The 45,870-nt window shown below is 40.3% G+C and carries 43 protein-coding genes and 3 pseudogenes; 17 read left to right on the top strand and 29 right to left on the bottom strand.

Annotated elements, in window-relative coordinates:
- Positions 1–24: 24 nt before the first annotated feature.
- From rlmB to P20480_RS19550, 6 genes are all read right to left on the bottom strand, one after another.
- Positions 25–768, bottom strand: coding sequence for a 23S rRNA (guanosine(2251)-2'-O)-methyltransferase RlmB (gene rlmB, locus P20480_RS15840; RefSeq protein ID WP_006794097.1), 744 nt, complete (start codon positions 766–768; stop codon positions 25–27).
- Positions 761–3,214, bottom strand: a complete 2,454-nt coding sequence (gene rnr, locus P20480_RS15845; protein ID WP_008126851.1) for a ribonuclease R — start codon at positions 3,212–3,214, stop codon at positions 761–763. The genes rlmB and rnr overlap by 8 nt, the downstream gene beginning before the upstream one ends.
- A 199-nt stretch (positions 3,215–3,413) precedes the next feature.
- A complete protein-coding gene (locus P20480_RS15850) occupies positions 3,414–4,151 on the bottom strand; it encodes an enoyl-CoA hydratase/isomerase family protein (RefSeq protein ID WP_008126849.1) in 738 nt (245 codons plus the stop codon).
- A 114-nt stretch (positions 4,152–4,265) separates the two neighbouring features.
- Positions 4,266–4,880: a response regulator transcription factor gene (locus P20480_RS15855; RefSeq protein WP_008126848.1), complete on the bottom strand. Its 615-nt coding sequence runs from the start codon at positions 4,878–4,880 to the stop codon at positions 4,266–4,268.
- Complete coding sequence (locus P20480_RS15860) at positions 4,877–5,980, bottom strand: sensor histidine kinase (RefSeq protein WP_008126846.1); 1,104 nt, start codon at positions 5,978–5,980, stop codon at positions 4,877–4,879. The genes P20480_RS15855 and P20480_RS15860 overlap by 4 nt, the downstream gene beginning before the upstream one ends.
- Positions 5,977–6,147: a hypothetical protein gene (locus tag P20480_RS19550; protein WP_006794092.1), complete on the bottom strand. Its 171-nt coding sequence runs from the start codon at positions 6,145–6,147 to the stop codon at positions 5,977–5,979. The genes P20480_RS15860 and P20480_RS19550 overlap by 4 nt, the downstream gene beginning before the upstream one ends.
- Positions 6,148–6,305: 158 nt before the next feature.
- Here P20480_RS19550 and P20480_RS15865 point away from each other — a divergent pair, with 158 nt between their 5' ends.
- From P20480_RS15865 to queG, 4 genes and pseudogenes are all read left to right on the top strand, one after another.
- Positions 6,306–7,172: a DMT family transporter gene (locus P20480_RS15865; protein WP_008126844.1), complete on the top strand. Its 867-nt coding sequence runs from the start codon at positions 6,306–6,308 to the stop codon at positions 7,170–7,172.
- A complete protein-coding gene (locus P20480_RS15870) occupies positions 7,169–7,873 on the top strand; it encodes a glycerophosphodiester phosphodiesterase (RefSeq protein ID WP_008126842.1) in 705 nt (234 codons plus the stop codon). The genes P20480_RS15865 and P20480_RS15870 overlap by 4 nt, the downstream gene beginning before the upstream one ends.
- 58 nt (positions 7,874–7,931) lie before the next feature.
- Positions 7,932–9,149 carry a methyl-accepting chemotaxis protein gene (locus tag P20480_RS15875; RefSeq protein ID WP_008126841.1) on the top strand — a complete coding sequence of 406 codons (1,218 nt, stop codon included), beginning with the start codon at positions 7,932–7,934 and terminating at the stop codon, positions 9,147–9,149.
- 111 nt (positions 9,150–9,260) lie between these two features.
- Positions 9,261–10,390 (top strand): annotated as a pseudogene (gene queG, locus P20480_RS20060) (tRNA epoxyqueuosine(34) reductase QueG).
- A 124-nt stretch (positions 10,391–10,514) separates the two neighbouring features.
- Here the strand turns inward: queG and P20480_RS15880 are convergent.
- The 3 genes from P20480_RS15880 to P20480_RS15890 form a co-directional block, all read right to left on the bottom strand.
- Positions 10,515–11,648: a response regulator gene (locus tag P20480_RS15880; protein WP_008126836.1), complete on the bottom strand. Its 1,134-nt coding sequence runs from the start codon at positions 11,646–11,648 to the stop codon at positions 10,515–10,517.
- A 70-nt stretch (positions 11,649–11,718) separates the two neighbouring features.
- A complete protein-coding gene (locus P20480_RS15885; protein WP_010555694.1) occupies positions 11,719–13,692 on the bottom strand; it encodes an ATP-binding protein in 1,974 nt (657 codons plus the stop codon).
- A gap of 118 nt (positions 13,693–13,810) precedes the next feature.
- Positions 13,811–14,299, bottom strand: coding sequence for a GNAT family N-acetyltransferase (locus P20480_RS15890; protein WP_033024928.1), 489 nt, complete (start codon positions 14,297–14,299; stop codon positions 13,811–13,813).
- Between the two features lie 81 nt (positions 14,300–14,380).
- On the opposite strand from P20480_RS15890, the gene P20480_RS15895 reads away from it, so the two are divergent.
- The 6 genes from P20480_RS15895 to P20480_RS15920 all read left to right on the top strand — a co-directional run bounded on the left by P20480_RS15895 (position 14,381) and on the right by P20480_RS15920 (position 19,809).
- Positions 14,381–14,956 (top strand): glutathione peroxidase, encoded by a 576-nt coding sequence (locus P20480_RS15895; protein ID WP_008126830.1) that lies wholly within the window; start codon positions 14,381–14,383, stop codon positions 14,954–14,956.
- An 84-nt stretch (positions 14,957–15,040) separates the two neighbouring features.
- Positions 15,041–15,322, top strand: a complete 282-nt coding sequence (locus P20480_RS15900; RefSeq protein WP_006794083.1) for a peptidylprolyl isomerase — start codon at positions 15,041–15,043, stop codon at positions 15,320–15,322.
- Positions 15,323–15,386: 64 nt separating this feature from the next.
- Positions 15,387–15,965 (top strand): glutathione S-transferase family protein, encoded by a 579-nt coding sequence (locus tag P20480_RS15905; protein WP_008126827.1) that lies wholly within the window; start codon positions 15,387–15,389, stop codon positions 15,963–15,965.
- Between the two features lie 17 nt (positions 15,966–15,982).
- Positions 15,983–16,333, top strand: coding sequence for a DUF2750 domain-containing protein (locus tag P20480_RS15910; RefSeq protein WP_006794081.1), 351 nt, complete (start codon positions 15,983–15,985; stop codon positions 16,331–16,333).
- 97 nt (positions 16,334–16,430) lie between these two features.
- The gene (locus P20480_RS15915; protein WP_008126825.1) at positions 16,431–17,111 is read left to right on the top strand and encodes a site-specific integrase; all 681 of its coding nucleotides are present in this window, start codon (positions 16,431–16,433) and stop codon (positions 17,109–17,111) included.
- A gap of 124 nt (positions 17,112–17,235) precedes the next feature.
- A complete protein-coding gene (locus P20480_RS15920; RefSeq protein ID WP_008126824.1) occupies positions 17,236–19,809 on the top strand; it encodes a M1 family metallopeptidase in 2,574 nt (857 codons plus the stop codon).
- A gap of 118 nt (positions 19,810–19,927) precedes the next feature.
- Here the strand turns inward: P20480_RS15920 and P20480_RS15925 are convergent, their stop codons facing one another.
- Together P20480_RS15925 and P20480_RS15930 are read right to left on the bottom strand one after the other, a co-directional pair.
- On the bottom strand, positions 19,928–20,293 hold the full coding sequence (locus P20480_RS15925) for a hypothetical protein (RefSeq protein WP_006794078.1): 366 nt from the start codon (positions 20,291–20,293) through the stop codon (positions 19,928–19,930).
- Positions 20,294–20,354: 61 nt separating this feature from the next.
- A complete protein-coding gene (locus P20480_RS15930; RefSeq protein WP_008126822.1) occupies positions 20,355–21,230 on the bottom strand; it encodes a TolB-like translocation protein in 876 nt (291 codons plus the stop codon).
- A 157-nt stretch (positions 21,231–21,387) separates the two neighbouring features.
- On the opposite strand from P20480_RS15930, the gene P20480_RS15935 reads away from it, so the two are divergent.
- From P20480_RS15935 to yjjG, 3 genes are all read left to right on the top strand, one after another.
- Positions 21,388–22,287: a phosphoribulokinase gene (locus tag P20480_RS15935; RefSeq protein ID WP_008126819.1), complete on the top strand. Its 900-nt coding sequence runs from the start codon at positions 21,388–21,390 to the stop codon at positions 22,285–22,287.
- A gap of 75 nt (positions 22,288–22,362) precedes the next feature.
- Positions 22,363–22,902, top strand: a complete 540-nt coding sequence (gene yjjX, locus P20480_RS15940) for an inosine/xanthosine triphosphatase (RefSeq protein ID WP_006794075.1) — start codon at positions 22,363–22,365, stop codon at positions 22,900–22,902.
- Between the two features lie 15 nt (positions 22,903–22,917).
- Complete coding sequence (yjjG, locus tag P20480_RS15945; RefSeq protein WP_008126814.1) at positions 22,918–23,592, top strand: pyrimidine 5'-nucleotidase; 675 nt, start codon at positions 22,918–22,920, stop codon at positions 23,590–23,592.
- A 108-nt stretch (positions 23,593–23,700) separates the two neighbouring features.
- Here yjjG and lpxC read toward each other — a convergent pair whose 3' ends face one another.
- The 16 genes and pseudogenes from lpxC to mraZ form a co-directional block, all read right to left on the bottom strand.
- On the bottom strand, positions 23,701–24,612 hold the full coding sequence (gene lpxC / locus P20480_RS15950; RefSeq protein WP_008126813.1) for a UDP-3-O-acyl-N-acetylglucosamine deacetylase: 912 nt from the start codon (positions 24,610–24,612) through the stop codon (positions 23,701–23,703).
- A 103-nt stretch (positions 24,613–24,715) separates the two neighbouring features.
- Positions 24,716–25,960, bottom strand: a complete 1,245-nt coding sequence (gene ftsZ, locus P20480_RS15955; protein WP_008126811.1) for a cell division protein FtsZ — start codon at positions 25,958–25,960, stop codon at positions 24,716–24,718.
- A 21-nt stretch (positions 25,961–25,981) separates the two neighbouring features.
- The gene (gene ftsA, locus P20480_RS15960) at positions 25,982–27,214 is read right to left on the bottom strand and encodes a cell division protein FtsA (protein ID WP_010555687.1); all 1,233 of its coding nucleotides are present in this window, start codon (positions 27,212–27,214) and stop codon (positions 25,982–25,984) included.
- The gene (locus tag P20480_RS15965; protein ID WP_006792148.1) at positions 27,211–27,990 is read right to left on the bottom strand and encodes a cell division protein FtsQ/DivIB; all 780 of its coding nucleotides are present in this window, start codon (positions 27,988–27,990) and stop codon (positions 27,211–27,213) included. Before P20480_RS15965 ends, ftsA begins: the two co-directional genes overlap by 4 nt.
- 1 nt (position 27,991) lies before the next feature.
- A complete protein-coding gene (locus P20480_RS15970; protein ID WP_008126806.1) occupies positions 27,992–28,912 on the bottom strand; it encodes a D-alanine--D-alanine ligase in 921 nt (306 codons plus the stop codon).
- A complete protein-coding gene (gene murC, locus P20480_RS15975) occupies positions 28,909–30,360 on the bottom strand; it encodes a UDP-N-acetylmuramate--L-alanine ligase (protein ID WP_008126805.1) in 1,452 nt (483 codons plus the stop codon). Before murC ends, P20480_RS15970 begins: the two co-directional genes overlap by 4 nt.
- The gene (gene murG / locus P20480_RS15980; RefSeq protein WP_008126803.1) at positions 30,361–31,437 is read right to left on the bottom strand and encodes an undecaprenyldiphospho-muramoylpentapeptide beta-N-acetylglucosaminyltransferase; all 1,077 of its coding nucleotides are present in this window, start codon (positions 31,435–31,437) and stop codon (positions 30,361–30,363) included.
- A complete protein-coding gene (gene ftsW / locus P20480_RS15985) occupies positions 31,434–32,609 on the bottom strand; it encodes a cell division protein FtsW (protein WP_006792144.1) in 1,176 nt (391 codons plus the stop codon). The genes murG and ftsW overlap by 4 nt, the downstream gene beginning before the upstream one ends.
- Positions 32,606–33,940 (bottom strand): UDP-N-acetylmuramoyl-L-alanine--D-glutamate ligase, encoded by a 1,335-nt coding sequence (gene murD, locus P20480_RS15990; RefSeq protein ID WP_008126801.1) that lies wholly within the window; start codon positions 33,938–33,940, stop codon positions 32,606–32,608. The genes ftsW and murD overlap by 4 nt, the downstream gene beginning before the upstream one ends.
- Positions 33,941–35,024 (bottom strand): annotated as a pseudogene (gene mraY, locus P20480_RS17530) (phospho-N-acetylmuramoyl-pentapeptide-transferase).
- Positions 35,024–36,405 (bottom strand): annotated as a pseudogene (locus P20480_RS17525) (UDP-N-acetylmuramoyl-tripeptide--D-alanyl-D-alanine ligase). Before P20480_RS17525 ends, mraY begins: the two co-directional pseudogenes overlap by 1 nt.
- Positions 36,402–37,880, bottom strand: coding sequence for a UDP-N-acetylmuramoyl-L-alanyl-D-glutamate--2,6-diaminopimelate ligase (gene murE, locus P20480_RS15995; RefSeq protein WP_008126792.1), 1,479 nt, complete (start codon positions 37,878–37,880; stop codon positions 36,402–36,404). Before murE ends, P20480_RS17525 begins: the two are co-directional and overlap by 4 nt.
- Complete coding sequence (locus tag P20480_RS16000) at positions 37,873–39,690, bottom strand: peptidoglycan glycosyltransferase FtsI (RefSeq protein ID WP_008126791.1); 1,818 nt, start codon at positions 39,688–39,690, stop codon at positions 37,873–37,875. The genes murE and P20480_RS16000 overlap by 8 nt, the downstream gene beginning before the upstream one ends.
- Positions 39,687–40,016: a cell division protein FtsL gene (ftsL, locus tag P20480_RS16005; protein WP_006792138.1), complete on the bottom strand. Its 330-nt coding sequence runs from the start codon at positions 40,014–40,016 to the stop codon at positions 39,687–39,689. Before ftsL ends, P20480_RS16000 begins: the two co-directional genes overlap by 4 nt.
- On the bottom strand, positions 40,013–40,951 hold the full coding sequence (gene rsmH, locus P20480_RS16010; protein ID WP_008126786.1) for a 16S rRNA (cytosine(1402)-N(4))-methyltransferase RsmH: 939 nt from the start codon (positions 40,949–40,951) through the stop codon (positions 40,013–40,015). The genes ftsL and rsmH overlap by 4 nt, the downstream gene beginning before the upstream one ends.
- Positions 40,952–40,979: 28 nt before the next feature.
- Complete coding sequence (gene mraZ / locus P20480_RS16015) at positions 40,980–41,438, bottom strand: division/cell wall cluster transcriptional repressor MraZ (RefSeq protein WP_006792136.1); 459 nt, start codon at positions 41,436–41,438, stop codon at positions 40,980–40,982.
- 498 nt (positions 41,439–41,936) lie between these two features.
- Here mraZ and P20480_RS16020 point away from each other — a divergent pair, with 498 nt between their 5' ends.
- The 3 genes from P20480_RS16020 to P20480_RS16030 are packed head-to-tail and all read left to right on the top strand — an operon-like array spanning position 41,937 to position 42,981.
- Positions 41,937–42,275: a hypothetical protein gene (locus tag P20480_RS16020; RefSeq protein ID WP_006792135.1), complete on the top strand. Its 339-nt coding sequence runs from the start codon at positions 41,937–41,939 to the stop codon at positions 42,273–42,275.
- Positions 42,276–42,281: 6 nt separating this feature from the next.
- The gene (locus P20480_RS16025; RefSeq protein WP_008126785.1) at positions 42,282–42,737 is read left to right on the top strand and encodes a hypothetical protein; all 456 of its coding nucleotides are present in this window, start codon (positions 42,282–42,284) and stop codon (positions 42,735–42,737) included.
- A 1-nt stretch (position 42,738) separates the two neighbouring features.
- Entirely contained in the window at positions 42,739–42,981 is a 243-nt protein-coding gene (locus P20480_RS16030) for a hypothetical protein (RefSeq protein WP_006792133.1), read from the top strand.
- Positions 42,982–42,989: 8 nt separating this feature from the next.
- Here the strand turns inward: P20480_RS16030 and P20480_RS16035 are convergent, their stop codons facing one another.
- Positions 42,990–43,961 carry a glutathione S-transferase family protein gene (locus P20480_RS16035; protein WP_008126784.1) on the bottom strand — a complete coding sequence of 324 codons (972 nt, stop codon included), beginning with the start codon at positions 43,959–43,961 and terminating at the stop codon, positions 42,990–42,992.
- 17 nt (positions 43,962–43,978) lie between these two features.
- Complete coding sequence (locus P20480_RS16040; RefSeq protein WP_008126783.1) at positions 43,979–44,824, bottom strand: pirin family protein; 846 nt, start codon at positions 44,822–44,824, stop codon at positions 43,979–43,981.
- Positions 44,825–45,099: 275 nt separating this feature from the next.
- On the opposite strand from P20480_RS16040, the gene P20480_RS17520 reads away from it, so the two are divergent.
- A partial coding sequence (locus tag P20480_RS17520; RefSeq protein WP_274377864.1) for a PDC sensor domain-containing protein occupies positions 45,100–45,870 on the top strand: 771 nt, incomplete at its 3' end.

The following is a 45,870-nucleotide window of genomic DNA, read 5'->3' as shown; positions in this document are numbered from 1 at the left end:
TGCTTAGCTTTAAACTAACGCAATTTAATTATTTGCGTTACGTTGGCGTAATACTTCAAATAAACAAATACCGGTTGCAACCGATACGTTTAAGCTAGACACCGACCCTGCCATTGGAATTTTAACCAATACATCGCAATGCTCACGCGTTAAACGGCGCATCCCCTCACCTTCTGCGCCCATAACTATGGCCATTGGGCCTGTTAAGCTTGCATCAAATACATGCGTGTCGGTTTCGCCTGCTGTGCCAACTACCCATACGCCAGCATCTTTAATTTCACGAAGCGTACGTGCGAGGTTAGTGACTTGAATAAGGGGCACTGTTTCTGCTGCGCCACACGCTACTTTTCGTGCTGTACCGTTAAGCTTTGCCGACTTATCTTTAGGAACAATGATCGCATGTACGCCAGCGGCATCTGCACTACGCAAGCATGCACCTAAGTTATGCGGGTCGGTTATGCCATCAAGTACGAGTAAAAATGGAGTTTCTTCACGCGCAATGATCACATCTAAATCTTTTTCGTTGTACGTTGGCGCCGCTTTTACGTTAGCAATAATTCCCTGATGCTGCTCGTCTTTCGACTTGTTATCAAGTGCTTTACGCTGCATAAATTGTACTGAAATACCAAATTTACGTGCTTCATCAATAATCGGTGTTAAGCGTTTATCATCACGGCCTTTAAGGGCGTAAATTTCTAAAAATCGCTCAGGCTCTTTTGCTAAAATTGCTTCAACAGAGTGAAAGCCAAAAATTAATTCATTACTCACGTATTTTATGCTCCTGGGCTTGTACGTTTACGGGCATTTTTGCCTGGTCTTTTAGGCTTTTTAGCCGATTTCTTTTTCGGTTTTTTCTTTGCGGTGCCTTCGCTGGCTTTAACCGCCGACTTACCAGCAGCTTTGCCTTTACCGGCTGGCTTTTTTTACCTTTTGGCTTGTCGTCTGACTTTTTACCCGGTACTTTGCCTGCTTTTAATTGTGAGCGCACACTCGCTGGGCCTTTACCTTTAGGTGCACGACGGCGTGAATACCTATCTTGTGCTACATCGCCTTTAAGTACTAAGTTTATACGGCGGTCGTCTAAACTGACTGAGGCAACTTGCACCGTTACTTTATCGCCAAGTCGGTAAACGGTGTGGCTGTGTTCACCAATCAGGCAATGTTTTGCAGCATCATGTGCAAAAAACTCGTCGCCTAAATTAGTAACATGAATTAAACCATCAATTTGTAAATCGTCTAATCGTATAAATAAACCAAAGTTTGTAACCGACGAAATAACCCCGTTAAACTCATCGCCAACGTGGTCTTGCATAAACTCACATTTAAGCCAGTCGGCTACTTCGCGAGTCGCGTCGTCTGCACGGCGCTCAGTGGTTGAACATTGCTCGCCTAATTGATCTACTTCATCGTCAGTGTACGCGTATGCGCCTGACGTTTGTTGACCCTGTGCTTTTAGCACCGCTTTAATTGCACGGTGTACAACTAAATCTGGGTAACGACGAATAGGCGATGTAAAGTGCGCATAAGCCGATAACGCCAAACCAAAGTGACCTATGTTATCTGGCTGATAAACAGCTTGTTTCATTGAGCGCAGCAGCATAGTTTGAATAAGCTCGGCCTCTGGGCGCTCGCCTAATTTAGCTAATATTTGTGTAATTTCTTTAGGCGTTGGTTCGTCGCCTAATGTGCTCTGAATCCCTAACTCAGTTAAAAACTGTGTAAAGTTACCAAGCTTTTCGCTGTCGGGTTCATCATGCACACGGTAAAGTGCACTGGCCTCGTGCTTTTCGAGTAATTTAGCCGCTGACACATTGGCTAAAATCATACATTCTTCAATGAGTTTGTGCGCGTCGTTGCGGATAACAGGCACAATAGACTCTATTTTACGGTGTGCATTAAATACAAAGCGCGTTTCGAGTGTTTCAAATTCAATAGCACCACGCTCTTGGCGTGCTGATTTAAGCGCCATGTACATTTGCTGTAAATCAGTTAAATGTGGCACTACGGGTGCGTATTCTTCGCGAAGCTTTTCGTCATTTTGTAAAATGGCGTTTACTTTAGTGTAAGTTAAACGGGCGTGAGAATTCATCACCGCTTCGTAAAATTTATAACCCGACAATTTACCTGCCGCTGATACGGTCATTTCAGCAACCATACAAAGGCGGTCTACTTTAGGGTTAAGCGAACACAACCCGTTAGACAGTACTTTTGGTAGCATTGGAATAACTTGCTCAGGAAAATACACTGAGTTACCACGTGCAATGGCTTCTTTGTTAAGTGGTGTATTCATGCCTACATAATGCGACACATCGGCAATAGCAACCCATAAACGCCAACCGCCTGATTTTTTAGGCTCACAGTACACTGCGTCGTCAAAGTCGCGGGCGTCTTCGCCATCTATCGTAACAAGCGGTAAGTCGCGTAAATCTACGCGGCCTTGTTTGTCTGCATCTTCTACAAATTCGCCTAAGTGGGCGACTTGTGCGTCAACCTCTTCTGGCCAAACATGCGGAATGTCGTGATTACGAAGGGCAACTTCAATTTCCATACCTGGTGCTAAATGCTCACCTAGTACATCAACCACTTTACCTACTGCGTTCATATTGCGGCTAGGATTTTGAGTGATTTTAACCTGCACCATTTGGTTGTGGCGGGCACCGTTTTCGTTGCCTGGTAAAATCATGATGTCTTGCGTAATACGCGGATCTTCAGCGACTACAACTGCAACACCATGCTCAACAAAGTAACGCCCTACAATAGGGGCGCGCTCGTTGGTAAGCACTTTAATAATACGGGCATCGCATTTTGAGCCAGAGCCACGTTTTGTACCTTTAGCTAGTACAATGTCGCCATGTAACACCATGTTCATTTGATGTTTGGCAATAAACCAATCTTTGCTCTCGCCTTCAACTTCTAAAAAGCCAAAACCGTCTCTGTGGCCTATTACTTTACCTTTGGTTAAACCGGCTTCGTCAATAAGTGCATAGCATTTAAATTTATTAAAATATAACTGACCATCACGCTCCATGGCACGAAGGCGACGTTTAAATGCAATCTGACGCTCTTCATCATTAACGGCTAGTTCTTCACATAATTGTGCGTAGTTAGCTGGTTTTGAACGCTCTTGAAGATGAGTAAGTATAAACTCACGGCTAGGGACGGGGTTTTCGTACTTTTCTTGTTCTCGACTGAGATTTGGATCTTGGTTTGACATTCACTATCTTGTTAGTTGGTTATGAAGGTTATTTTAACCCATATACGTAAAATGAGACAGGTAAAAGCACTTAATATTTAAACAAAGCTCACCTATCAGTTATTTAGCTTTTTAAACCTAGCGTATAGGGCCTTAATATGTCCTTAATTATGCAGCTTAATTGTGTCATTGTGATTAAGCTGCATCAGTGACTAAGCCATTACTTAGTTTTGTGAAGATTTTTGTATAACATTTTACTGACGTTATCGATAAAAGCAGGGTCTTCTTCTTTAATAGTTTGTAAGATGTGTTTGTTCATTTGCGATTTGTTTTGAGCGTAAATCCAACGGTTTTTATTAAACTGCGCTGCAAATTCAATTACACCGGCTTGCAGTTCGTCACTGTTAGAAAATACAGCTTCTATTACGTTGTTTTCAAACAGTTGTTGTGCCCCCACCCGTTCGCCCGTCATTGCTAGCCTATTAAAGAAGGTTTGCGGTATCGCTTTATTAATAATAGGAAACATAGACGGTACAAAAGGCACCAGTACATCCACTTCAGGAAAGCAAAAAAAGCCCTTGTCTGATTTCATAAATCTAAAATCACAGGCACAGGCAAGCACGGCTCCATTACCATAAGTATGACCATTGAGGGCTGCAATAATAGGCATAGGAAACGTAACAATACGTTGTAGCAACTGTGTTATTTGCAACATAAAGTCAGAAATAGCTGCTGGTAAAATGCTTGGGTTTGCCATCCACTCAAGGTCAATACCCAGCGACCAGCTTTTATCGCTTGCTGAGGTAAGTACCACCGAGTGAATGCTTTTATCAGCCTCTATATGATCAAGGTGTAAATTAAATTCAGCCAAAAACGCTGGATTGTGTCGATTTTCTGCGGTGTTCATTGTTAAAACTGCGACACTGTTTTTTACTGTTAAATCTATTAAATTTGCCATTTAACCCTCTTTTTGCGAATTTTAAGCTTACTTTAAGCGTTGTTCGTTACTTTTGTTGTTATGACTAACATAGTAAGGGTTTGTGTTAAATTTATAAACCTTAATCACATGTGTTTATAACCACCCTTTTTGTTTAGCTATACGTGCTGCGTCGATTCGGTTTGTTGCATTAAGTTTGGCAATTGCGTCTGACAGATAGTTACGCGTTGTGCCTTCACTTATAAATAACTGTGTGGCTATTTCGCTCGTTTTAAGTCCATCGCTTGCAAGCTTTAATGCTTTTCGCTCTTTGTCGGTAAGTGGATCGGCATCGTCTAGAGCGTTAATTGCAAGCTCTGGGTCAATCACTTTTTGCCCTTGCATTACCTTTTTGAGTGCGTTGATTAGCTCGTCACTCGGGGCTTCTTTTAATATAAATCCTTTAACACCGGCACTTAACGAGCGCCTAATATACCCAGCGCGTGAAAACGTGGTCATGATCACCATTTTTATAGCCGGAAATTGCATTGCTATTTTTTCACTAAGTTCTATGCCGTTCATTTTAGGCATTTCAATATCGGTTAAAATAATATCTGGCATTGCATCTTCATCAAGCGCATTAATAGCATTTAGAGCATCTAGCCCGTTGCTTGCTTGGCCAATTACGTCAATATTAAAATCTAGACTAAGTAGTGCACTAACAGCGTCACGCACTAGCGCCTGATCTTCCACTAAAAACATTTTGATCATTGTAAATCCTCAGATGAAATTGGCAGTACTACGTTTAATGTAAATTGTTCGCCACAGGTAAAAGTTGCACTACCTTGTATTTGCTCTGCTCGTTCTTTTATACCGTTTAAACCGTTGCCTGCCTCGAGCCTGCCACAGGGTGCATTATCTATTACTTCAATGAGTAATTGCTGGGATGTTTGCTTAATTGTTATTGCGCTGTTTTTAGTTGAACTATGGCGTAGTAAGTTAGTGACTGACTCTTTAATTATTAAACTAGCAATGCCCTCTACCTTGGCAGGTAGCACAGATAACTCAACGTTAAACGTAATATTAAAATCTTGCTCTAATAACCGCTGTTTTAACTGAGCAACTTGGCTTACCAAATTGAGCTCTTTTAAGTCGCTTACGGCACTGCGTACATCGCTAAGTAACTGCCTTGCAAGGTCTGCTACTTGAGCTATTTCGTTGTTTGCTTGCTCGTAGCGCTCACCTTGGTTTAGCTTATTAGCCAGCTCGGCCTTTAATGCAATAGATGAGAGTGAGTGGCCTAAAATATCGTGTAGGTCACGCGCTATACGTTCACGCTCAGCAATAGCAGCTAATTGCTCTAATTGGTTTGCACTTTCTTGCTCGCGCTTTTTATGGTCGCGTTCTCTTTTTGCTGCAATTCCATAACTAAATAAGGCGGCACATAATATTAAGGCCACAGCCAAAAAGTATTGAAGCTTTCCCATATCGCTTAAATACGAACTTGTAAAAAGCGCCACCACAATGGCTAATGCAGCATAAAACCGCTGTTTTAAGTTATAACTATACCCAGCTACATAGGCAACAAAGCCATATAAGGTAGGTGTGCCGGAGGTAAAAAAAGTGGCGCTAAAACAAATAGCGAGCAAGGCTAAAAATAAGGTGGTTATTTTTGTGTTATCGCAGTTAATTGCTTTTACATACAAGATAATAAAGGCAATATAAAAAGCTAAACATAGGCCCATTTGGCTTTTTGTAAATTGGTCAAAATTAATAATTAATGGCAGTAAGTAAAAGCCTGTAAAAATTAAATGGCCGTATTTCCAAAACGTTTTATCCGTTTGTTGAGAAAAGCTACTTTGCGAACTCATGCTAGCACCTCTGGTGTATTATTTTTATTTAAAGCACTCTTTTTATTAATAAATATAGATACCACAAAAATGCTTATCAGCATAAAATAATCAATGTAATTAATAGTAAAATTAAGCGAATCAAAAAACTCGCTAATATCAAGACTCATTAAAACTAAACTATTCATAGCACTCTCCTGTTAAGTAGGATAACTATGCCAGTACGTAAAAATAATAAGAGTGTGAAGTGTCATTAACTTTGCTGACATTTGTCATGTTTCAAAAAAATTCATCTTGTTGACGCCCCCTCGGTGATAACATATTAAAAAAAGGAGATGATGTTTAAATGCAGCCACAACAGCAAAGCTTAATTTACCTACATATTGCCGTGTTACTTTTTGGGGGAACTGCCCTTTTTGCCAAACTCATTGGTTTAAATGCCCTGGATATTACAGTTTACCGAACAGCTATTGCTGGTTTGGCAATATTGGCAATGCTTTCATTCGGGAAAAAACAAATTAAGTTAAACAATCCCAAAGACTACCTTATTGCTTTATTTTTAGGTGTTACAGTAGGGCTACATTGGGTGACTTATTTTGCAGGTATGCAAATGGCAGGCATAACCATTGGTATGCTTGCATTTTTTAGCTATCCAGTAATGACCGTGTTTTTAGAGCCTTTATTTAATAAAAGTAAACCTCAAGCAAAAGATATTATAAGCGCTGGTGTAGTTGTTTTGGGTATTTATTTATTAGTACCAAGTGCTGATTTAGGTGACGATGTAACACTTGGTGTTATTACTGGCGTGGTATCTGCGTTGTTTTTCTCTGTCAGAAACATTACTCACAAACGCTATTTTAGCCAATACGGCGGCCCACAGACGATGTTTTACCAAACCTTGGTAGCGAGCATAATGCTGTGCGCATTTATTGAAGTGCCTGTGTACGAGGTGAGTAATCAAGATCTTATATTAATTGCCGTCGCTGGCATTATATTTACCGCTACACCGCACTCGCTATTTGCAGCAAGCCTAAAACATTTATCAGCCGCAACGGCAGGGCTAATTTCGTGCTTACAACCGTTGTACGGTACTATTTTGGCTATTATTATTGTTCACGAACGCCCAACATTAATGACCCTGATTGGCGGCGCACTTATTGTAAGCGCTGCATGCTTTGAAACATGGTCAATAACCAAGAAGGCTCGAAAATGAAAGTTTTTGCACACAGGGGCGCTAGCGGGCACTTTCCCGAAAACACTAAAAGTGCCATTTTAGAAGCCTTAAATATGGGTGTAGACGGCATTGAAGTAGATATTCAAAGCGCTACCGATGATTACATGCTGATACATGACTCGTGGCTAGACAGAACCACGAACGGAAAAGGCAAAGTTAGTGAGTTTGATGCAGCAACCCTTACAAAGCTTGATGCGGGTAATGGCGAATGTATACCAAGGCTACAACAGTTATTTGATTGGAATAACAATAAAACCTTACTTAATTTAGAACTTAAGCATACCTTTGAACTTGAAAAGTTTGCTGACCAGCTTGAACGTAATATCAGTGCGGGAACCATTTCATGTGCTAATATTTTAGTATCATCGTTTGATCATCATCAATTACAATGGCTTAAAAAGCGTTTACCCTGGTTAAAAATAGGCGCTTTAACGTCTTCTATTCCAATTAATTATGCAAAGTTTGCACAAGACTTAAATGCATTTAGTGTGCATGTAGATAAAAATTTTATTAACAAAGCGTTTGTAGATGATGGTAAAAAACGCGGGCTTGAAGTTTACGCTTATACAGTCGATAAACAACAAGATATTGCACTTATGCGTGACTTCGGTTTAGACGGGATTTTTACTAACTTTCCCATGCAATCCAAGGCATATTTGCTATCGTTAGCTGATAAATAGAGTCGCTTATACCTTGCAAATGCCTGCGTAAAAGCGTTCAAACATAGGTTTAAGCAAGATGAGTGGCTTAATGAAAATTTATAATTACATCGAACAAACATTCTTTTTTACTCTAACGCGTAAAATTGTTGGTAACTTAAGTTTTGTTTTTTTGTTTCAAGCTATTACTTTGTTTTGGCTTTATGACAGCTTAAGTGAGCAACAAAATCTTGGCCTTTTTTGGCTACTAACCTTGGTTATTATTTCAGGCTTTGCGTTTACGCTTTTTTACATGCGCTTTTTGATTGTTCGCCCTGTAAAAGCAATGTGCGATACGCTTATTAAAATTAATCAACAAGATGCCAATTTAAACGCTAAACTTCCGCATTTTTCATACGACGAATTTAAAACGTTAAGTACGCAATATAACGATTTTACAAGCCACTTAAGCCAATTACTTAACACGACTTACACAAGCGCTGAAGCCAGCGCACAAAGTAATAAAGCCGCAACTGAGTCAATGCAAAGTACGGAAAATTCGAGCGAACAGCAAATTACCTTAAGTCATACAATTATTGATGCCAGTAACCAAATAACACAAAGCTTACAAAATATTGTGGGCAATACCGACAGTGTTCATACTGTAAATAATGAGCACTTAGCCTTTGTAAAACTCTCAGCTCAAGAGCTGAGTTCTCTGGTTGAAAAAGTGCAGTTAATAACTGATATGTTAGGCAGTTTTGCGAGCACCGTTGATGGCTTGAAGGAAAACAGTGAGAATATTCGCAGTATTTTAAAAATGGTTGAGGAGTTTTCTGATCAAACTAACTTACTCGCGCTTAACGCCGCGATAGAAGCTGCGCGAGCAGGAGAAGCCGGGCGTGGTTTTGCTGTTGTTGCTGATGAAGTACGTACCCTCTCGGTTAAAGTAAGTGGAGCTACTCGCCAAATCAGTGATTTTATAACCCAAATGAACGACCTAGTAAGTGAAACAAATAAAGAGTCAGAGCAACTTATTAACCATTCTAAAAATGCACAAAGTTCAATTTGTTCAACCTCTGAAGGGTTTAGTAAAATGCTTAATGAATTTGAGAGTAATCAACAGCAATTACAGCAAATTGCCAGTGCCGTGCATTTATTAGAGGATACGCAAAATTTAACCCATCAATCGGTAGAGCAAATTGTTGAATTAGGCGAGCAGGCTAAACAGCAAATAGACACCGCTCTTGCCGACAGCCAATTATCACAAGAGTTAAGCTTACAAACACAGCAGCAATTAAAACGCTTTGTACTTTAATTTTTATCATAAACGCGGTTTACGTTTAAACACCTATTGATGCGTAAACCTCAACACACCCCTGTAATTATGCTAAATTACAGGGCGATTATTTAATATGCGTGAATATGTGTGAGCAACCTAACTCCTGACTACCCTAAATTAGCCCAGCAAATAAAAGCATGGGGAAAAGAACTCGGCTTTAGCGAAGTAGGGATCACTGATATAGATTTGAGTAAGCATGAACAACAGCTTCAACGTTGGCTTGACGCCGGGTTTCATGGCTCAATGGATTATATGGCGGCACATGGAATGAAACGCGCTCGCCCTGACGAGCTTATTCCCGGCACACAACGTGTTATATCGGTAAAAATGAACTACCTGCCCCCCGATGCTGGCTTTGCTAAAACATTAAAAAACAAACAAAAAGCCTATATTAGCCGTTACGCACTTGGTCGAGACTACCATAAATTAATTCGTAATCGATTAAAAAAGCTCGGCCAAAAAATAGAACAAGAAGTAGGTGAATATGGTTTTAGACCCTTTGTTGATTCTGCCCCTGTACTAGAGCGCCAATTGGCTGAAAAAGCGGGGCTGGGCTGGCGTGGCAAACATTCATTACTAATAAACAAAGAAGCTGGATCGTGGTTTTTTTAGGTGAATTGTTTATTGATTTACCTTTACCTGTTGATAATGAAAATACCTTTGAAGGCTGCGGTAAGTGTGTAGCCTGCATAACCTTATGTCCTACAGGTGCAATTGTAGAACCTTATGTGGTTGATGCCCGTAAGTGTATTTCATACTTAACAATAGAACACCAAGGCCCTATTCCTGAGCAATACAGAACTTTATTAGGTAACCGAGTTTATGGCTGCGACGATTGTCAATTAGTTTGCCCGTGGAACCGCTATGGACAAATAACCGACGAACAAGACTTTCATCCGCGCACGCAGTTAAAAGACAAAGACTTGCTTGAGCTGTTTAGTTGGGATGAAACCACATTTTTAAAAAATACCGAAGGCAGCCCAATTCGCCGAATTGGACATGAACGTTGGTTACGTAATTTAGCCGTTGGTTTAGGTAATGCAAACTTTGACCCTGATATTATTAGCGCGTTAGAACAAAAAATTGATGGTTGTAGTGATCTAGTAAAAGAGCATATTCAATGGGCACTGGAGCAGCAAAACAATAAACAACCCTCACTTAGAAAAACGCAAAGACTTATTAGGATAGTGGAAAAAGGCTTACCACGAGATGCATAAATTCATAGAAGCCTATTTAGTACTAAAGCAAATCAGAGCTATTGGAGTGTGATTATTCGCCATTATAGGGCGGTAAACCCTATATTAATGGCAAACAAGCCCTAAAAGTAAGTCTATGTGTTTATTATTGGCTATGGTTTAGCAGTATCGAAAGCTCTGTTTCAATGTCTGCGAACGCCTCTTTTACTTGAATAACAGACTCCTCGCGGGCTACAGAATTTTGAATTGTTTCATCTACTTTTTTATAGATAAAAATTTCTTGGTCTTCGTCTAAACCCATTGTTGGAATTCTAACCTCAAGCTCTTCCTGAAGTTTTTTAAATACTTGTTCGTTGTTTAAGCGATTTTCATTAAGTAAATCTATCAAACCATGAAATTTACTGTGTACTGTACTTGCTACTGCGTTTAGTTTTACCTGCTGCGCATCTAATAAGTTCTTAGTTATTATGGCGCGTAACTGCTGCTCTGTAACACTAACAATAAAGCACACGTGATCGCGTATTCTGCCGTGTTTATCAGGATCGTGTCCTGGCATGTTTAAGATGAGTAAACTAATTAGCTCGTAGTTAACTAATAAGCGCTGCGAAAACTCATGCAAACGGCCTTTGTTTTTAAGCATTTCAAATAGCTCGATCACAATAGGCGAGCAAACACCATGTAAAGCATAATGTTTAACAATAGAGTCGTATCTAAATTCTACATTACTTTGTAAATCAAAAGATTGTAGGCAATCAATAAGTGCTTTTGCTAAATCGTCTGGGTTAGTTATGAGTGCTATGCTTTCTACGTAGTTGACTATTTGCCCCATTTCGCTGCTGTTAGCCATTGCATTGAACGCGGTTGAAGTTGCCGCTTCTACTTGTTTTTCTAGGCTTTGTTTCTCTACTAATACTTGGTTTAGATTTTTTAATTTAGATCTAAGCTCATCATGCCCAAATGGTTTTACTATGTAATCTTCAGCGCCGGCTGAGTAGCCTTCCATGCGCTCCTCCACAGTTCCTCTTGCAGATACAAACATAACAATAATATGTGCGGTACTTGGGTTTAATTTAAGTGTTTTACACACTTCGTAACCACTCATCTGCGGCATGCTTACGTCAAGTAAAATAACTTGAGGCATATAGTCCTCAACCATATCCAAGCATTCAGGGCCACTGTTGGCTAGCCTTAACTCAAAATCTAAGTCTTCTAAAATTTCTTCAATTATCTCAAGGTTAAAGGGCTCGTCATCTACTGCTAGTATTTTTGTTAAAGCCATAACTAAATCATCCTTTTAAATTCAAAAATAAATTGTATTAACATAAACAACTTACTGTTTTAGCGTACTTTTATTCATCGACTAGGTGTTCGTCTAAATTTATTTCAAGTGGTAATTTTATGTGAACTGTGGCACCACCATTGGTATTATTACACGCGCTAATTTGACCTTGATGCAACGATACAAATTCTCGGCAAAGTGCTAAGCCTAGCCCCGTACCGCCCGCACCACTGTTTGTTTTACTGCTTTGCACAAACTTTGTGAAAATATGATCAAGTTCATCTTCAGGAATACCTATACCACTATCAATGACTTCAATATCAGCAAATTGGCCATCCGATGCTAATTTAAGCGTGATGTTACTTTTGGGCTCACTAAACTTTAATGCATTGCCCAATACGTTGCGCAACAACTGATTAATTTGCTCTTCATCGCATTGCACAATGACCGGTGAATCTGGCGCAGGAAAAATAATATTAATTTGTTTTTCCATCGCCGTGCCCGACACATCGTCAATGCTTGTTTTAATAATGCTTTCTAAATTATGAGGGCGCGGGTTAAACGGAAATTTACCTACATCAAGCTTTGATAAATCAAGAAGGTTATTTAATAAAGATAGCAGCCTATCGCCACTACACTCGATACGAGATAAGTATTTTAGTAACTTTTCTCTAGCAAAGTCGCCAGCTTCTAGCTTATCGAGTCCAAAGCGTGCAAAGCTTAAAATTGAGTGCATGGGGGTTCGCAGCTCATGTGACATATTTGCTAAAAAGTCTGATTTACTTAAATTTGCCGCTTCGGCTACATTTTTAGCATGCTCTAACTGCGATGTACGCGCTTTGACCTCTTCTTCTAGTAACCCTTTAGCTTCTTGAAGTAGCTCTTCTTTTTGCTTTAAGTGAGTTACATTTTTAAAAATTACAGCCAGTGCAATCTCACCATGGTGATCTATTTCGTTAAAAGAGCCAAATAAAGGTACTGTGCCACCGCTTTTAATGGGTAGACGTAAATCGTAACTGAACTGACGATTGCTGTTTAATGTTGAAATTTTTTCTTTGATTCCAGCAATCGAATCGTTATCTAAAAAATCAAATAAAGATTTACCAGAAAGCCCGCTAAACGGTAGATCTAACAGTCTTAAGCAAGCGTCATTTGCTTCAATAATTTGACCGTTGCGTTTAAATAGCATGATAGCGTCAGGGGTGTGTTTATAAATAACTTGTAGCAGACTGTCTTTTTCTATTAGTGCATCGACAGTTTCTTGAAGGCGCTCAACTAACTCGGCATTGCGGCGTTTTAATAATTCAGTTTGCCAAAGCTTATGCACTGATTGCAGTAAAATATTTTCATTGAGCGGTTTAATCAGTACGTCTTCAACACCTTGGCGAATAGCTTCAATCATTGAAACTTGGTCAGGGCGGGAAGTGAAAAGCAAGCACCGTGCATTTGGTTGCGACACTTTTAATTTTGAAAATATTTGAAGGCCAGTCGCTTCACCAAGGCTAAAATCGCTAATTAAAATATCGATTTTATTACTTTTTGCAATAGTGAGTGCGTCATTTAAGCTGCTTGCCGTAAGGGTTTTAATATGTGCGCCAATTAAATTGCTCTTCATATTATCAAGGCGATTTTGGATATGATCGACCAACAATATAGTGGGCAGTTGCATCATATGGTTAGAGTCTAGCTCTAATAAGCTTTCTAAAAGAGAGGTGATCTCTTTATTAGAGAAGAAAGGATAAACAACCGTAGCATCAGGTACTATTTTATTTAGGCCAGCAAATGCGGTTAACTGCTCTGTGTTTTCGGTTTTAGGGGCAAGTAATAATAAACGCCCATGAGATAATTTATCAATTAGCGGTTTAATAGGTGCAACCGGCACACCGTGAGCTATAACAACTAAATCGTAATTTTCGGCGTGAGTAAACATCTCAAGCATAGAGAAATGAATCAGCTCAACATTACATCCAATGAGCTCTAAGAGTACTTTTACTCTCATTGCTATGATGGTGCTGCTGTCTATGATCAATATTTTTCTAGCCATTAAACTACACTTACAACCAATAAAATTAATATGTTACCAGCGTAGTATAAAAACACGAAAATAACACACATTCCTGTGCGTTATTTGTAAACAAATATGACCAATAAATAAGCGTAACTTATTCTAAATGCTTACCAAATATGGTTAGGCTGTATAAGTTATTATCCATAACGGCAACGTTTGGTAACTCCCCCCACACATCAAAACCAAAGTGCTTAAATAACTTTACACTTGGCAAATTATGGCTAAAAATAAAGCCAAGTAACACGTTAATATCAAGCTTTTTAGCCTCCGATTGCGCAAACTGCATTAACTTTTTACCCAAGCCTTTACCTTGTGCATTTTTAGTTATGTAAATGCTCATTTCTACGGTTCCATCGTAAGCAGGGCGTCCGTAAAACGATTTATAACTCACCCAGGCAAGTACAGTATCGTTTTCGCAATACACATAAATTGGGCGTTTTTGTGTATGACTATTAAACCAATCTTTTTTTTCTTCAACGGTTACTTCTTCGGTATCTGCCGTTACCATTCGCCCTTCTATGGTTTCATTATAAATGGCGACAATATCATTAAGGTCGTCAATAGTTGCTAAGCGAGTTGTCATAGTAAATTTAAGTGGTTGATCAATTTCCTCCATATTAGCGTATGATCAGCCAATCAAACAATCGGATAGTTAGGTAATATGATGCTTAAAAAAATGATAATAGGGTTTACTGCGTTGCTGGTTAGTTCAACTTTAATGGCACAAACACAGCCAAATAATAAAGCCGTAAATCCCCAAACCTGTGACGATTTTACTAACGTTGATATCCGAAAGCTTCGCTCTAAAGAGTCCATTAATTTATGCGACTACAAAAACAAACCTCTGTTAATTGTTAATACTGCGAGTAACTGTGGCTTCACCCCTCAGTTTGAAAGCTTAGAAAAACTACACAAAACATACAAAGACGAAGGGCTTGTAGTATTGGGCTTCCCTTCTGATGACTTTTTCCAAGAAGAAGATAACGAAAAAGAAACGGCCAAAGTCTGTTTTATTAATTATGGGGTCACCTTTCCTATGTTCGCCACCAGCGAAGTGAGAGGGAGTGATGCAAATCCTATATTCAAGCATTTAAACGAGCAAACAAGTTCGCCCAATTGGAACTTTTATAAATATTTGGTATCTGCTGATCGTAAAACAATTTTACGATTTAACAGCAAAGTAAAACCAGATTCAGAAAAAATGATTAAGGCAGTGGAAAATTCCCTGTCTAAAATCTAAATTTATACTGGTACAATTTGTACAAACTAACTAGTATGGCAATACACTAGGTTAAAAAAACACCACTTATAATCAGGAGATTTTATGGCAGTGGCAAGCGCACGACACATTTTGGTAGACAGCGAAGCACAATGTTTAGACTTAAAAACAAAAATTGAACAAGGCGAAGACTTTGCTGAATTAGCAAAAGTACATTCTAATTGCCCATCAGGACAAGACGGCGGCGCTCTGGGTGAGTTTGGCCCAGGTATGATGGTTCCTGAGTTTGATAAAGTGGTTTTTTCTGCCCCAATAAACCAGGTACAGGGCCCTGTACAAACGCAATTTGGTTACCATTTACTTGAAGTTACTAGCCGTTCAGAATAAATTGAGCTTTACTGCTATTAACGTTTAATAAAAGCCGCTTTAGCGGCTTTTTTTTGGAGTGATTATGCAATTAATTGGTTCTGTTCCCTCACCTTACGTTCGCCGAATTAGAATATGGGCTCTGCAAAACAACTGTAATATAGAGCTTATAAGCTTAGACATATTTTCAGCTCAAGACCGCCCTAAAATGGCCAATAAAAACCCAGCCCGAAAAATACCTATTTTAATTGATGGTGATTTAACACTGAGCGACTCAAACTCAATAATACGCTACTTATTAGAGAAAACAGGCAAATCAAAGCTAAACTGGCCGCAAGAGCACTTACTTACCACTATTAATGCATGCAACGACTCGCTTGTTGAAATGCTATTATGCGAGCGCTCAGGTTTAGATACACAAAGCGATGCATTATTTTTTAATCTGCAAAATGAGCGAATAGAACAAACATTAAGCTTTTTAAACAACCATTTAAACGATGAACAATTTAAAAGCTGTGAATACCTCAACATCAGTTTATACTGCTTGCTTGATTGGATTAGCTTTCGTGAATTAACTGACTTTAGTCAGTACAGTGAACTTGTTGCATTTCATGGACAATTTAGCGAATGTCAATCAGCAATAGAAACTAATCCTCGTCACTAACTTAATAAGGTAAACACATGAGCGATATTGAAATTGAATCACAGCTAGTTAACTTCGTAGAAAAAGTACGTGTTAGCGAAGTCATTTGGGCACTGGGCGCAGAAGATAATGGCTTTGTAGTGTGCGACTCAAACCAATTTGACGACACTGATGTTTTACTGCTTTGGGAAAGTGAAGAAGCGGCTAAAGCGCAGTGCAAAGAAGAATGGAAAGATTACAGTCCGGTAGAAATTAACCTTGATGAATTTTTAGATGCATGGGTTGAAGATTTAAATGAGGACGACGCATTAGTTGGCATAAATTGGAATGATGACCAAGTATGTGTAGAGATTGAACCTACGGGTTTAGCTCGTGCTTTAAGTGAATAATAATTTACACACAGGACCTTAAAGCCTGATAACCCGACTAGCATCTAGTGCTAGTTGGGTATAAAATAAAACATCTCACTATTTTCAAGGTATTACGTTGAAAACCCATCTTGGTCGCCGCCCTTTTTCAGCTATGGAACTGCACACTCTTTATAATGGATATATATACGGTGATGTTCGACTCCCCCGCGAGCAAGCAAAACATTGGCACTTTTGGCTGCCATTAATAGCCTATTACAGCGGTGCTTACAGTGATGAAATCGGCTGTTTAACACTTGATGATCTTTGTATTATTGATGATATTTTATGTTTTAGCTTCCATACTCACGGTAAAATAAAGCCTCGCTTAGTCCCTGTACATAAAGCACTTATCGATGCAGGATTTAGCGATTATGTTGAGTTTATAAAGTCTAAAAACCACCAGCGACTTATGTTTGATCTCCCGGCTAAAACCGGCAGATACAGTGAAAAAGTACGTATTTGGTTTTCGGGTGAAGGCGATCGTGCCGGATATTTACAAAAATGTGATATCCCCAACGTTGACCAGCTCGGTATGAAAACCGCCATTAGTAGCTTACGCCTTAACTTTGAACAACAAGTTCGTATTTATGCGCTTCAGGCTAACTCTAAAGATGCTTTTAATTATTTAATGGGTTTTAACGAATACCCAAACAGTCAGTTTGATGAAATCAGCTTATTAAATACAGTTATTCAACAAGTACGTATTATAAATACACAACTCAGCTGGCAACGTTTTCTATCACGCGAAAGCCACTGACAAACTTTGTTACTATTTACCATCAAAGCCACTTCTTAAATCAATTACGCGCCTCACAAAAACTGGTAGGATAAACTGTACCCATAATAATCTGGGCGTTTCTAACAATAAACAAGGGATCACTATGTTTCTTAAAAGCCTCTTAACTGTGAGTGTTGCGCTAGCAATAAATGCAGCAAACGCTAACGAATTCGTTATCGAAAAACTCGCAAAACCAAGTTCGCAAAATGTATCGCTAACGCTCGACCCAAGCAAAGATACATTCACAGGGATGACTGAAATTGTCTTAGAAGTATTAAAACCAACACATTACATTGAGCTAAACGGTGTGGATTATGCTGTAAAAATGGCGCAACTTTTAGGTAAAGAAAACTGTGACTTAAGTAATGAAATACTTAAAACAGGTAAAGTTAAATTTAGCTGTGATGAAAAAATTCAACCAGGTAAATACACACTTAATATTGATTTTTCTGCTCCCTACAACCGCCAAAGTGTGGGGTTATACAAAACATTGGATCAAGGTACACCTTACCTATTTACCCAATTTGAAATGAGTGATGCACGTCGTGCCTTCCCCGTTTTTGATGAACCAAGCTATAAAATTCCTTTTCAGTTAACAATAACGGCTCCAAGTTCACAAAAAGTATATGCCAATACACCAGAACTAAAAACAACAATAAATGGTGATATGACAACCCACTTTTTTGATAAAACACCGCCTATTCCATCGTATTTAGTTGCAATGGCTGTTGGCCCGTTTGAAGAAATAGACATAGAAGGGATGCCTATTCCTGGGCGTGTTATTACTCCTCAAGGTAAAATTCATTTAGCCGAATATGCTAAAGATAATATGCCGCGCGTACTTGCAGCATTAGAAGAGTATTTTGGTATTCCTTATGTTTATAAAAAACTAGACTCAGTTGCCGTACCTGAATTCCCATTTGGCGCAATGGAAAACTCAGGCTTAGTAACTTACCGCGAAGACATTTTACTCGTTGATTTAGCAGCAGCGACACGCAGTAAGAAACAACGAAACGTATCTATTATTGCTCACGAACTAGCACACCAATGGTATGGTAACTTGGTAACCATGAAGTGGTGGAATGACCTGTGGTTAAACGAAGCGTTTGCAAGCTGGATGGCAGCTAAAATGACCAAGCAGCTAAACCCTGAGTTTGAATCACATTTAGACTTACCACAAAATAACGTAATGGCACTAGACGCCCGCTTAAGCACTAAGCCTATTCGTAAGCCAATTAAAACCGAAGCTGACATTATGGACGGTTTAGGCCTTGCATACAGTAAAGGTAGCTCAGTACTTGCAATGGTTGAAAACTGGATTGGCGAAGAAGCATTCCAAAAAGGGATTCAGCGTTACTTAAAAGACTTCTCTTATAAAAATGCAGAAGCGGCTGATTTATGGCAAGCACTAGGTAAAGCATCAAATAAAGATGTAGCCAGTGTTTTAAAATCATTTATCGAGCAGTCTTCTTTTCCTCTTGTAAGTGTTAAACAGCAAGGCAAAAAAGTAACTATTTCACAAAGCCGCTTTGTAAATGCAGGTGTTGATGCGCCAGCACAACTTTGGAATGTGCCAGTAACGATTAAATACGGTGCAGGCGACAACGTTAAAACAGCCAGTGTTTTACTAAACAAACAAAGCCAAACGCTTGATTTAGATTTTGCACCAGAGTGGATTTACCCTGACCAAGGTGCTCTTGGCTACTACCGCTGGGTAATGGATGACGCGCAATTTAACGCATTAATTGAAAACGCGCCAACAGTGCTGACTGACCGCGAACGTTTAGCGCTATTATCGGCCACCGATGCACTGCTTAAGGCTGGCGTTATCTCTGCCGCCAAGTTAATGCAAACACTTGAAGTATTTGTAAGTGACAGCCACCCTCGTGTAGCAAATACTGCACTGGGCTACTTAGTATCGCAGCAACGTACGTTCAAAGATGAAAGCAATAAAGACTTATGGCCTGCATTTATCCGTGACGCAGTGACTCCTGCAGCTAAAGAATACGGTTTAGAAGCAAAAATTGACGAAGATGGTGCTGTGTCGCAACTTCGTGCAGCCGTTGTATCCCTATTAGGCTTTGATGGCGAAGACCAAAACGTAATCAATAAAGCCAAAGAACAAACGCAAGTGTATTTAACTAACCCACAAAAAGTAGACCCATACTTAGCAGGTGTTTATTTAAGACTCGCTGCTTTTCATGGTGATAAAGCCTTGCTTGATCAATTCATGACAACATTTAAAACGACTAAAGACCCACAAGTGCGCACTAACATGCTAGCTGCTATGGGCTTTTTTGGTGAGTCTGAATTACAAAATGCAGTGCTGGCTTACAGCTTAACTGATGAAGTAACCGCCTCTGATATGCGTACTATTTTATCTGGGCAAAGTTACACAGAAGAGCGCCAAGCATTATTTATCGATTGGGTTTATAACAATTACGATAAAGTAACAGCAAGTTTACCGCCGTTCTTTATTCCTAATTTACCGTACTTTACAACCGTAGGCTGTGATGCCAAAAGCTTAGCAACCACTCAAAACTTCTTTAACGATAAAATTTCAGAAGTGCCTGGGTACAGCCGTACATTGAGTAAACTAGAAGAAAGTACGCTTGATTGTATTGCACTAAAAAAACGCGAGCTTGATTCGGTTAATAGCTTCTTAAACAGTAAATAACCACTATGTGATTAAGCTATAAAAAAGCCGCTGAGTATTCACTCAGCGGCTTTATAATTTTAGGGCGAAACTAATTAACTCAAATTACGTATAAAAAACTTCTTAACTAAAGTTCAGATTAATTACCAATGATCATCGTCAACTTAGCAATAAAGTCTTTTGCAGCTTGCTCTGAATTTATTTTAAATGCGACACCATAATGAATTGGTTGAGCGCTTTTATATATACGAGTTGGAAATCGGGTCATTTCACTGCTATGAAAATACCCTTGTGCACGTGTTACACCATCTATGTCATTAAAGTCATCGCTAAATACTTCAAACGCAGGGCGAATCACTATTTTACCTTTCCCACTTTCACTGTGAGTGTAAAAGGCCTCTTTAGAATTAACTAACATGTATTCAGCAATGTTTTTAATTTTAAAATTACTTCTGCATTGTAGTTTTATAAGCTGCTCTGTTAACTCATCTGCACTGTACGCCATGTTTATCCCTATTCGTTAATTTGCGTATCACCTTAACGCATACGCAGTTTGAAGTCTTACTTTATTGTGTTACGTCGCATACAAATGCAAGCTTATCGTTGTTGTAACTCATTCGGGTGATATTAGTTTCGCAGTAAGTGCTTAAATCAAGCCATTGCGATATTTCATTACTGCCATCGAGCTTACGTTGATAAACACGATTTTTAATAGCGTAAGCAATTGTTTTATCATCTTTTAAAATGAAGTCTTGTACCTGAGTGGGGAGCCTTAATAAATCGCTTACTTGTTTATTTTGTGGATTAAAACTCGCTAAAATATGCTTATCATTTTTAGTGTAACTAAATAAAAACATCGCCGCGTTGTGGTTATAAATAAGTGTACGAGAAATATCACTGGCGGCTATTTCACCTTTAGCAGCGTCTACTGAGGTGTATTGAAGCGTATGCGGCTGACCTAAAATAAACATCACTAAATCGTTTTTAATGCCCCAAGCATGGTAGCCAACAGGCTCTATCCAATCAAAAATACGACTAGGCGCACTTTGTGTATCAAGCGGATACTGCCACAACTTTTGTTTTGAATCGGCCTCTACAACAATGGCTGACAAACTTGTTTTATTAGGCATTAACGTTGGCGAATACTCACTGACAGGCGTATTTGTTAAGTTAGTTATTTCACGTGTTGTTAAATTGTAGTGTGCAATATCGGTTTGGCTTTGGTTATTAGTTATTACCTCATGGGTAAAGTATAAATCGTCATTAATTAAGTAAGGCTGGTTATTGTAACTTGTTTTGTCGCTTACTATGGTCACTTGAACACCATATGGCGTATTTAAATCAGCAAGTAATATTTGGCTTTTAGGCATGTTAGCGTGTGCACAACCTGCGGCTAACGCACTTAATGAAAAGAAGCTAAGTAATGGTTTTAAAAGTTTCATGCTTTCTCTCGTTTTAATTTTAAGCACCTCATGATAACGTTATTTGCTGATGGCGTCACTTGAGCTTAGTCAGTCAACACGTAAGATACCCAAACGACTTAAAAAAGTGTTAAGTTTAGTCTGGTTATATAGCCTGGTCCTAAAAAAGAGAATTAACATGTCAGCTAAAAATCCTATCATTGCAATTACTGGTTCATCGGGTGCGGGTACAACCACCACAACCAATGCCATTAAGCACATTTTTCGTAGCCTAAATATTCAGGCTGCATTTATTGAAGGTGATAGCTTTCATCGTTATACACGCCCAGAAATGGACAAAAAAATACGCGAAGCCCAACAAGAAAGTAAGCATATTAGTTACTTTGGCCGTGAAGCTAACGACTTTGGCGCCCTTGAATCGTTATTTAGTAATTATGGTGAAACAGGGCAAGGCAAATTGCGCCGCTACTTGCACACCTTTGATGAAGCTGTACCTTATAACCAACTGCCAGGCACATTTACTCCTTGGCAAGAGCTTGAGCATAATACAGATATTTTGTTCTACGAAGGTTTGCATGGCGGAGTTGTTGACCAAGACGTTGATGTAGCCAAGCATGTTGATTTACTCATAGGCATGGTACCTATTATTAACCTTGAATGGATACAAAAGCTAATCCGCGATACTTCAGAGCGAGGCCACTCTCGCGAAGCCGTGATGGGGTCAATTGTGCGTAGTATGGACGATTACATAAATCATATTACCCCTCAGTTTTCACGTACGCATATTAACTTTCAGCGTGTGCCTACCGTAGATACATCAAACCCATTTAGCGCAAAAGACATTCCATCACTTGATGAAAGTTTTGTTGTGATCCGCTTTAGAGGCATTGAAGATGTTGATTTTCCTTATTATTTGAGAATGATTGAAGGCAGCTTTATGTCACGTATTAATACGCTGGTAGTACCGGGCGGTAAAATGGGCCTTGCAATGGAGCTTGTATTAACACCGCTGATAAAAGATATCATTATGAAAAAGCGCGCACTAGAGAACCTTGCTCCGCTTGATTTGCCTATTTAGTATTATCGCTTTAGTGCTCTTTTTTGTTTAGCAGAAGTCACGTACACTGCTGATTTTACTCAATACGAGATCAGCATGTCATCATTGTTAAAAGTTATAGTTGGATCTAAAAATCCAGTAAAAATAAATGCAGCAAAGCATATTTTTACTATGTACTTTCCAAATAACACCATTGATTGCCTAGGTGTTAACGCTCCTTCAAACGTGCCAGATCAACCTATTGGTGAAGATGAAACACGTATTGGCGCGCAAAACCGTGTTAACTATTGTAAAAAGCACCATCAAGCCGATTACTACGTGGCAATGGAAGGCGGTGCAGAGCAATTTAGCTATGGTGCAGCGACCTTTGCCTATGTTGTTATTGATAACGCCACAGAACAGGTTGTAGGGCGAAGCAGTAACCTTCCATTACCCAATATACTTTTTAAAGCATTACTTAATGGCGAAGAGCTTGGCGATGTAATGGATAAAGCATTTAACACCACAAATATAAAACAAAAAGGCGGCGCCATTGGCCTGCTTACAAATAACCATGCAACACGTGAAAGTACCTATACCCAAGCACTAACCTTGGCCATGGCACCCTTTTTACATAGCGACCTTTATCGCAAATAAAATACAGGAAATTGAATGAAATACAGCTACGTGTTGTTTGATGCAGACGAAACTTTATTTAGGTTTGATATTTTAGCCGGTATGACCCGTATGTTTAAAAATTACGGCGTTAACTTTACGCAAGACGACTACGTTCACTATCAAAAAACCAATAAACAACTGTGGGTTGATTATCAAAATGGTGTTATTAGTGCTGATTACTTGCAGGTAACCCGCTTTAATGAATGGTCAACAAAATTAAATGTATCCGCTAAAGAGTTGAACGATGCATTTTTAGATGCAATGGCGCAAATTTGTGAGCCATTACCAGGCGCTATAGAGTTGCTTAATAAATTAAAGCCTCATGCTAGGTTAGGCATCATTACTAATGGCTTTGCTCGTCTACAAACAGTACGTTTAGAGCATACTGGTTTAAAAGATATGTTTGAATGGTTAGTTATTTCTGAGCTTGTAGGTATAGCAAAACCTAACAAAGCTATTTTTGAACATACGTTTGAACTGATGGGTAACCCAAATAAGAGTCAAATATTAATGGTGGGTGATACCGCATCAAGTGACATACTTGGCGGTAATAATGCAGGTATAGATACATGTTGGTTGCAACACCCTGGTGAACAATTACCAGAAGGAATAACCCCCACTTACACAATAACCAAATTAGAACAGCTACAAGCCATTTTAGGTATTTAATTTTTAAAACTTACTATTTTAAAAGAATAGATACATAGCAAAAAAAATAGACGCTAATAAGCGTCATTTTTTTGTAACTGTTTTAAGTGTGTACTTTAAAATACTTGGTTAGGCTGTTGCTAACTCAAGACCGGGTGCAGGCATCGTTACAGGCGTTTCAAATGTTGCCCACTCCCACGCTGACTCGGTAGCCATTACTTTACGAAGCAACTTATTGTTTAAATCGTGACCCGACTTAAACGCAGTCACCTTACCTAAAATGTTATGGCCTGTCATAAACATGTCACCAACACAGTCTAGTATTTTGTGCTTAACGAACTCATCGCTGTAGCGCAAACCATTTGGGTTTAGTACTTTAAACTCGTCAAGTACTACTGCGCTGTCCATGCTGCCACCTAGAGCAAGGTTATTAGCATGCATGTATTCAATGTCTTTCATAAAACCAAAGGTACGAGCACGGCTAATTTCTTCAGTAAAGCTTTGAGCGGTGATGTCTAAACCAACACGCTGACGACTTTCGTTAATAGCCGGGTGATCAAAAGCGATTTCAAAGTCGATGTGAAATCCGTCGTACGGTTCTACTTCGGCCCATTTGTCACCTTCTTCAATACGTACTTTTTCTTTAATACGAATAAAGCGTTTAGCGGCATTTTGCTCTTCAATGCCGCCTTTTTGTAATAAATAAATGAATGGTAATGCACTACCATCCATAATTGGCACTTCTGAGCTGTCTAATTCTACAATTAGGTTATCAATCCCCATTGCTGCAACTGCAGCAATTAGGTGCTCAGTAGTTGATAAACGAACGCCATCTTTGTTAATTAAACAGGTACACAACTGCGTATCGCCAACGGCTTCAGGTGTTGTTTCAAATTCAACAACCGGATCAAGGTCGACACGACGAAATACAATCCCAGTATTTGCGCTCGCAGGTCGGAGAGTTATTGTGACCTTCTCACCTTTATGAAGTCCAATTCCTATGGCTTTGACTACTTCTGCAATCGTACGCTGTTTAATCATAGGTTCGCTCACTTAAATTTATTACAGTTAGACGGCGGATAGTAACATATATACGCGCGCCTTACAATATTCGCTCAATTTACCAGCAAAATAACGTTTTTTATTAGTCTGCTTGTTTGCGTAAAAATGCAGGGATGTCAAAGTAATCACCACCCTCTGATTTATCCGCTTTTTTACTCGTTTGCGACGACGAGCTTGCTTTATTGCTAGAACTTGCTGAACTCGCTTTTTCTGTGCTTTCAGTTTGTGCTTTAGCTGCACTTTCATCGGTGCTATCTTGGCTCGCAAAGCTAGGCACATACATGCTGCTTGCTTGGTTAGACGTGTTTGCAACATCAGAACCCGAAGCCTTTTTAAAACCGTTATCAACAATACCAAACTGTGGACGACGATCGCCGCCTAAACCCGTTGCAACTACAGTTACACGTAACTCGTCGCTCATTTCAGGATCAATTACCGCACCCACAACAACCGTTGCGTTCTCAGAGGCAAGTGCTTTAACGTGGTTACCGACAATTTCGAATTCTTCAATCGCAATATCCATACCTGCGGTGATATTAACTAAGATACCTTTAGCACCTGTTAAATCAACGTCTTCTAATAATGGGCTTGAAATAGCAGCTTCTGCGGCTTCTTGTGCACGATCAGGACCCGACGCAGATGCAGTACCCATCATAGCAGTACCCATAGCAGACATAACAGTTCGTACGTCAGCGAAATCCACGTTAATTAAACCAGATCGCGTAATGAGTTCTGCAATACCTTGTACCGCACCAAATAATACGTCATTAGCTTTAGCAAATGCATCTAGAAGTGTAGTGCCTTTGCCTAAAACTTTAAGTAATTTATTGTTCGGAATTGTAATAAGCGAGTCTACAATTTCTGACAACTCGCTGATACCTTGTTCAGCTGCCGCTGCACGCTTCTTACCTTCAAAGTCGAAAGGACGCGTCACTACTGCAACAGTTAAAATACCCAGCTCTTTAGCAATTTTAGCAACCACAGGCGCAGCCCCTGTACCTGTACCGCCGCCCATGCCCGCTGCGATAAATACCATGTCGGCACCTTCAAGGCTTGCACGAATAGTCTCTGCATCTTCTTCAGCCGATTCTCGGCCTACTTCAGGGTTTGCACCCGCACCTAACCCAGAGGTTATTTGTGTGCCTAATTGAACTGTTACATCAGCAGCAGAATTTCGTAATGCTTGCGCATCAGTATTAGCGGCAATAAAGCGCACGCCTTCGATTTGCTGTTTTACCATGTGCTCAACAGCGTTACCGCCGCCGCCGCCCACGCCAATTACTTTTATTACAGCTTCTTCGCTGTGTTGTTCCATTATATCAAACATGTTCACTCTCCGACTTGAGTCTTAAAACTCGCCTTGAAACCATTTAGTAATGCGGTTCCACCAATTATTGTTATCCTCTGCTTTCGACTTTTGTGCATTCATCGATTGCATGGTGCGCCCGTATTGTAACAAACCAACAGCGGTTGCGTACGAAGGATCATCTACGTAGTCTGTTAAACCAACCATCCCGATTGGTTTACCTATTCTTACTGGCATTTGAAAAATGTCTTCCGCCACTTCCATTGCACCAGTCATTTTGGCAGTTCCGCCTGTTATAACGAGACCTGCCGCAATTTGGTCCTCTAAACCTGAACGACGAATTTCTTCCATCGCAAGTTCAAATAATTCTCTGAAACGAGGCTCTACCACCTCTGATAATGTATGACGTGACATTAATCTTGCAGGGCGCCCGCCTACACTTGGTACTTCAATAGTGTCTTCACTGCTTGCCAATTGGCTGCTTGCACATGCGTATTGTACTTTGAGTGACTCTGCATGCGATATAGGTGTACGAAATATTTTTGCAATATCACCCGTTACCTGATTACCCGCCACAGGGATTACTGCTGAATGGCGCAGCGCACCGTTGATATAAATAGTGATGTCCATTGTACCACCACCAATATCGAGTACAGCGACTCCAAGCTCTTTTTCATCATCTGTAAGAACTGAATAACAAGAAGCCAATGCTGTAAATATCAATTGGTCGACTTCAAGGCCGCAACGCTCAACACATTTCTCTATGTTTTTAGCCATGTCGTTAGAGCAGGTAATAATGTGAGCACGTGCCTCCATACGCACACCGCTCATGCCTAGTGGGTTTTTAATTCCTTCTTGCATGTCTATGCTGTACTCTTGCGGTAGTGCATGCAGCATTTTACGTTCAGCTGAAATAGGCACAGAACGCGCAATGTGAATCACATTTTCAATATCTTCGTCTGTTACTTCAGTATTATTAATAGCAACAACACCGCTTTCGTTCTGGCATTGAATATGTTTACCAGAAATCCCCAAGTACACCGAACTAATTCGACAATCTGCCATTAATTCGGCTTCGTCTATAGCGCGGCGAATCGACTCAGACACTAAGTTTAAATCGTTAACGCCACCTTTATCCATACCATGGGATACCTGGCTGCCCACACCAACAATGCTGAGCTTGTTATCTGCGGTGATTTCACCTACCGTGGCTACCACTTTCGAGGTACCAACGTCTAATCCAATCACGAGGTTTCTTTCTGCTGACTTAGTCATGCCTTACTCTTATTTTGTAATTGTTCTTCTTGCACTGGCTTAAAGCTCACTGCAAGGCCGGTATCATACCGTAAATCGACTGCATCTATCTGTGCTTTTTCTGGATATTCCATACGTGGGTAAACGTCTATAAAACGTTGAACACGCTTGGCTTTATCCCTACGCCCTAAATTTAAGCGCACCCCGCTATCAAGCCAAAGCTGCCAAGAAAAACGCTCTGATAACGCTAAACTTTTAAGCGTTAACGCGTTTACTTTAAGCATTTCGTCAAACTGCTTAAAAGCAATCCATGCTTCTTGTTCGCTCCCTTCTGGGCCGAATAACTGAGGTAAATCTTTACTTAACTTATCGCTGCGAGCTTGAAAAGCCTCACCGTTGTTATTAATCAACAAGTCACTATTCCAATGCGCAACCGCCTCGTGTTCAACAACGTAAACCTGAATCGTATCAGGCCATTGTTTTCGCACCGATACAGTGGCCACCCAAGGTAGATTTTGCACTAGCTGTTGTACATGTTTTACATCAAGCTCAAAAAAACTACTTAAATCCGCTTTTTTTATTGCTGTTATTATTGCGGTTTCATCTGTGTATTTAGGATGCCCTTGCACCGTTAAGTGCTTTATTTGTGCATCTTTATTTTTTACTAACCAATCAGATACACCCGTTGTAATTTGCACTAAGCCAATAATAACAACTAAAAAAAAGCTCACGCCAAAAATCAGCGACCAATTTAGGTTCTGTTTGATTTTATGAGCTTTTTCTAAAAGGGGATGCATATTAAAGCGTTTGCTCCAAAATGCGAACAACTAATTGCTCAAAACTTGCCCCATTTGCTTTAGCTGCCATAGGCACTAATGATTTTTCTGTCATTCCGGGTACAGTATTAACCTCTAATAAATAAAAGTTGCCTTGCTCATCTTGCATTGCATCTACGCGGCCCCAACCGCTTGCGCCAACTAAGTCAAACGCCTCTAACGACATAGCCTGTAATTGCTGCGTATCGTGCGCCGATAAATTGGCTGGGCAATGATACTGCGTAGTATTTGATTGATACTTTGCCTGATAATCGTAAAAGCCATTTGGCGTTGTCATTTCAATTATGGGCTGTACTTCATCACCTAAAACAGTCACTGTAAATTCACGACCCGTTATCCACTGCTCAACCAACACTTGGCTATCAAACTTAAATGCATTGATTAATGCATCTTCAAGTTCTTGCGCAGTAGTTGCTTGTGCCATACCAATGCTCGACCCTTCATGAGAAGGCTTAACCATCACTTTTTTAAATTCAGCCATGATAGCGTGTGCATCAAAACCTTTTTTAGCATCTACAACGGCATAAGGCGCGGTGCTTAAGCCTGCTGATTTAAACAAGTGCTTACAACGAATTTTATCCATTGCCAGCGCTGAACCCAGTACGTTACTGCCGGTGTAAGGTAAGTTCATAAACTCTAATGCACCTTGAACAGTTCCGTCCTCACCACCTCGGCCATGTAGTGCAATAAAAACACGATCTACATTTAACTCTTTGAGTTCCCACAACGACCGATTTTGAGGATCGAATGCAATCGCATCTACACCGCAATTTTGTAATGCATTAAAAACAGCCTGACCCGACTTTAATGACACTTCACGCTCTGCTGAGTTACCACCAAGCATTACCGCTACTTTACCAAATTGTGCATTTACTTGGGTCATACTTCACCTTGTTTTAATTTTTCTATCGACATGCCTGTTGCTGCTAACGTTTTTACTAACTGACCTATATTACCCGCACCTTGGGTCAATACTAAGTCATTATTTTGCAAGTTATCTGCTAATACACCCGCAAGCTCTTTACTTGATGCTACATGCAATGGCTCTTTGCCACGTTGACGAAGGCTTCGGCATAAACTTTTACTATCAGCGCCCACTATAGGCTCTTCGCCTGCGCCATAAACATCTAATAATAAGAGCTGATCTACATCGGCAAGTACTTTTACAAAGTCTTCATATAAATCACGAGTACGACTATAACGATGCGGCTGATAAATCATTACTAAGCGTTTATCGGGCCACCCCTCGCGTACTGCCGCAATAGTTGCTGCAACCTCTGAAGGGTGATGACCGTAATCATCCACTAACATTATATTGCCGCGTTCGTTTTCAAATTCGCCGTAGTGTTGAAAACGACGGCCAATACCTTCAAACTTTTGTAATGCTTCTAAAATTGCTTGGTTAGCAATATTTTGATCTTTTGCTACTGCAATTGCTGCTGTAGCATTTAATGCGTTATGTTTACCTGGCATATTTAGCGTTGCCGTTAAACACTCACCTTGTTTATTGGTTACCGTAAACGTACACGTATTAGCTGACTGGCTAAAATCACTCATGCGATAATCAGCCGTTGGCGACTCGCCATACGTAATAATAGGACGCCCAAAACGAGGAATTAGTTCGGCGGCTACCTCAGAGTCGATACACACAACAGCCAGACCATAAAACGGCAGGTTATGTATAAAATCGACATAAGTGTCTTTCATTTTTTCAAGGCTGCCACCGTATGTATCCATGTGATCTTCTTCAATATTAGTGATCACCGATACCATAGGTTGTAAGTGTAAAAACGACGCATCACTCTCATCAGCTTCTGCAATTAAAAAATCGCTTTTACCAACCTTTGCATTACTACCTGCACTATTTAATAAACCACCAATAATAAAGGTTGGATCGAGCCCAGCTTGGGCATAAATGCTGGCAATTAAACTCGTTGTTGTTGTTTTGCCATGAGTGCCAGCAATGGCAATGCCATGGCGAAAACGCATTAATTCAGCTAGCATTTCAGCACGACGTACAACAGGAATTCTTGCCGCTTTTGCGGCAATTATTTCAGGGTTAGTTTCGTCAATAGCACTTGAAACTACCACCACATTGGCATCTTTTACGTTGTTTTCGTGATGACCAATGAATACTTCTGCACCCGCTTTAATCAAGCGATCTGTCATCGCACTATGCGCAATATCAGACCCTGTAATACGGTAACCTTCAAAAGCGAGCACTTCGGCAATACCGCCCATACCCGCTCCACCAATACCAATAAAGTGGATGGTTTCTATTCGACGCATTGCAGGTCGTATACTTTTGTTTTGTACTGATGCTTCTTTCACTTACGCTCTCTTATTTGATACTTGCTCACAGTGCGCGGCTACGCTTGCTGTGGCATCTAAAATGGCTTGTTTTTTTGCGTTATTAGCCATTTTATTAATTAAACTAGGGTTTACTAAGTAAGGGGTTAATAGCGCAACAATCGATTGCTCATTAAATGCCCTTTGCTGCATGAGTAACGCTCCATCTGCCTCAACCAAATATTGGGCGTTAGCCGTTTGATGGTCGTCAACTGCATGAGGAAATGGCACAAATACAGCCATTTTGCCCGCTGCTGCAATTTCACTTACCGTTAGCGCACCAGCTCGGCAGATAACAATATCAGCCCAAGCATACGCTGCATCCATGTCATCAATAAATTCCGCAACTTTTACATTATCGCTTTCAAACATGTGCGTTTTGTAGGCTTGCTCAACGCTGTTTAAATGTCCTTTACCTGTCTGGTGCCATACATTTATTGCACTGGTTTTGTTAAGCGCTTTAAATGCAGCTGGAAGTGTTTGGTTAAGTACCTGAGCCCCTAACGACCCTCCGACAACCAACATATTAATCGGTATTGAAACGTCACGCGTTGCTATGTCTATTACACTTTGACGAACTGGATTTCCGACAAGTTCAGCTTGTCCTGCTTCAAAAGCGCTTGGGAAAGCCGCTAAAACGCGATTAGCAAATCGTGAAAGCCATCGGTTACTCATACCAGCAACCGCATTCTGTTCATGAATAACTAACGGAATACCTAAACTTTTTGCAGCAATACCTGTTGGTCCAGTTACGTATCCTCCCATAGCAAGAACAACATCTGGACGTTGATTTTTCAATACCTTACGCGCTTGCAATATTGCATTAATGACCATGAATGGCGCTTTAACAAGGCGTTTTAATCCGTTGCCACGAACACCTTTTACATTAATAAAATCAATTTCTATATTGTGCTTAGGAACAACGCTTGCTTCCATTCTATCGGGTGTGCCAATCCAAGTAACTTGCCACCCCTGCGCTTTTAAGTAATCAGCAACTGCAATACCTGGAAATATATGCCCGCCAGTTCCACCAGCGACTACAACACACTTTTTACTCATCGTTTACCTCCGCCTGAGGTCGCTTGTTTAGTTGCCATTTTAGTTTCAAAATCAACGCGTAATAATATTCCGGTTGCTATGGTCATAATCATCAAACTAGAACCACCATAAGAAATAAACGGTAATGTAAGACCTTTAGTTGGTAAAATCCCCGCACTTGCCCCTACATTCACCATGGTTTGAAACGCAAACCAAATACCTATTGCAAAGGCAAAGTAGCCTTCGTATTCTTTACCGCACTTTAAGGCTTGCTGGCCAATTAATAGTGCTCTAAATACTAAAGTGGCGAGCACCATTAAAATGCTTACCACGCCAACTAAACCAAGCTCTTCGCCAATAACCGCAAAAATAAAATCATTGTGTGCTTCAGGAAGGTATTGCAACTTTTGCACGCTATTACCTAACCCTTGGCCAAACCATCCACCTTGGCTGTACGCCATTAACGATTGAACGAGCTGGTACCCTTTTCCAAATGGGTCGTCCCAAGGGTCTAAAAAGCCAACAACACGCGCCATACGATAAGGCTCAACAATAATCAACAAAACAACCAAGCCAATCCCGGTTAAAATAAGGACAAAAAACTGCCATAGTTTTGCGCCCGCTAAAAACAATAAGCCAACTGTTGTTACAAACATAACAACTACGGTGCCTAAATCAGGCTGCAACAAAATAAGCAATGCATACACAGCAAACACTGCAATAGGCTTTGCAAAACCTTTAATGTTCTCTTGTACTTCTTCACGCTTTCGGACCAAGTAACCCGCTATGTAACTAAAAAAGTACAATTTAGCGGCTTCAGCCACCTGAAAACCAATAGGTCCAATTGGGATCCAACGCTTGGCACCATTAACCTCGCGGCCAATAATTAATACAGCAATGAGCAATACCATGCCCAGTATCAATAAATATGCATTTGAGCGTTTCCACCAATCCATTGGCACACAAACCGTGATCCAAAAAAGAACAAACGCAACGGCCAAAAACATCCCGTGACGAATAGCAATATGATGTGAGTTATCAAAAAGGCGCTCTGCCGTGGGCATAGACGCACTCATCACCATAATAAAGCCAACACCAATTAGCATTAGCATTGAATAAAGCAAAGGCACATCATAAAGCTGCGGCGAAGGTTTTGGTGTTAATGTGTCTTTTATTTGTGCAAGCGCAATCATATGTTATCCGCCAAAACACACTTAACAAAGTCATCACCACGTTGCATATAGTTGTTATACATATCAATGCTTGCACATGCTGGCGCTAATAAAACTACATTACCCGGCGAACTAAGCTGCTTAGCTAAATTAACCGCCTCACTCATGTTATTTGTTAAATGGCTTTTGCTGCTCAGAGCCACTAGCTTTTTGGCATCTTTACCAAAACAGATCAGCGCTTTTACATGCTTTTGTAAGTAAGGTTTAAGCGGGTTTAAATCAGCGCCTTTTGCATCGCCTCCCGCTATCACAATTAAGTTTTGAGTTTCTGTGGCCAAACTGTCTATGGCTGCTATGGTAGCGCCTACGTTTGTTGCCTTTGAATCGTTAAAGTATTTAACGCCATGTTGCTGAGTAACAAATTGGCAGCGATGAGCCAATCCGCTAAACTCATTTAGTGCCTTTTTATAAGCCTCTTTACTAATATTAAAGGGGCTTAGTAACGCCATAACCGCAAGCGTATTTAAATAATTGTGCTTACCTACAACAGCCAGTGTATCAACAGGTAAAAACGCCTCATTGTTAGCGAAAAAATACGTACTGCAGTTATGCTGCCCTAAACAATATTTACCCTGTTGAGTACCAAAACCAATTTTAGCCGTAGCACTGCTACTGGACGGATGCGTTTGTTTGTCATCTTCATTAACAACAAGACATTGTGTACCGTTGTAAATAGATAGCTTTGAGTCTATATATGCTTGGTAGCTATCGTAACGATCTAAATGATCTTCAGATACATTTAACACCGTGGCACTCACCGATTTTAAGCTTGTTGTGGTATCTAATTGAAAGCTCGAAAGCTCAAGCACATAAACATCAAAGTCGTCATTGAGTAAATCAAGCACTGCGGTACCAATATTGCCGCCAAGTGCCGCATTAAAGCCAGCCGCTTTTAACACGTCATAGGCTAAAGTCACTACGGTTGATTTACCATTTGAGCCAGTCACTGCCACTACAGGTTTAGTATTAATGCGCGCAAATAGCTCAACATCACCTATGACTTCAACACCCGAATTAATAGCACTCGCAATGGCAGGCGTTTTAAGGCTTAACCCAGGGCTTACAATAATCATATCACTGCCATTAAGCCCAGCAGCATCTAAGCTGCCAAAGTGTGTATTTAAACTAGGAGCATGACTGCTCAGCCATTCAATCCCTGGGGGATTTGCTCGGCTGTCGACAACCTTTGGCGTTAAACCGTGAGATAGTAAAAAACGCACAATGCCCAGACCGGTTACACCGAGTCCGAGCACTGTTATTTGTTTATTCTTTATCTCGTTTAAATATTGCATTTATCTTATCTTTAATGTCGCAAGACCTGCGAGAACCAACACAATAGATATAATCCAAAAACGCACAATAACGCGCGGCTCTGGCCAACCTTTTAATTCGTAATGATGGTGAATAGGCGCCATTCTAAAAATTCGTTGCCCTCGTAACTTATACGAGCCCACTTGTAAAATCACCGACAACGCCTCCATTACAAAGACACCGCCCATGATAATCAGTAGAAGTTCTTGACGAACCAGCACTGCAATAATCCCCAGCGCTCCACCTAATGCTAATGAGCCTACATCACCCATGAATACTTGCGCCGGGTAGGTGTTAAACCATAAAAACCCAAGCCCTGCACCAACAATGGCAGTACATACAACTACAAGCTCACTGGCTAATGGCAAATGAGGAATATGTAAATAAGCAGAAAAATTAATATTACCGGTTAAGTAAGCAATTATGGCAAGTGCCGCCGCAACTAAAATAGTCGGTACAATAGCGAGACCATCTAGACCATCAGTCAGGTTTACAGCATTTGATGTTCCAACCAATGCAAAATAGGTAATAACAATGTAAAACAAGCCTAACTGCGGTAAAACATCTTTAAAAAACGGCACAACTAAAGACGTTTCTGCAGCTTGCGTACTTGTAAAGTACAATGCAGTTGCAACCACAAGTGCAATTACTGACTGCCAAAAGTACTTCCATTTCGCTATAAGCCCTTTTGGATCTTTACGGATAACTTTTCGGTAATCATCGATAAAGCCGACAATTCCCAGTGAGCCAATTACAAATAACGTTGCCCACACATACTTATTGGAGAGATCGGCCCACAATAAGGTACTTGTAAAAATTGCCGACTAAAATAAGCAGGCCACCCATAGTTGGCGTACCCGATTTTGATAAGTGTGATTGTGGGCCATCATCGCGTACTGTTTGCCCAATTTGCATTTTTTGCAAACCACGAATTAGCTTTGGCCCTAAATACAGAGACATAATGAGCGCAGTTAAAATCCCCAAAATAGCGCGCAGTGTTAAATACGAAAAAACATTAAAACCACTAAAATACTGTGTTAAATACTCAGCCAGCCAAACTAACATTATGATACTCCATTGATGGCTTGTTGCTGGCCATTAACTAAATCGGTTACTAATAATTCCATGCGAGAACTGCGTGATCCTTTCACGACAATGGTCGTTTTTTTATTTACTTGATTAATTGTGGCTTGAATTTGTTGCTGCATCTGCTCACGGTTTGAGAAGTGACGATTCGCAAGCGCAAATACATCGCTTGCACACTTACTCAACACACCTAGCGTAAATAACTCATCAATGCCTTTTTCAAGCGCATATTCGCCAACTTCTTGATGGTATTTACGTGCGTCTTCACCAAGCTCACCCATATCCCCCAGCGCTAAAATACGATGCCCTTGCATATCACTCAGTAAGTCAATGGCAGCCTTAACCGATTTAACATTGGCATTGTAAGTATCATCAACCACTGTGAGCATGTCAGACACTTCTATTAAGTTTACGCGCCCTTTTACATCACCCATCGTCGCCAATGCATGAGCAATATCATCTAAAGTGACATCAAGCTCGCTTGTTAGTGCAGCTGCAATAAGTGCATTGCTAATGTTATGTTTACCCGGTAATGCGAGAGTCACAGGTACTTTTTTTGTTTTGTACATAACGTAAAGCTTGCACGTGCATTAGCGTCTAAGCTTATATCTTCAGCCCAAATATCGAGTTTTTCAGAGGTTGAAAAGCGCTTTATATTGCGCCCTTCAAGTTTATCTAGCCAATATTGACTAAACTCACTGTCGCAATTAATTATGGCTACGCCATTTTCTTTAAGGCCATCAAAAATTTCGCCTTTTGCTTTGGCCACGCCCATCAAGCTACCAAAACCTTCTAAGTGGGCTGGTGCTACATTACACACTACCGCTACATCAGGTTTAGCCATTGCCGTTGTGTATGCAATTTCACCTAAATGATTTGCACCCAGCTCTATTACTGCAAAACGGTGTTGTGGCTCTAAACGCAACAACGTTAGCGGTACGCCAATATCGTTATTAAAATTACCTTTGGTTGCCAGCACATCGCCATGCACAGATAAAATAGCCGCGCACATTTCTTTTACTGTGGTTTTACCCACACTGCCCGTAATAGCGATTGTTTTAGGTGCTACTTGCGCCATAACCGCTGTACCAATAGCGCCTAATGCTATACGCGTGTCATTCACTATAAACTGGGCAATATCAACATCGACTTTATGATCGACAATAACGCCTATCGCGCCTTTTTGTTTTGCCTCAGCTATAAATTTATGACCATCAAAATTTGGCCCTTTAAGTGCTAAAAACACTTCACCTTCGCATACTGTGCGAGTATCTGTATTTATGTTGAGCACTTGCTGATTATCACCCTGATAATCGGTTGTTAACACATTGGCTAACCAATCAAAATCCATCGGGATCATGCTTGAGTCCCTCTATCTGTTTTTATTAATTGTTCTTGTACAAACTGGCGATCGCAAAAGTCGATACGTTCATCGCCTATAATTTGATAATCTTCGTGGCCTTTTCCCGCAATTAACACCACTTCATTAGAAGCTGCATTATTAATTGCATAACTAATTGCTGACGCTCTATCAGCTTCTAAATGGGCGCTTTGAGGTGCAGCTAAACCTGAAGCTACCTCTGCAATAATCACATTTGGATCTTCTGAGCGTGGGTTATCGCTGGTAATAATCACTTTGTTAGCATTTTTTTCAGCAGCTTGAGCCATTAATACGCGCTTCCCCTTGTCCCTGTCACCACCACAGCCAAATACACAACTCACGCCACCTGGCACATGTTTTTGCAATGCTTGTAGTGCTAAAGCTAATGCTTCTGGCGTATGCGCATAATCAACTACGCAAGTTGGTTTACCCGCAACACTAAATGCTTGCATTCGTCCTGCTACTGGCTGAAGTTGTTGGCAACCTGCAATAAGTTGCTCAAGGGGATAACCTAAACCCAATAACGTGGCTAAAGCAGCCGTTAAGTTATAAAGATTAAATTCACCAAACAGCGGCGATTTTACCTTAATATCACCCCAGCTTGTAGATAATTGCGCCGAAATACCTTCAGCCGAATAATCAACATCTGAAAAGTACACATACTGTGCATTTTTAGGCGCTAAATTTTTTCGTCCGTAGCAAATTAAATTATTAAAATCGTATTTTTCGAGCCACAGCCCTACTTGGTTGTCATCTTGGTTTAGTACAACAAGCTGTGGGTCAAAATCACGAAATAGCATGAGTTTTGCATCACCATAACTCGCCATATCACCGTGGTAATCTAAGTGATCGCGAGAAAGGTTAGTAAATACAGCAGCTTTAAACTGGCACTGTGCAACACGGTGCTGCACAAGTCCGTGCGACGACACTTCCATTGCCACCAGCTTTTTATCTGCTTGATGTAAATCGCTCAATATATGTTGTAAATCGACTGCTGAAGGCGTGGTGTTTATGAGCGGCGTTAAATTATCTGGATGGCCAAAACCAAGCGTACCAATAATTGCTGACTGCGTATTACAATACTGCGCTAAATGAGCAATCATAGCCGTGGTAGTCGATTTACCGTTTGTACCGGTTACACCAATTAAATCAAGATTATGGCTGGGTTTATCGTAAAAACGACTAGCAAGTTCAGCCAACTTTTTATCAAGTTCAGACACTAAATAAAGTGGCTCAAATGCAACATCAAACTCGCACAGTCTGTCGGCAATAACTGCGACAGCGCCCTTTTCAATTGCTTTAGCTATAAACTGCCCGCCATCTAGCTCATGGCCCTTTATTGCTACAAATACATCGCCTGGGTTGACGTCTCGGCTATCTAATCGCAAATGATTTACAAGCTGCGATGGTGCATCTATTTCTATGTATTTTAAAATGCTTTTTAAATCACGCATCGTTCTTTTTACCTTTTACGTACGCAACTTCTTCCTTGTCGGGTGCGACGTTTAATATTCTTAATGCGTTAGAAACGATTTCTGCAAATGCAGGGCCTGCAGTGGCACCTCCATAGTACACATCACCGCCAGGTTCATTGATCATTACTACCACAGCTAAACGTGGATTACTTGCTGGTGCAACACCTGCAAAATAACCAACATATTCATCACCGTAACCACCTACTGCGGCTTTTTTAGAAGTACCCGTTTTACCCGCTGCACGGTAACCATCAACTTTAACGTTATGTGCAGTACCACCACTTTCAAATACGCTTTCCATCATGTTTACTACCGCTTCAACATCTTGCTGTTGAAAAACGCGATCCCCTTCTGGGATAGAATCTTGCTTTAGTACAGTGAGCGGTCTGTTGACACCTCCCGCACCTAACATGGCATAGAAGCGAGCCATTTGCGCAGTACTAACAGCAATATTGTAACCAAATGACAATGCAGCAATTTCGTGATCAGACCAACGACGATTTGGGTAAAATAAACCACTGCTTTCACCTACCATACCCGTGCCAGAGTCAGATCCGAATCCGACCTTTTGGAATAAACCCACCAGGTAGTCTTTTGGAACCAACTGAGTAACCTTAGTTACCCCCATATTTGACGAATATTTTAGTATTTCTCGTAGTGACATTTCACCATGGTTACGCGTATCTTGGACTAAACTTCCCCCTAAACGCATCCAGCCTGGGTAGGTGTCAATTTGTTCATCGGCTTGAATTGCGCCGTAGTCTAGCCCAGCTAAAATGGCCAGTGGCTTAACGGTTGAACCCGGTTCGAACAAATCAGTGATAGCGCGATTTCTGCGTTTATGGGGAGCCGCATCGGTTAGATTATTTGGATTAAAAGACGGGCTATTAACCATTGCTAATACTTCACCGGTTTTAACATCAACCACCATGGCTGAACCCGATGTAGCCTTATAAGATAAAACCGCTGACTTCACAGCCTTATAGGCAATAGCCTGAATACGTTGATCAATACTTAGTTGAATACTTTCGGGCTCTACACGTTCTCGCTCATCTAGCACTTGCACTTCACGGCCTTGGGCGTCTTTTCTTATAGTTCGACGACCTTCTTCGCCGGTTAAAGCGTTTTCATAGAGCTTTTCAATGCCTTCAATGCCTTTACCATCGATGTTGGTAAAACCAATAATATGCGCGGTCACTTCGCCAGCCGGATAGTAACGCTTAGACTCATCCAATAAATGAATACCAGGAAGACGCAAGCCACCAATATAATCGGCTACTGCAGGGGTTACTTGGCGTTTTAAATAAACAAAACGACGACTCGGATCATTTAAAAGTCGGGAATTAATTTTTGCCTGATCAATACGTAATACATCAGCTAATTCGCGCCAACGTAAATCGTTTTTGTAATACTGTGTGGTGCGTTTGTTTAGCTCTACTGCATTATCTAACAGCGCTTGTTTGTCTTCACCATTTTTTCGCGCTTGCCTAACAACTTTAGATACCAGCGATTTATGTAAAGCCTTAGGGTCAGCATACACACTCACAACGGGTACGCTGACCGCGAGCTCTTTGCCATTGCGGTCAAAGATCATTCCGCGTTGCACATGAAGTTTTTCGACGCGTACTGTACGTTTGTCACTTTCTGAACGTGCTTTATCAGGTTCAATTACTTGTAAATAGGCGGCACGAGACACTAGCGTCACAAACACCAAAAACACAACCGAACACACCAGCATAAAGCGCCATGTGATTAAGTTGTTAACTGGTTTTTTGCCTCGATTTCTCATTTTACTATAATTACCTGTTCATCCTGACTCGTCGGTCTTTTCATTTTTAATTGCGAGGTTGCCACTTCTTCAATACGCGCATGCTGAGAGTAAAACTCCTCCTCAACTAGTAAGTATCGCCACTCTAAATCAAGCTCATCTCGTTCCTGCAGTAGTTTATCTTGTTCAATTAATTGCCCGCGCGCTAAATGCGTGACTTGCACTACGCTAAAGCCAGAAACAAATATCGTAACCAACAAGGCCAAGGTGAGCTTATTAGCACCAAGGCCTTTAATTATTTCGAAAAATAAATTGGGAGGTTGACGATGATTTGCTTTTGTATTCATCCCAACCTCTGAGCAATCCTAAGTACAGAGCTTCGTGAACGCGGATTGCGCGCTACTTCTTCAGTGCTTGGTTTAATAGCTTTACCCACTGCTTTTAACGTCAGGTTTTGATTTATTTGTGCATCGGTTAAAGGCAGACCTCTGGGTAATGCTTCTCCCTTACTCTGTTTTCTAATAAATTGTTTTACTATGCGATCTTCAAGTGAATGAAAAGAAATGACCACTAAGCGACCGCCCGGCTTTAATACTTTTACGGCCGATTGCAGCGCCGTTTGTATTTCTTCAAGTTCGCTGTTTATATAAATACGAATAGCCTGAAAAGTGCGTGTTGCGGGGTGTTTAAACTTATCTTTCACTGGTACGGCTTCATCAACTAAATCAGCAAGCTGCTTAGTTGTTGTGATGGGTGTGTGCTCTCGAGTTTCTAAAATTTTATGTGCAATACGCTTACCGAACTTTTCTTCACCCAACTTTTTAATGACGTGGGTGATATCATCTAACTCAGCTTCTGCCAACCACTGAGCAGCACTTCGGCCGCTTGTTGGATCCATGCGCATATCAAGCGGGCCATCTTTCATAAAACTAAAACCGCGCTCAGCATCATCAAGTTGTGGAGATGACACACCAATATCTAATAAAATGCCATCCACTTTACCAATGAGATCGTTTTGCTCAGCTACATCGTATAATCTTGAAAATCGAGTGTGTGCTATAGCAAAGCGGGAGTCATCGGCAAATTTTTCAGCCGACTTTATAGCCTGTGGATCTTGGTCTATTGCTTGTAAGCGTCCTGCGTCGCCTAAACGAGCAAGTATTTGACCTGAATGACCGCCTCGTCCAAATGTGCCATCCATATATATGCCGTCTGGCTTAATTGCTAGGGCATCAATGGTTTCGTCCATCAAAACGGATACGTGTTCAAATTGCGCTGTCATTAGCTATTGTTTGCCTTTTTTTGTGCCGTTAAAGTGTAAAGTTATCTAAATCTGAATTAGGCTCAAAATCACCTAGCCTCTCAAGCTCAGTGTCTTGGCGCATTTGCTCGTTCCAACGCGCTTCATCCCAGATTTCAAATTTATTCATTAACCCAACTAGCATTATTTTTTTACCAAGGTCTGCATGCGCACGTAACGACGGCGCTAACAAAATCCGACCATTTTTATCAAGTTGATACTCTGTCGCATTGCCTAACAACATGCGTTGCATTCGACGGGCGCGTGGATTCATATTGGAAATCTTAGCTAAACGACTTTCTATTTCTTGCCATTCAGCCAATGGATACAACCACAAGCAGGGCTCATTTAACGCGACGGTACAAATCACTGTTCCCTGATCTTCAGATAGCAGCGATTCTCGGTACTTGGTCGGCACCGCAAAACGTCCTTTATCATCCAAACTCAGTGAACTCGCGCCACGGAACATAATTAGCCTGCTTTAAATTATTTTAATCAGCTATTAATCTATGCTGATCCAGTTTGATCCACTAAAAACCACTTTTTACCACAGTGCTCCAGTTTAGGGCTTGACAAGCCTTTTTGTCAAGTAAGCTGACCTCCTTTAACGAGTCTCTAAGCTAGAAAAAATAAGGGTTCAGGCGAAGCGGTTGAATTACGTGGGAAAAAGTGGAGATACAAACAAAAAAATATTTTTATCCATTTTAATAACTTTTTGTTTACATGGTTTGATTACTGAATAAACAGTGAATAATTACAATTTTTTAGCGGGTTTTACTCACTTTGTAATTTTTACTTAGATCGGCAGTAAGAGTTACTACATCGTTTTTATTATATATTCAAAATGCTTCACCAACAAAATACAATAACAAATAAAATCAACATCTTATGTAAACATCACAGTCTGGTTTAATTGTTGCTTCAGTTAATGCACTACTTAAATACTTTTACTCATTAAGGATTGATTATGGCTACTGCTACGACGACTAAACAAAATACGACTACAGATATTAAGTCTGACACTAAAGCACAAACGACTGATGCCCCACTGACAGAAAAAGCAACATCAGCTGCTCACGATGCTGTTGATGCACTGTCTACAAAAGCAGCAACAGCTGAAAGTAGTGTGAGAAAAGGTGCATCTAGTTCTGCTGAGGCACTTAGCGAAAAGCAATTGATTGCTCGCGAAAAGCTAGGCGAGTGCACAGCTAAAACACGTGCCTTCGCATCTGAAAATCCTTTAGCTACAGCAGGGATTGCATTTGCAGCGGGTATGTTAATTACGTCATTGTTCCGTCGTAAGTAAAACCTGATGGAAAATTTCCACTCGAGCACAACCAAGGATGGTAAAGCGCAAAACCAAACGACTGATCAACAGTATCAAAAGGACGATTGGCAAGATCATATTGCAAAACTCTTAACGTATTCAAAACAGCTCAAGGATGATTATCATACTCAAGGAAAGATCACCCACCAGCTTGCAAAGGCTGAATGGCGCTTATCGTTAAGATCGCTTGCATTGATCTCTATATTTTTAGGCTGTTTTGCCAGTGGTTTGGTTTTGTTGTGGGCGGGCGTATTAGGTGCAGCAGGTTATGCGATATACGACCTATTTGGTTCTGTGTGGGTAAGTATTGCAACCGTTACACTATTACAGGTCGCATGCTTATTTTGGCTATGGAAAAGCGTTGCGTATTTAAGCAACAAAATAGGTTTTAGCAAAACCCTTAAAAGCATTAAACAATTATTAAACTTACAAGGACATTAATATGTTAGTTGATATGTTGATTAAAAACCCTGATGCAAACGTAAAAGCACTGACTAAACAAATGGATTTACAAAGCGAGCTTAAGCGACAACACCAAGCCGCGTTCGTATACCGATTAAAGCGTTTTGCAGCCAGTAAAGTAGGCTTAAGCAGCGCATTTATAGCTGGCGTTGCCGTTCAATCCGGTAAAAGTGAAACCAGCCTCATAAGAAAATACGGCTGGCTAATTAGGTTAATTGGTTAGCTGGTTAACTATGCCCTGCCATGTGCTTGCAAATAATTTATTTCTGGCCCTTTTGGTACAATCTGGGTGGGATTAATCATAGTGTGGCTAAAATAGTAATGCCGCTTGATATGATAGAAATCAACCGTATTTGCAACTCCCTCAACTTGGTACAAATCCCTTAAGTATCCACTCAACGAAGGGTAACTCTCAATTGTGCGCAAATTGCATTTAAAATGCCCTACATACACACAATCGAACCTAATTAACGTTGTAAATAAGCGCCAATCTGCTTCCGTAATTTTGTCACCCGCAAGGTAGCGTTTTTTACTCAGTATTTTTTCAACTTTGTCTAGAGCTGTAAACACATCGTCGAATGCTTGTTCGTACGCGTGCGTTGTTGTTGCAAATCCAGCTCGGTAAACACCGTTATTAATATTTGGATAAACTAACGCATTAAGTTCATCGATTTCACTACGAAGTGATTCAGGGTAGTAATCGTCTTTATTACCTGTTATTTCATTAAACGTACTATTAAACATGCGTATTATATCGGCAGATTCATTACTAACTATCTTGTTTTGTTTTTTGTCCCACAAGACAGGAACAGTTACTCGTCCTGAGTAATTAGAATTATTTTTAGTATAAACTTGGTGTAAGTAATCACTAGCAAATAAGGCATCACCCGTGCTGTGGTTATTTTGATCAAACTCCCAGCCATTAGCCAACATGTCAGGGCTTACAATCGATACAGAAATAAGTTCATCAAGCTTTTTTAACGTACGGAAAATAAGTGTGCGGTGTGCCCAAGGGCACGCTAACGAAACATATAAATGATAACGCCCAGCCTCAGCTTTAAAACCACCTTCGCCAGTTTCACCTGCGCTACCGTCTGACGTGATCCAATTTCGTAATTGCGCTGCCTCACGCTCAAACTTTCCGTCGCTTGAATCTGTGTCATACCATTTATCTTGCCATTGACCATTAACAAGTAATCCCATTATTTGCTCCTCAAAAATTAAATAAGTGTGCCAAATTGACCATTTTGGTAATCACGAACGGCTTGCTGTATTTCGGCTTGTGTTGTCATAACAAATGGCCCCATGTGTGCAATGGGTTGCTTGAGCGGATCACCCGCTAAAATTAATACACCTGCACCATGTTGCGTTGCTATATCAATATCGCTACCTGGCTCTAAAATTAGTAACTTACCCGCCTTGAATGTTTGATTATCTGGCGTGATAAGGGATCCCGAATGTATGTAAAGCATCACATTTTGTTGTTTTAAAGGATCAAGCTTTAGCTGCTTACCAGCAGGTAAAGTTACATCGGCTAAAGCGGCATTTGCAGAGAGCTTTTGAATACTTGATGTTAATTCAACTGCCTCAAATTGCCATGAACCAGCAAGGGCAGTTAATGTAACACCACTTTCATTTTTAAAGGTTGGAGCTGGGCTTTGCGTTGTATCTTGATAAATGGGATCGCGCATTTTTTCTTTGCTTGGCATATTGATCCAAATTTGAAAACCATGGAGTCCGTCTTTGGCATCAGGCAGAGGCATTTCGCTATGAATCACTCCTTTGCCTGTACTCATCCATTGCACATCGCCTGCTCTGATCGCTTTTTTATTACCCATTTGATCTTTATGTTCAAACCCTCCTTTAATAATATAAGTAAACGTTTCCATACCTCGGTGCGGATGCGCAGGAAAACCGCCCATATAATCAGCCTCGTTATCTGACTTGAGCTCATCGATCATTAAAAACGGGTCTAGGTATTTACCATCGAATCCAGGGATACGGCTTATATTGACACCGTCACCATCTTGAGTTGCATAGGACGTTAATATTTTTGCTATATTCATTTTTTAAATCACTATCTGAAATGTTATCTATACTTATTAAAGCACTGATAAAACCAAACAACCATGTCTTTATATCGCGCTAACCATTCGTTTTTTTAGAATCATTTGATAGTGAAATATTTTTTCATAACAACTTATAAAATATGGTTTTTTTATATTTTATTGACTACAATCACCATTGAATTTACTCAAAAAAGGGACAGAGTATTTTAACTTCATCGCTCAAAAGTCAATTTTATAGGTTACTAATCATTATTAGTATCCCGGGCATTCTTGTGACATTTTTAGCCCTTTGGGCAGAACGTGAGGCTGCGATTGAAAAAAGCGAAGAAAAAGTCGTTAATATTGCTAAGCATTTAACCCACCAACAAACAGCAATGATTGGAGAGACTGAGCAACTCACTCGGTTTTTAGCAAACACAATTGCTACAGAACCCAACCTTCCGGGTACGTGCCCTGGCTATTTTTACCAATTACAAGAGCTCTACACAAACGTTGCCAATATTGGTGTAGTTGATGACAAAGGAAACTTAATTTGTGTAACCAATGGCATAGTAAAAAATGTGTCTATTAGTGATAGGCAATACTTTAAAAATGCCATAGCAAATAAAAGCTTTTCAATTGGGTATTTTCAATACGACAGAAGCATTCAAGCACCCAGTGTTAACTTTGCTCACCCTATTATTGATAAGCAAGAGCAATTAAAGGGCGTTGTTGTTACAGTGATTGCACTTGACTGGTGGAGTGCAGCTTTAGACAAAGCCGAATTCCCAATTGGTTCGAACGCTGTTATTGCTGATTCTAATGGCCTTGTACTGGCAAGTTACCCAAACTCATTGCTACCTTTAGGGGAAAAAATTAACAACAAACACTTTTTACATAGCGATAGCTCATTGGCTATGTTTAAAGACGATAACAACGTCAATCAAATCTTTCACCGAGCAACTATTTATAATGACATTAATAACAATAATTTAGAAATTTACATCACATCGCCCACTGATAAATATATTAATCGAGCAAATAAACACTTTTTAGAAACTATT

The organism is Pseudoalteromonas sp. BSi20480 (genome assembly GCF_000241365.1).
Taxonomy (GTDB): Bacteria; Pseudomonadota; Gammaproteobacteria; order Enterobacterales; family Alteromonadaceae; genus Pseudoalteromonas; species Pseudoalteromonas marina.
This window is presented reverse-complemented; position numbering and strand designations above follow the sequence as displayed.

Coding starts and splice junctions, on each gene's coding strand:
- rnr (WP_008126851.1), bottom strand. CDS start 3,214: ATGTCAAACCAAGATCCAAATCTCAGTCGAGAACAAGAAAAGTACGAA.
- P20480_RS15850 (WP_008126849.1), bottom strand. CDS start 4,151: ATGGCAAATTTAATAGATTTAACAGTAAAAAACAGTGTCGCAGTTTTA.
- P20480_RS15855 (WP_008126848.1), bottom strand. CDS start 4,880: ATGATCAAAATGTTTTTAGTGGAAGATCAGGCGCTAGTGCGTGACGCT.
- P20480_RS15860 (WP_008126846.1), bottom strand. CDS start 5,980: ATGAGTTCGCAAAGTAGCTTTTCTCAACAAACGGATAAAACGTTTTGG.
- P20480_RS19550 (WP_006794092.1), bottom strand. CDS start 6,147: ATGAATAGTTTAGTTTTAATGAGTCTTGATATTAGCGAGTTTTTTGAT.
- P20480_RS15865 (WP_008126844.1), top strand. CDS start 6,306: ATGCAGCCACAACAGCAAAGCTTAATTTACCTACATATTGCCGTGTTA.
- P20480_RS15870 (WP_008126842.1), top strand. CDS start 7,169: ATGAAAGTTTTTGCACACAGGGGCGCTAGCGGGCACTTTCCCGAAAAC.
- P20480_RS15875 (WP_008126841.1), top strand. CDS start 7,932: ATGAGTGGCTTAATGAAAATTTATAATTACATCGAACAAACATTCTTT.
- P20480_RS15880 (WP_008126836.1), bottom strand. CDS start 11,648: ATGGCTTTAACAAAAATACTAGCAGTAGATGACGAGCCCTTTAACCTT.
- P20480_RS15885 (WP_010555694.1), bottom strand. CDS start 13,692: ATGGCTAGAAAAATATTGATCATAGACAGCAGCACCATCATAGCAATG.
- P20480_RS15890 (WP_033024928.1), bottom strand. CDS start 14,299: ATGACAACTCGCTTAGCAACTATTGACGACCTTAATGATATTGTCGCC.
- P20480_RS15895 (WP_008126830.1), top strand. CDS start 14,381: ATGCTTAAAAAAATGATAATAGGGTTTACTGCGTTGCTGGTTAGTTCA.
- P20480_RS15900 (WP_006794083.1), top strand. CDS start 15,041: ATGGCAGTGGCAAGCGCACGACACATTTTGGTAGACAGCGAAGCACAA.
- P20480_RS15905 (WP_008126827.1), top strand. CDS start 15,387: ATGCAATTAATTGGTTCTGTTCCCTCACCTTACGTTCGCCGAATTAGA.
- P20480_RS15910 (WP_006794081.1), top strand. CDS start 15,983: ATGAGCGATATTGAAATTGAATCACAGCTAGTTAACTTCGTAGAAAAA.
- P20480_RS15920 (WP_008126824.1), top strand. CDS start 17,236: ATGTTTCTTAAAAGCCTCTTAACTGTGAGTGTTGCGCTAGCAATAAAT.
- P20480_RS15925 (WP_006794078.1), bottom strand. CDS start 20,293: ATGGCGTACAGTGCAGATGAGTTAACAGAGCAGCTTATAAAACTACAA.
- P20480_RS15930 (WP_008126822.1), bottom strand. CDS start 21,230: ATGAAACTTTTAAAACCATTACTTAGCTTCTTTTCATTAAGTGCGTTA.
- P20480_RS15935 (WP_008126819.1), top strand. CDS start 21,388: ATGTCAGCTAAAAATCCTATCATTGCAATTACTGGTTCATCGGGTGCG.
- yjjX (WP_006794075.1), top strand. CDS start 22,363: ATGTCATCATTGTTAAAAGTTATAGTTGGATCTAAAAATCCAGTAAAA.
- yjjG (WP_008126814.1), top strand. CDS start 22,918: ATGAAATACAGCTACGTGTTGTTTGATGCAGACGAAACTTTATTTAGG.
- lpxC (WP_008126813.1), bottom strand. CDS start 24,612: ATGATTAAACAGCGTACGATTGCAGAAGTAGTCAAAGCCATAGGAATT.
- ftsZ (WP_008126811.1), bottom strand. CDS start 25,960: ATGTTTGATATAATGGAACAACACAGCGAAGAAGCTGTAATAAAAGTA.
- ftsA (WP_010555687.1), bottom strand. CDS start 27,214: ATGACTAAGTCAGCAGAAAGAAACCTCGTGATTGGATTAGACGTTGGT.
- P20480_RS15965 (WP_006792148.1), bottom strand. CDS start 27,990: ATGCATCCCCTTTTAGAAAAAGCTCATAAAATCAAACAGAACCTAAAT.
- P20480_RS15970 (WP_008126806.1), bottom strand. CDS start 28,912: ATGACCCAAGTAAATGCACAATTTGGTAAAGTAGCGGTAATGCTTGGT.
- murG (WP_008126803.1), bottom strand. CDS start 31,437: ATGAGTAAAAAGTGTGTTGTAGTCGCTGGTGGAACTGGCGGGCATATA.
- ftsW (WP_006792144.1), bottom strand. CDS start 32,609: ATGATTGCGCTTGCACAAATAAAAGACACATTAACACCAAAACCTTCG.
- murD (WP_008126801.1), bottom strand. CDS start 33,940: ATGCAATATTTAAACGAGATAAAGAATAAACAAATAACAGTGCTCGGA.
- murE (WP_008126792.1), bottom strand. CDS start 37,880: ATGCGTGATTTAAAAAGCATTTTAAAATACATAGAAATAGATGCACCA.
- P20480_RS16000 (WP_008126791.1), bottom strand. CDS start 39,690: ATGAGAAATCGAGGCAAAAAACCAGTTAACAACTTAATCACATGGCGC.
- ftsL (WP_006792138.1), bottom strand. CDS start 40,016: ATGAATACAAAAGCAAATCATCGTCAACCTCCCAATTTATTTTTCGAA.
- rsmH (WP_008126786.1), bottom strand. CDS start 40,951: ATGACAGCGCAATTTGAACACGTATCCGTTTTGATGGACGAAACCATT.
- mraZ (WP_006792136.1), bottom strand. CDS start 41,438: ATGTTCCGTGGCGCGAGTTCACTGAGTTTGGATGATAAAGGACGTTTT.
- P20480_RS16020 (WP_006792135.1), top strand. CDS start 41,937: ATGGCTACTGCTACGACGACTAAACAAAATACGACTACAGATATTAAG.
- P20480_RS16025 (WP_008126785.1), top strand. CDS start 42,282: ATGGAAAATTTCCACTCGAGCACAACCAAGGATGGTAAAGCGCAAAAC.
- P20480_RS16030 (WP_006792133.1), top strand. CDS start 42,739: ATGTTAGTTGATATGTTGATTAAAAACCCTGATGCAAACGTAAAAGCA.
- P20480_RS16035 (WP_008126784.1), bottom strand. CDS start 43,961: ATGGGATTACTTGTTAATGGTCAATGGCAAGATAAATGGTATGACACA.
- P20480_RS16040 (WP_008126783.1), bottom strand. CDS start 44,824: ATGAATATAGCAAAAATATTAACGTCCTATGCAACTCAAGATGGTGAC.